Origin of the sequence: Streptomyces sp. NPDC079020, assembly GCF_044542225.1 — a bacterium.
GTDB lineage: Bacteria > Actinomycetota > Actinomycetes > Streptomycetales > Streptomycetaceae > Streptomyces.
This window is the reverse complement of record NZ_JBITUB010000004.1, coordinates 227154-284824: the sequence shown is the minus strand read 5'-3', so window position 1 is coordinate 284824 and position 57671 is coordinate 227154. Positions and strand designations below refer to the sequence as shown.

The window sequence follows — 57671 nt, the reverse complement described above, 5'->3', positions numbered from 1 at the left end:
CCCGGTCGTGCCGGTCCTCGCGCCCCTTGCGGTCTCCGCGGCGCTGACGGGAAACGGGCAGACGGTCACTGGGACCGGTGTCGGCCCAGGGGTCGTCCAAAGGCTCGGGAATGCTCACCGGGCCACCTCCTCCCGTCCGCTTCGCGGACCTAGCCATGCCACTCTTTCTTACGGCACGGCACCGACAAACAGGCCGCCCGACTCCGGTTCCAACGCGTCGAATTCTGCGGGTTCCGAGGCAGGAACGGAGTGCGGGCGCCGGACCACGGTAGGCCGCTCCGCACCGTCAGCCAATCTGGTTATCCACAGGGCATGTGGACGACGGACCAGATGCTGTGGAGAACTCCGCCGAACCTGTGCACGGACCGGGGGACAGCGCTGTGGACAAACTCATAGCCGACCCACCATCAATGCCCTGACCTGCACGTTCTCCATCCACTGACTGTGGGGGAGAAAAACTTTTCCCCTGAGCTCAAGATCGCCGCACAACGCACACACCCGAGCGCGCAACCAGGGAAAAAGTAAGGGCTGAAATGGCATTGCATCTCTTACCTGTGGAAGATTAGATTTACCCCCATGACCCAGGCCTCCGCGCCCCCTCCGTCCAGCCGCCGAAGGCATGACCGCGAGATCATCGCACTCGCCGTCCCCGCCTTCGGCGCACTCGTCGCCGAGCCCCTGTTCGTGATGGTCGACAGCGCCATCGTCGGCCATCTCGGCACTCCTCAGCTGGCCGGTCTCGGCGTCGCCGCCGCACTGCTGATGACCGCCGTGAGCGTCTTCGTCTTCCTCGCGTACGCCACCACCGCCGCCGTCGCGCGCCGGGTCGGCGCGGGTGACCTGCCGTCCGCGATCCGCCAGGGCATGGACGGCATCTGGCTCGCACTACTGCTCGGCGCGGTCGTGGTGGCGCTCGCCCTCCCCTCCGCGCCCTGGCTCGTCGAGGTCTTCGGCGCGTCCGACACCGCGGCCCCGTACGCCACCACCTATCTGCGGATCTCCAGTCTCGGTATCCCCGCCATGCTGGTGGTGCTCGCCGCGACGGGTGTTCTGCGTGGTCTCCAGGACACGCGCACTCCTCTCTACGTCGCCATCGGCGGCTTCGCGGCCAATGGCGCGCTCAACGCGGCCCTCGTCTACGGCGCCGGCCTCGGCATCGCCGGATCCGCCTGGGGCACCGTGATCGCCCAGGTCGGTATGGCCATCGCCTATCTGATCGTGGTGGTCCGGGGAGCACGCCGGCATGGAGCCTCCCTGCGCCCCGATGCCGCCGGGATCAGAGCCAGCGCCCAGGCGGGTGTCCCACTGCTGGTCCGTACGCTGTCGCTGCGCGCCGTCCTGATGATCGCCACCGCTGTCGCCGCCCGCCTCGGGGACACGGACATCGCCGCGCACCAGATCATCCTGTCTCTCTGGAGCCTTACCGCCTTCGCCCTCGACGCGATCGCCATCGCGGGACAGGCCATCATCGGCCGCTATCTCGGGGCTAACGACGCCAAGGGCGCACGTGAGGCCTGCCGCCGCATGGTCGAGTGGGGGATCGGCTGCGGAGTGATGCTCGGTGTACTGATCATCCTTGCCCGGCCCCTGTTCGTCCCGCTGTTCACCAGCGACCCCTCGGTCAAGGACACCCTGCTCCCGGCACTGCTGGTGGTAGCGATCTCCCAGCCGATCGCCGGCGTGGTCTTCGTCCTGGACGGCGTCCTGATGGGAGCGGGAGACGGGCGCTATCTCGCCTGGGCCATGCTGATCACCCTGGCCGTCTTCGCCCCGGTGGCCCTGCTCGTCCCCACCCTCGGCGGTGGCCTCACGGCACTCTGGTGGGCCATGACCCTGATGATGGCGGTCCGGCTGGTGACCCTGTGGCTGCGTACCCGGTCGGGCCGCTGGATCGTCACCGGCGCCACGCGCTGAACCCGGGCACCCGCTGAACCGATCCGGATCCGCCCACCGACTTCGTCGTTTCACGTGAAACCGCGACCACGACCACGGCCACCGTCGTTTCACGTGAAACGACGAAGGGCCGCACCCACTGGGTGCGGCCCTTCACCTTGCTCTGCTGAGCTCTGCCCTTAGGCAGCAACGACCTCGATGCCGAGCTTCGCTGCGACCTCGGGGTGCAGACGCACGGACACCTGGTGTCCGCCGAGCGTCTTGATCGGCGAGCCGAGCTCGACGCGACGCTTGTCGACGTCGGGGCCACCGGCAGCCTTGATCGCCGAGGCGACGTCGGCCGGGGTGACGGAGCCGAAGAGACGGCCGGCGTCGCCGGAGCGAACAGCCAGACGGACCTTCACGGCCTCGAGCTTGGTCTTGATCTCGTTGGCCTGCTCGATCGTCGCGATCTCGTGGATCTTGCGGGCGCGGCGGATCTGCGCCACGTCCTTCTCGCCACCCTTGGTCCAGCGGATGGCGAAGCCACGCGGAACCAGGTAGTTACGGGCGTACCCGTCCTTGACGTCGACGACGTCGCCGGCGGCACCGAGGCCGGAGACCTCGTGGGTGAGGATGATCTTCATGCTCTTGTCACCCTTCCCTTATCGCGCGGTGGACGTGTAGGGCAGCAGCGCCATCTCACGGCTGTTCTTGACTGCCGTGGCGACGTCACGCTGGTGCTGCGTGCAGTTGCCGGTGACGCGGCGGGCACGGATCTTGCCACGGTCGGAAATGAACTTCCGCAGCATGTTCGTGTCCTTGTAGTCCACGTACTGGGTCTTGTCCTTGCAGAATGCGCAGACCTTCTTCTTAGGCTTGCGCACAGGCGGCTTCGCCATGGTGTTTCTCCTGTGTGATCAAGAAGTGGGGTACGAGCTGCCCTAGAAGGGAGGCTCGTCCGAGTAGCCGCCGCCAGAGCCGCCAGAGCCGCCGGAACCGCCGGAGCTTCCGCCCCAGCCGCCTCCGCCGCCCTGCTGGCCCCCGCCCTGCTGACCGCCTGCCGGCGCGCCGGTGGCCCACGGGTCGTCGGCGGGAGCACCGCCACCACCCTGCTGGCCGCCGCCACCGGGACCGCCGCCCCAGTTGCCGCCGCCCTGCTGGCCGCCGCCGTATCCACCCTGGCCGCCCTGGCCACCGCGACCCGTGGTCTTGGTGACCTTGGCCGTGGCGTTCTTGAGGCTGGGGCCGACTTCCTCGACGTCCAGCTCGTAGACCGTGCGCTTGACGCCCTCACGGTCCTCGTAGGACCGCTGCTTCAGCCGGCCCTGCACGACAACGCGCATGCCTCGCTGGAGCGACTCCGCGACGTTCTCCGCCGCCTGACGCCAGACCGAGCAGGTGAGGAACAGGCCTTCGCCGTCCTTCCACTCATTGGTCTGCCGGTCGAAGATGCGGGGAGTGGACGCGACACGGAACTTCGCGACCGCCGCACCGGACGGGGTGAAGCGCAGCTCGGGGTCGTCGACGAGATTGCCGACGACCGTGATGACGGTCTCGCCTGCCATGGGTGAACCTCTCGGCGGGGATTGCTTCTGGCTGCTTGCTGCTACTCGAACCCGATGACCACTGAGCTAGAAGCTCAGTGGGTCTCGGGACGGAGGACCTTGGTCCGGAGGACCGACTCGTTCAGGCTCATCTGGCGGTCGAGCTCCTTGACGATCGCAGGCTCGGCCTGCAGATCGATGACCGAGTAGATGCCCTCGGGCTTCTTCTTGATCTCGTAAGCGAGCCGACGACGGCCCCAGGTGTCGACCTTCTCAACCTTTCCGTTGCCCTCACGGACGACGGAGAGGAAGTTCTCGATCAGCGGGGAGACTGCTCGCTCCTCGAGATCGGGGTCGAGGATGACCATCACCTCGTAGTGACGCATGTGGAACCCACCTCCTTTGGACTCAGCGGCCACGGTCGTTCCGTGGCAGGAGGGTCGTGATGCGTAAGCAACAGTGTCTCCGAGTAAAACAGCCGCCACTGACAAATCCGCTCCGTGAAGAGGGACTCGCTCTGTGCTGGCCTGGGCAGACACCGGTGCAGACCGTACAGAGTACCCGTAGACCGGCTTCCGGTTGAAATCCGGTGCCCGAAGGACGCAATCTGTACACATCGGACGTGAGCGGCGCTAGGGTGCGCCGCCTTCCGGCCAGGAGGTACTCCATGGCACAGGCAATTCGACCCCGCTCCTCCGTCTCCCTCCTCGCCACGGACGGCAAGTCCCATCCGCTGCAGGACGCGCTGATGGTGGTGACGCTGGTCCTCGGCGCCCTCGCGTTCGTGACGGCGATGTTCCACAACCTGCACCTGATCAGCTCGTGGGCCGGTCTGATCGGCATCCTCACGGGCGCCTACGGGCAGTACATCTCGGTGACCACCCGCGAGAGGTTCCCGCTCATCCTCGGCCTCGGAGCGTCCGCCATCGGATTCTTCCTGGGGATGGCCCACGGAGGCCTCTTCGGCGGTGTGATCGGCTGACCGCCGGCCGCCCGCGACCGGGCACCGGCCCAAAGGGACCGGACCCGGTCCGGGCGGGGCCAGACCGGGCGCTCCTCGGTCACAGTAGGCTTCGGCGCGAGAGCCGGAGCCCCTGACCGATGGGGACACACCTGCCGAGGAGCGCCCCGCATGAGCCTGACCCTGAGGACCATCAGCCGAGAGCAGCATCTGGCGTACATCCAGAGCCTGCCCTCGGCCAGTCACTGCCAGGTCCCGGCGTGGGCTGATGTGAAGACCGAATGGCGCTCGGAGAATCTGGGCTGGTTCGACCGGAACGGCGACATGGTGGGCGCGGGGCTCGTCCTGTACCGCCAGCTGCCCAAGATCAAGCGCTACCTCGCGTACCTCCCCGAGGGCCCGGTCATCAACTGGTACGCGCCCAACCTGCACGACTGGCTCCAGCCGATGCTCGCCCACCTCAAGCAGCAGGGCGCGTTCTCGGTGAAGATGGGCCCGCCGGTGGTCATCCGGCGCTGGGACTCGGCGGCCATCAAGTCCGGCATCCAGGACCCCGAGGTGAAGCGTCTGCGCGACGTCGAGGCCACGTACATCGAGCCGCGTGCCTTCGAGGTGTCGGACCGGCTGCGGAAGATGGGCTGGCAGCAGGGCGAGGACGGCGGCGCCGGCTTCGGTGACGTACAGCCCCGCTACGTCTTCCAGGTGCCGCTGGCCAACCGCTCCCTCGAAGACGTCCTCAAGGGCTTCAACCAGCTCTGGCGGCGCAACATCAAGAAGGCCGACAAAGCAGGTGTCGAGGTCGTCCAGGGCGGCTACGAGGACCTTGCCGAGTGGCAGCGGCTGTACGAGATCACGGCCGTGCGCGACCACTTCCGGCCGCGCCCGCTCTCCTACTTCCAGCGCATGTGGACGGTTCTCAACTCCGAGGACCCCAACCGCATGCGGCTGTACTTCGCCCGGCACAACGGCGTGAACCTCTCCGCGGCCACGATGCTCGTCGTCGGCGGCCACGTCTGGTACTCCTACGGCGCCTCCGACAACATCGGCCGTGAGGTCAGGCCCTCGAACGCGATGCAGTGGCGGATGCTGCGCGACTCGTACGCGATGGGCGCGACCGTCTACGACCTGCGCGGCATCAGCGACTCGCTCGACGAGACCGACCACCTCTTCGGCCTGATCCAGTTCAAGGTCGGCACCGGCGGCGAGGCCGTCGAGTACGTCGGCGAGTGGGACTTCCCGCTCAACAAGCTGCTGCACAAGGCGCTCGACATCTATATGTCGCGCCGCTGATCCCGGTGACATCGGTGACGAAACCGGTGTCATTCGTTTCAATGGACACGCCGCCCGACGCGATCCCGTCGGCGGACACTCCAGCAACCTCCGTACACCTCTGACTCCACCGCAGCCACCAGAAAGGTTCCGGGCCGGCCATGGCGCTCTCCCTCTACGTCGACACCGCGCGCTGGCGGGCGCACCAGAAGTCCGTGATCGACCAGTTCCCCGGCCTCGTACCCGTCTGCAAGGGCAACGGTTACGGCTTCGGCCACGAGCGGCTCGCCGACGAGGCGATCCGCTTCGGCTCCGACACCCTCGCGGTCGGCACGACCTACGAAGCGGCCCGGATCAAGGACTGGTTCAGCGGCGATCTGCTCGTCCTGACGCCCTTCCGGCGGGGCGAGGAGCCGGTGCCGCTCCCCGACCGCGTCATCCGGTCCGTCTCCTCCGTCGACGGCGTGCACGCGCTGGTCGGCGCCCGGGTGGTCATCGAGTGCATGAGCTCGATGAAGCGCCACGGGGTGAGGGAGGAGGAGCTGGGGCTGCTGCACGCCGCGATAGAGGACGTACGGCTCGAAGGCTTCGCCATCCATCTGCCGCTGGACCGCACCGACGGCTCCGACGCCGTCGAGGAGGTCATCGGCTGGATGGACCGGCTGCGCGCGGCCAGGCTGCCGCTGCACACCATGTTCGTCAGCCATCTGCGCTCCGAGGAACTGGCGCGGCTCCAGCAGCAGTTCCCGCAGACCCGCTTCCGCGCCCGGATCGGCACCCGGCTCTGGCTCGGCGACCACGACGCGACGGAGTACCGGGGTGCCGTCCTGGACGTCACGCCCGTCGCCAAGGGGGACCGGTTCGGCTACCGCCAGCAGAAAGTGGCCTCGGACGGCTGGCTGGTCGTCGTCGCCGGAGGTACGTCCCACGGCGTCGGCCTGGAGGCCCCCAAGGCCCTGCACGGAGTGATGCCGCGCGCCAAGGGCGTGGCCCGCGCCGGTCTGGCGACGGTCAACCGCAATCTGTCGCCGTTCGTCTGGGCCGGCAAGCAGCGCTGGTTCGCCGAGCCGCCGCACATGCAGGTGTCGATCCTGTTCGTCCCCTCGGACGCCGAGGAGCCGAAGGTCGGCGACGAGCTGGTGGCCCACCTGCGCCACACGACCACTCAGTTCGACCGCCTCGTGGACCGCTGACCCGGCCCGTACCACGCACCCTGCGGCCGGGCACCCCGGCCGCAGGTCAGTCGGCGGCGGTCCGGCCGCGCGCCGTGCCCCACTCCACCCGCGGCCCCTCGACCGCGGACGCCGCGTGCCGGGACGGATGCGCCGCGGGCCCCAGGACGAAGGCGTCCGGCGCCCCGTCGAGGACCCCGCCGGACGGATCGTCCGACCCGTCGCTCCGTACCCCGTCCCGCTCGGGCAGCAGGATGTCCCGTACGACCACGGCACAGAGGTACAGCGTTCCCAGCAGGTGCAGGACGATCGCGAGCTGATAGCCGTCCTGCGGCAGCCCCTGGTGCTTGTCGCCGCTGGTCGTGTACGCGAGGTACAGCCAGATCCCCATGAAGTACAGGACCTCGCAGGCCTGCCAGACGAGGAAGTCGCGCCAGCGCGGCCTGGCCAGCACCGCCAGCGGGATCAGCCAGAGCACGTACTGCGGCGAGTAGACCTTGTTCGTCAGGACGAACGCGGCCACCACCAGGAACGCGAGCTGGGCGAACCGGGGCCGACGCGGTGCCATCAGCGCCAGTCCGGCGATCCCCGCGCAGCACACGGCCATCAGCAGCACCGACGCCGTGTTCACGGTGCCGACGTCGATGGCCTTCCCCGTGCGCTGCGTGATGATCAGCCAGAACGAGCCGAAGTCGATCGGCCGTTCCTGGCTGAAGGTGTAGAACTTCTTCCACCCCTCGGGGGCGAACAGCATCACCGGCAGGTTGACCGCCAGCCAGGCCGCCGCCGCGCCGATGGCCGCCTGCCCGAACTCCCGCCATCTGCCCGCCCGCCAGCACAGCACGAGGAGCGGACCGAGCAGCAGGACGGGATAGAGCTTGGCGGCCGTCGCCAGGCCGATGAGGACGCCGAAAGCGATCACCCGGCCCCGGGACCACATGAGCATCGCCGCGGCCGTCAGAGCGACGGCCAGCAGGTCCCAGTTGATCGTCGCGGTGAGCGCGAACGCGGGGGCGAGTGCGACCAGCAGCCCGTCCCAGGGGCGCCGCCGGTGCGTACGGGAGGTGCACACCGCGATGACCACGGCGCAGATCATCAGCATGCCCGCGTTGACCATCCAGAACATCTGCTCGCGCTGCTGGAGCGGGTCACTGTCCGGCGTCAGCGTCAGCCACGCGGCGACCTGCATGAACACCCCGGTCAGGACGGGGTATTCGAGGTACTGCATGTCACCGCCGATCTCGTCGAAGTACGGCACGAGACCGTCGGCGAATCCTCGGCCGAGGAAGAGATGCGGGATGTCGGAGTAGCAGGCGTGTGTGTACTGCGAGGTGGCGCCCTTGAACCAGGCCCACTCGTAGCAGGGGATCTTCTGCACCATGCCGAGTGCGAACATCCCGATCGCCACCAGTGCGATGACCCGCACGGGCGTCAGCGGACCGTCGCCGAGCCGTGCCCAGCGGCCCACCCGCCCGCCGATCAGCTCGCTGCCCGCTGCGGCGACCTCGTCCTGGCGCGTGGGCCGTACGACGGGCCGCTCCTGGTGCACGCTCGTGTCTTCTGCGCTTGGCATGCCGCACATCCTGCCGTACGGGGCTGTGGGCGGGGCGTGGCCGGGCCGGGGACACGGCGAGGGCCGCCGCACCGGGTGTGGTGCGGCGGCCCTCGTCGGTCCGTGGAGTTCCGGGTGGTGGTTTCCGGGCGGGCTGCCCGGTGGAGTCCCGGCCGGAGCGGCTAGCCTCCGCCGCCCCAGAGACTTCCGCCGTTCCCGTTCCCGTTTCCGCCGTTCCCGTTCCCGCCGCTCCCGTCGGCACCGTCCGTGGCGCCCTGGTTGGCCCCGGAATTGGCGCCTCCGTCGGCGGCTCCCCCGTCGGTGCCGCCGTCGGCCCCGGCGTTGTTCCCACCGCCGTCCGCACCGGTGTTGGCACCGCCGCCGTTGTTGTTGCACTGCCAGTCGAGCGGGTTACAGGTGTTGGTCGGTGTGGGCGACGCCGTGGACGGGTCGGGCGTCGGTGTCGACGGCGCCTCGCTGGAGGGCGTCTCCGAGGGGGTCGGGCTGGGGGTCGGGGTCGGGCTGACCGCACCGCCGCCGTAGAGCGTGTCGCCCAGGGGCTTCGGTGCGGGGAAGCGCACGACCTCCTTCCCCTTCATCGCACCGGCCATGTAGTCGTGCCAGATCGACGCGGGGAACGAGGCACCGTGGATCTTCTTCTCGCCACCCGTGCCGAACATCTTCAGGAACTCGCGGTCCTTGTTCTTCTCGTCGTCGTCCAGCCGGAACATGCTGATCGCGGTGGAGATCTGCGGGGTGTAGCCGACGAACCAGGCCGACTTGTTGCCGTCCGTCGTACCGGTCTTGCCCGCGACATCACGGCCGGGGAGCTGGGCGGGCGTACCCGTGCCGTTCTCCACGACGTTCTTCAGGACGTCCGTGACGTTGTCCGCGATGACGGGGTCGAAGGCACGCTTGGGCTTCTTCTGGTGCCGGTAGATGGCTTTGCCCTTCTTCTTCACCTCGGTCACCGAGAACGGTTCGTTCTGCTGACCACTGGTGGCGAAGGTGGCGTAGGCGCCGGCCATCCGGATGGCGCTGGGCGAGGACGTACCAATGGAGAACGAGGGAACGGTCGCGTTCGCCATGTAGTCGTCGTCACGCAGTCCCGCGGCGATGGCGACGTCCTTCACCTTGTCCGTGCCGACATCCATGCCGAGCTGCACATAGGGGGAGTTCGCCGACTCCTGCATGGCGTACCGCAGATCGACGTCGCCGTAGTCGTGGTTGCCGTCGTTGGTCTGGAGCCAGCTGTTGTCCTTCTCGTCCTTCCAGACCTCGCCGTTGTAGTTCTTGATCTCCAGCTTGTCGTCACCGTTGTAGACGCTCTTCGGCGACACCAGGGTGCGCTCCGATTCGCCCTGGTCCTCCCCGAGCGACGGGTCGCGCTTGCCGTACTGCATGGCCGCGGCCAGCACGAACGGCTTGAAGGTCGAGCCGACCTGCGCACCGGTCGGGTTGGCGTTGTTGGTGTAGTGCTCGGTGGCGTCCTGACCGCCGTACGTGGCGAGCATGGCGCCGGTCTTCGCGTCGATCGACGCCCCGCCGAACTCCACATGGGTGTCGGTCCCGGGGCGCTTCTCCGGGTCGATCTTGGCCTTGTAGACCTTCTCCACCGCGTCGCTGAGGGCCTTGACCTTGTCCTTCTCGAAGGTCGTGTGGATCTCGTAGCCGCCCAGGGCGAGGGCCTCGGCGTCGACCTTCGGGTTGCTGTTGTTGATGAAGTAATTCTTGGCGAGGTCCACGAGGTAGCCGGTCTGACCGCCCAGCTGGGCGTTCTTCTTCGGCTTCAGCGGCATCGGGAACTCGGTGTACTTGTCGCGCTCCTGCTGCGACATCCGCTTGTCCTTGACCTGCTCGTTGAGGATCCACTCCCAGCGTTCCCTCGCACGCTTGGTGTTCGCCTTCGCGGAGGCCTTCTCCTTGTCGACCTCAGGGGCACCGGCCGGGTCGAAGTAGCTCGCGCCCTTGAGGAGGGTCGCCAGGAAGGCGCACTCGCTCGGGTTGAGCTTGGAGGCGTCCTTGCCGTAGTACGTACGGGCCGCCGCCTGGAGACCCGATGCGCCACGGCCGTAGTAGGAGACGTTGAGGTACCCGGCCATCACGTCTTCCTTGTTGGCCGTACCACCGACCTTGAGCGTGATGAACAGTTCCTTGACCTTGCGGCTCAGCGTCTGTTCCTGGGTGAGCATCGAGTTCTTCACATACTGCTGTGTGATCGTCGAACCGCCCTGGGTATCACCGCCCTTGGCCATGTTGAACACGGCGCGGGCGATGCCCATCGGGTCGATGCCCCGGTCGTCGTCGAACGTCTTGTTCTCGGCCGAGATGACGGCGTTCCGCATGGCCTCGGGGATCTGCCCGTAGCTGATCACCTGGCGGTTGACCTCACCTCCGGTCGCCACCATCTGCGTACCGTCGGCCCAGTAGTAGACGTTGTTCTGCGCCTTGGCCGCGTCGTTGACCTTCGGGGGGACGACCAGCGCGTACGCGATCCCGGCCGCACCCATCAGAAGTCCGAGGAAGCCCAGGCAGACGCCGGAGACCAGCTTCCACGACGGCAGCCAGCGTCGGAAGCCGTCCTTGTCGTAGCGCGGGTAGTCGATGACACGCTTCTTGCCGGGGCGGCTGCCACCGCGTCCCCGGCCGCGCGGGCCCTCGTGCCCACCCCCTCCGCCGCCGCGTCGACGGCCGCCTCCGCCGGCCCCATGGCCTGCGGAGCCCGCCTCTTCGCCGCCCCGCCGCCGGCCGCCGCGCTGTGCGGCACGACGGGCCTCGGCGCGGCCCCCGGACGGGCTCTCCTCGCCATGAGGGTCGGAAGGTGACTCATTTGTTGCTCTGCGTGACGGTGCCGCGCGGCGTCCTGTTGACTGCTGGGCGGCTCGTCTGGCCGCTGCACGCCCGCCACCTTGCGGCTCAGGCATTTTGCGACGGTGCTCGCTCATCGAACGACTACTCCTCGGGCAGGCGCGAGCGCCTGGAAGCGGCAGTTGAGATCCGGTCCCCCCGAATTACGGACAAGCCCTGCGGAAGGGTTCTCCGCAGCGCATCCGCCAGTCCGCGATGACTGACGCCCGGTGGCGTCACTCGGTTCCCGGTGGTCTGCATCCCGCACAGACTACGCACGGTCAAAACCCACCTAGGGCCGAAGTTCACCCCAAATAACGCAAGTCGCTTCCTACGAATTGATGATGTGACGCCGTTCACGAAGGCTCCCCTTGTCGAACCGTGCTGACCGATCTATCGTGCTGATGTATCGAGTCGATACATCAGTGCGGCATAAGTTCGCCGTAAGAGCTCCGCGGGAGCACTCGGAGGGAGAGGAGGCGAAGGTGAGCAGACGCTCCGGCATCCTCGAATTCGCCGTCCTCGGCCTGCTCCGCGAATCCCCGATGCACGGCTACGAGCTGCGCAAACGCCTCAACACCTCGCTGGGGATCTTCCGCGCCTTCAGCTACGGCACCCTCTATCCCTGCCTCAAGACGCTGGTCGCCAACGGCTGGTTGATCGAGGAACCGGGAAGTGCCCCGGCAGACCTTCCGCCGGCCACCGGCCGGGCCGCGGCCCCCGCCTCGTCACTCACGGGGCGCCGGGCCAAGATCGTCTACCGGCTGACGGCAGAAGGTAAGGAGCACTTCGAGGAGCTGCTCTCGCACACCGGACCGGATGCCTGGGAGGACGAGCACTTCGCGGCACGCTTCGCCTTCTTCGGTCAGACGGAACGTGACGTGCGGATGCGCGTGCTGGAAGGCCGGCGCAGCAGGCTGGAGGAGCGTCTGGAGAAGATGCGCGCCTCCCTCGCCCGGACCCGTGAACGACTCGACGACTACACACTTGAGCTGCAGCGACACGGCATGGAGTCCGTGGAGCGCGAAGTGCGCTGGCTGAACGAGCTCATCGAGAGCGAGCGGTCGGGACGGGATCAGCGACGATCCTCGCCCGAGGGCTCCGCTCAGCAGGACACATCAGGAGAGACGGGCGGCCTGCCCCGGCACCGGGGTAACACCCTGCCGGATCCGTCCGACGACACCGCCAAGTGAAGTCCCCGCATTTCCGCAGGACTTCATCCTTCATCGGTCATACCGAGAACACACAGGGAGCAACCGGAATGGGTTCGGTTCGCGTAGCCATCGTAGGCGTGGGCAACTGCGCCGCCTCGCTGGTGCAGGGCGTCGAGTACTACAAGGACGCAGATCCGGCCGGCAGGGTGCCCGGCCTGATGCACGTCCAGTTCGGCGAATACCACGTCAGCGACGTCGAGTTCGTCGCCGCCTTCGACGTCGACGCGAAGAAGGTCGGCCTCGACCTCGCGGACGCCATCGGCGCCAGCGAGAACAACACCATCAAGATCGCTGACGTGCCGAACACGGGCGTGACCGTTCAGCGCGGCCACACCCACGACGGTCTCGGCAAGTACTACCGCGAGACGATCGAGGAGTCCGCCGAGGCGCCGGTCGACATCGTCCAGATCCTCAAGGACAAGCAGGTCGACGTCCTCGTCTGCTACCTGCCCGTCGGTTCCGAGGTCGCTGCGAAGTTCTACGCGCAGTGCGCCATCGACGCCAAGGTCGCGTTCGTCAACGCTCTCCCGGTCTTCATCGCCGGCACCAAGGAGTGGGCGGACAAGTTCACCGAGGCCGGTGTCCCGATCGTCGGCGACGACATCAAGTCCCAGGTCGGCGCCACCATCACGCACCGCGTGATGGCGAAGCTCTTCGAGGACCGGGGTGTCATCCTGGACCGCACGATGCAGCTGAACGTCGGCGGCAACATGGACTTCAAGAACATGCTCGAGCGTGAGCGCCTGGAGTCCAAGAAGATCTCCAAGACACAGGCCGTCACCTCGCAGATCCGTGACCGTGAGCTCGGTGCGGACAACGTCCACATCGGCCCCTCGGACTACGTGGCCTGGCTGGACGACCGCAAGTGGGCGTACGTGCGCCTCGAGGGCCGCGCCTTCGGTGACGTTCCGCTGAACCTTGAGTACAAGCTCGAGGTGTGGGACTCCCCGAACTCCGCCGGTGTCATCATCGACGCCGTGCGTGCGGCGAAGATCGCCAAGGACCGCGGCATCGGTGGCCCGATCCTCTCCGCGTCCTCGTACTTCATGAAGTCCCCGCCGGTCCAGTACTTCGACGACGAGGCCCGCGAGAACGTCGAGAAGTTCATCAGCGGCGACATCGAGCGCTGAATCGGCCGACACGGCTGAGAGCCTCACCAGGGCGATGAGCGGCAACGCCCCTCCCCTTGCCGTACGTCGGGGGTCCCCGGGCAATCCGCCCGGGGACCCCCGACGTGTGTGACGCTTGCTCACATGCCTGTCGCGCGTGATCTGCGCATACTCCTGCGCCTTCGGAACTTCCGTCGCCTCCTCGCCGTGCGGCTCCTCTCCCAGTCGGCGGACGGTGTCTATCAGGTCGCCCTCGCCGCGCATGTCGTCTTCACCCCGGAGAAACAGGCCTCGGCCGGCGCCATCGCTTCGGCGATGGCCGTGCTCCTCCTCCCGTACTCCCTGGTCGGCCCGTTCGCCGGTGTGCTGCTGGACCGCTGGTCACGCCGTCAGGTCTTCCTGTACGGGAACCTGCTGCGCGCGGGCCTCGCCTGCTGCACGGCTCTGCTGATCCTCGGCTCGGTACCGGACTGGCTCTTCTACGCCTCGGCCCTCTGCGTCACCGCGGTCAACCGCTTCGTGCTGGCCGGTCTCTCCGCGGCGCTGCCCCGTGTGGTCGACGCGGACCGCCTCGTCATGGCCAACTCCCTCTCCCCGACCGCCGGCACGCTCGCGGCCACCGCGGGTGGCGGCCTCGCCTTCGTCGTACGCCTGCTGGCGGACAAGTCCGATGCTGCTGTGGTCACCCTGGGCGCGCTGCTCTATCTCCTGTCGGCACTGGTCTCGCTGAGCCTGCCCCGAGAGCTCCTGGGGCCCGACCGCGACGGGGATCCCCTGCGGCTGCGGGCGGCACTGGCCGTCACGGCCCGTGGTCTCGCCGCCGGACTGCGCCATCTGGCGGAAGGGAAGGACGCGGCCCGCGCACTGGCCGCCATGACCGTGATCCGCTTCTGCTACGGCGCCCTCACCGTGATGGTGCTGATGCTGTGCCGCTACGCCTGGTCGGACAACGAGTCCGACGGGCTCGCGCTGCTCGGCCTGGCGGTGGGCATCTCGGGGGCGGGCTTCTTCGTCGCCGCCGTTCTGACCCCCTGGGCGGTGGGACGCGTCGGGCGGTACGGCTGGATGATCGTGTGCGCCGGGACAGCGGCCGTCCTGGAACCCGCGCTGGGGCTGACCTTCGCCCCGGTGCCGATGCTGGTCGCCGCGTTCGTCCTCGGACTCGTGACACAGGGCTCGAAGATCGCGACGGACACGGTGGTGCAGACCTCGGTGGACGACGCCTTCCGCGGCCGGGTCTTCTCGCTCTACGACGTGCTGTTCAACGTCGCGTTCGTGGGGGCCGCGGCCACATCGGCCCTGATACTGCCCCCGGACGGCAAGTCTGTCGCCGTGGTGGCGGGAGTGGCCGTGCTCTACGCGGCCGTCGCGGTGGCGCTGTTCCGGTGGCGGCGCACGAGCGGCAGGCCCTAGCGGGGGACGGGCCGTACACGGACGGAAACGGGGAGGTCCGCGCGTGCGGGCCGGAGACGGCCGGGCGCACGGGGCGCCGTGCGGACATGCCGAGGGGGCACTGTTTCACGTGAAACAGTGCCCCCTCACCCGGCGATCCGCCGGTCATGTTTCACGTGAAACATGACCGGCGGATCGCTCAGCTCTGCGCGGCCCACCACTCCTTGAGTGCCGCCACCGCCGCCTCGTGCTCCATGGGCCCGTTCTCCAGCCGCAGCTCCAGCAGGAACGCGTACGCCTTGCCGATCGCCGGTCCGGGGCCGACATCCAGTACCCGCATGATCTCGTTGCCGTCCAGGTCCGGGCGGATGGAGTCCAGCTCCTCCTGCTCCTGCAGCAGCGCGATCCGCTCCTCCAGCCCGTCGTAGGTCCGCGAGAGAGCATTCGCCTTGCGCTTGTTCCGCGTCGTGCAGTCCGACCGCGTCAGCTTGTGGAGCCGGTCCAGCAGCGGTCCGGCGTCGCGCACATATCTGCGCACCGCCGAGTCGGTCCACTCGCCGTCACCGTAGCCGTGGAACCGCAGATGCAGTTCCACCAGCTTCGAGATGTCCTTGACCATGTCATTGGAGTACTTGAGCTCGGTCAGCCGCTTCTTGGCCATCTTGGCGCCCACCACTTCGTGATGGTGGAAGGAGACACGGCCGTCGCTCTCGAAGCGTCGCGTCCTCGGCTTCCCGATGTCATGAAGCAGCGCGGCGAGCCGGAGAACGAGGTCGGGACCGTCCTCCTCCAGGTCGATGGCCTGCTCCAGGACGGTCAGGGAGTGCTCGTAGACATCCTTGTGACGGTGATGCTCGTCACTTTCGAGTCGCAGCGCGGGGAGCTCCGGCAGCACCCGGTCCGCCAGGCCGGTGTCCACCAGCAGCCCCAGGCCCTTGCGGGGATGCGCGGAGAGAAGCAGCTTGTTGAGTTCCTCACGGACGCGCTCGGCGGAGACGATATCGATGCGCCCGGCCATTTCGGTCATGGCCGTCACGACCTCGGGCGCGACCTCGAAGTCCAGCTGCGCGGCGAACCGCGCGGCCCGCAGCATGCGCAGCGGGTCGTCGGAGAAGGACTCCTCGGGCGTACCCGGGGTGCGCAGCACCCGCTGCGAAAGATCCCTGAGCCCGCCGTGCGGGTCGATGAACTCCTTCTGCGGCAGAGCGACCGCCATCGCGTTCACCGTGAAGTCCCGGCGTACGAGATCTTCCTCGATGGAGTCGCCGTAGGAGACCTCCGGCTTGCGCGAGGTCCTGTCGTACGCCTCCGACCGGTAGGTGGTGACCTCGATCTGGTAGCCGTCCTTCTGGGAGCCGACGGTGCCGAAGGCGATCCCGACCTCCCACACCGAGTCGGCCCACGGACGCACGATCCTGAGCACGTCCTCGGGGCGGGCGTCGGTCGTGAAGTCCAGGTCGTTCCCGAGCCTGCCGAGAAGCGCGTCACGGACCGAGCCGCCCACCAGGGCAAGGCTGAATCCGGCCTCCTCGAATCGGCGGGCGAGGTCGTCTGCGACCGGGGACACCCGCAGCAGCTCACTCACTGCGCGGTGCTGCACCTGACTCAGGGCACTGGCGTTGTCTTCGTTGGCGTTCGGCACAACAGAAAAGGTTACGTGCACGGACCGGCCCGAGCGTCATCGTTTACCGGGACCCTGCAAGACTCTCCCGATCATGTCGCACAGTCCCCAGCACTTCGCCCCCGCGCACATCGTTACCATGCGTGGACGCAGAACCGACAACGATCGACAGCAGCTGACGACGACGAGGGACGGGTAGGCGCGTGGCCGAGGCGGCAGACTTTCAGGGGATCGGTCCTTCTCCTGCCCGCCGGTGGCTGCGGCGCACAGCCGCCGCGGCGCTCGGAGCACCGTTGCTGGCCGCTCTGCTGACCGGTCCGGCCGCGCAGGCCGCTGAGCCCGGCAAGGCTCCCACCGGTTCGCGTACGGTCGACGTGTCCCTGAACACCCTCTCGCCGAGCGTTCCGGCGGAGGGCGACACACTGACCATCTCCGGCACCCTGACCAACAAGGGCAAGGAGACGGTCACCGATGGCAAGGTCGGCCTGCGGGTGGGCCCGCGGCTGTCCAGCAGGGGCGAGATCGACGATGCGGCCAAGCGCACCGGTTACGTTCCCGGGGCCGACCCGGTGGAGATCGGCGGCAAGTACACGCTGACGGTCCCGAAGCTGCGCAGTGGCATCAGCCAGGACTTCACCCTCACCGTTCCCGTCGACAAGCTCGGGCTGGACGACGAGGGTGTTTACCAGCTCGGCGTCTCGCTCTCCGGACGGACGTCCGGCAGCGGGTACGGCCAGGTCCTCGGTATCGAGCGTTCCTTCCTGCCCTGGCAGCCCGAGGACACCGACAGCAAGACCAGGATGACGTTCCTCTGGCCGCTGATCGCTTCCCCGCATGTGACGGCGGAGACGGGCTCGGACGAACAGCAGACACCGGTCTTCGCGAACGACGACCTCGCCGCGGAGCTGGCCCCCGGCGGGCGGCTCGAACAGATGGTGTCGCTGGGCAGCCAGCTCCCGGTGACCTGGGTCATCGACCCCGACCTGCTGGCCGGCGTCGACGCGATGACCAAGAATTACCAGGTCAAGGTCGGTGACACCACGGTCGCGGGGAAGAACCAGGAAACCGCGAAGCAGTGGCTCACCTCACTGGAAGCCGCGGTGGAGGACGACAAGGTGATCGCCCTTCCGTTCGCCGACCCCGATCTGGCGTCCATCGCCCATCGCGGCAAGAACGTCTCCGGCACCCTGAGCCATTTGCAGACCGCCTCCGAGGTCGCCGCGAAGACAGTGGAGACCGTCCTGCATGTGAAGCCGTCCACGGACTTCGCGTGGCCCGTGAACGGTGCCGTCGACCCGTCGATCGTCGACGTGGCCACCTCTGCGGGTGCCCACAAGGTGATCGCCCGCAGCGACAGCCTCCGCGAGACCGGCAACCTGCCGTACACGCCGACCGCGGCCCGGCCGATCGGCGGCGGCACCACCGCGGTCGTCGCCGACGCCCGGCTGTCCACCGCGTTCGACGGAGACATGTCCAAGGCGGAGGCCTCGACGCTCGCCGTCCAGAAGTTCCTCGCCCAGACGCTGGCGCTGACCGAGCAGGACCCGGACAACGAGCGCAGCATCGTCGTGGCGCCGCAGCGGATGCCCACAGCGGCCCAGGCCCAGACGATGGCCACCGCTCTGCGGGCGCTCGGCAGCGGTCACTGGACGCAGCCCCTGGACCTGGTGGCGGCGGCCGAGGTGAAGCCCGACGCACGGGCCACCACGAAGGTGCCCAAGGCCTCCAAGTACCCCAAGAAGCTCCGCGCCCAGGAACTGCCCACCCAGGCGTTCCAGGACATCAGGACGACCCAGGACTCGCTCAACAGCTTCCGGGTCATCCTCACCCAGCCCGAGCGGGTCGTCACCCCCTTCGGCAACGCGATCAACCGCTCGATGTCGACGTCCTGGCGCGGCAGGCCCCTGGAAGCACAGCAGTACCGTGACTCGGTCCGCACCTATCTGCAGGGCCTCTCCAACGAGGTCACGCTCATCGAGAAGTCGGACGTCACCCTCTCCGGCCGCAGCGCGACGATCCCTGTGACGGTGCAGAACAAGCTGGTACAGGGCGTCGATCATCTGGTTCTCAAGGTGACGTCGGACAACATCCGGCTCAAGTTCGACGACGACGGGTCCGTGGCCGAGCTGCCGGTCAGGATCGCGGGCGGGCACAGCCAGTCGCTGAAGTTCGACGCGTCGGCCAACGCCAATGGCCAGGCGCACGTCACCGCGCGGCTGTTCACCGAGGACGGAACGCCGTACGGCGAAGAGATGACGTTCACGGTGAAGGTCTCCGAAGTCACCCCCACCGTGCTGCTGGTGATCGCCGGCGGTCTGCTGCTGCTGGTCCTCGCCGGCGTCCGGATGTACACCCACCGCAAGCGCTCCGTCGCAAGCGACACGGCGGACGGCAACGGAGGCGAACCCGAGCAGCCGAGTGACCCGACCCCGGACACCGGACCGGAAAGCGGGGCCCCGTCGGATGCGGGTGAGAAAGTGGACCGTTGAGCGATGTCTGTCGTGGCCGGTCGGCCGGGGACGATGAGGTGGGGTTTCGATGAACGCGCCGTACGACGGTGACCGCGGCCAAGGTGCGGGCGGAGGAGGGTATCCCGGCGGGCCACCGGTACCTCCGGGCTCCGGCCAGGACGGTCAGGTGCCGTCCGACCCGTACCTCCAGCACGCCTATGAGCACGACCCCTACCGGGCGCAGGACCTCGCCGCCCAGGACCCGGTGAACGAGGCGCTCTACGACCGCGCCTCGCACCCCCCGCCGCCGCCCGGCACCTACCAGGAGCCGCAGCCGCTCTACCAGCAGCCTGCCCCGGCCCCGTACGCCCCCGACCCGCGCCTCTGGGCCCAGACCCCGCCGCCCGAGCCCGCAGGCCCCTCCCGCCATCTGCCCTACGGCGACAACGCGGCGACCACCCAGTTCGTCGGGGTGGACGACCTGGTCACCCAGGCGTCCGACGACCGCGAGGAGCCGGACGCCTTCGCCCACCTCTTCCGCGACCAGGAAGGCACCGGAAGGCCGCCGGGTCCGCCGGAGCCCGAAGCGGCTCCGGCACCGGTACCCCCGAAGTCCGGCGGCCGCGCCTCCAGCCTGCTGAAGTCCAGCGCGCTGATGGCGGCCGGCACCCTCGTCTCCCGGCTCACCGGGTTCGTCCGCAGTCTGGTCATCACCGCCGCGCTGGGCGCGGCGATGCTCGGTGACAGCTTCACCATCGCGTACACCCTGCCGACGATGATCTACATCCTCACCGTGGGCGGCGGTCTCAACTCGGTCTTCGTACCCCAGCTCGTCCGCTCCATGAAGGACGACGAGGACGGCGGCGAGGCCTACGCCAACCGGCTGCTGACACTGGTGATGGTCGCGCTCGGCCTGATCGTCGCCGTGGCGGTCTTCGCCGCGCCGCTGCTGATCCATCTCATGTCGAGCACCATCGCGAACGACGCGGCTGCCGACAGTGTGGCCATCACCTTCGCCCGGTACTGCCTGCCGACCATCTTCTTCATGGGCGTGCACGTGGTGATGGGGCAGATCCTCAACGCCCGCGGAAAGTTCGGCGCGATGATGTGGACCCCGGTCCTCAACAACATCGTCATGATCTTCACGTTCGGTCTGTTCATCTGGGTCTACGGCACCTCCGCCGAGTCCCGGATGGGAGTGGACACGATCCCGCCGGAGGGCGTGCGCCTGCTGGGCATCGGCACCCTGCTCGGACTGGTCGTCCAGGCCCTCGCGATGATCCCGTATCTGCGCGAGGCGGGGTTCCGCTTCCGTCCGCGCTTCGACTGGAAGGGTCACGGCCTCGGCAAGACGATCAAGCTGGCCAAGTGGACCGTCCTGTTCGTCCTGGCCAACCAGGCGGGTGTGCTCGTCGTCACCCAGCTCGCCACCTCGGCCGGCAAGCTCGCCGGCAAGGACGGCACGGGCTTCCTCGCCTACTCCAACGCCCAGCTGATCTGGGGCATGCCGCAGGCCATCATCACCGTCTCCGTCATGGCCGCGTTGCTCCCCCGCATCTCACGGGCCGCCCACGACAACGACCCCGGTGCCGTCCGCGACGACATCTCGCAGGGGCTGCGCAACTCCGCGGTCGCCATCGTGCCGGTCGCCTTCACCTTCCTCGCGCTCGGGCTGCCGATGTGCACCCTGCTGTACGCCTCCAGCGGCACCGAGGCCGCACGGTCCATGGGCTTCATCCTGATGGCCTTCGCTCTCGGCCTCATCCCGTACTCCGTGCAGTACGTCGTGCTGCGCGGGTTCTACGCCTACGAGGACACCCGCACCCCCTTCTACAACACGGTCATCGTCGCCGCGGTCAACACCGCCGCCTCCGCGCTGTGCTACGTCGTGCTTCCCGCCCGGTGGGCGGTCGTGGGCATGGCGGCCTCGTACGGGCTGGCCTACGCGGTGGGTGTGGGTATCGCCTGGCGACGGCTGCGCGACCGGCTCGGCGGCGATCTGGACGGTGCCCATGTGGTCCGTACGTACGCCCGGCTCTGCCTGGCGGCCATCCCCGCCGCGATCATCGGCGGTGGCGTGGGCTACGCCATTCTCGAATTCCTCGGCGACGGGGCTCTCGGCTCGCTCGTCTCGCTGATCTGCGGCGGAATCCTCCTCCTGGGCGTCTTCTTCACAGCCGCGAAGAAGATGCGCATCGAAGAGGTCAACGGCCTGATGGGTATGGTCCGGGGACGGCTCGGACGCTGAAGACAGGTCCGACCGCACAACCATCGCCGGACTCCGCGTGTCGTGCATAGCGCCGGAGTGTGGGCACAATTGGCGTGACTGTGCAGAGCTGGCTGGCATCGCGCAACGGATGGGGAGGCAGGAACGACGGTGGCGGAACGTAGCACGGCTGCCGTCGACGTGGCCGACAACAGCGGCGACGAGCCGCTGACCGCCAAGGCGGACGAGGCCACGACCGACGGGACGGCGGAAGCCAAGGAAACAGCGGGCGAAGGCCCCAACGACGCGGACGGTGAGCGGGACAGCTCCGATGCCGTCCCGGCGACGCCCGATCTGCACAGCGGTCACAAACTCGCCAGACGCTACCGGCTCGAGGAGTGCGTCACCCGTCTGGACGGATTCAGCAGCTGGCGTGCTGTCGACGAGAAGCTTCGCCGCGCGGTGGGCGTGCATCTGCTCCCCGCCGACCACCCGCGCGCCCGCTCGGTGCTGGCCGCAGCCCGGTCCTCCGCCCTGCTCGGCGACCCGCGCTTCGTGCAGGTCCTCGACGCGGTCGAGGAGGACGATCTCGTCTACGTCGTCCACGAATGGCTCCCGGACGCCACCGAGCTCACCGCTCTGCTGGCCGCCGGACCGATGGACGCCCACGACGCGTACCAGCTCGTCAGCCAGATCTCCCAGGCCATGGCGGCCGCCCACCGCGAGGGGCTGGCCCACCTCCGGCTCACGCCCGGCGCCGTCCTGCGCAGCTCCACCGGGCAGTACCGCATCCGCGGGCTCGCCGTGAACGCCGCCCTGCGCGGCATCACCGCCGAGCGCCCCCTGCGCACGGACACCGAAGCGATCGGCGCCCTGCTGTACGCCGCGCTGACCCAGCGCTGGCCGTACGAGAGCGATGCCTATGGCCTCTCCGGGCTGCCCAAGGGCATGGGGCTGATCGCCCCGGACCAGGTGCGGGCCGGTGTCCACCGCGGTCTCTCCGAACTCGCCATGCGCGCGCTCGCCAACGACGGTGCCACGGCCTCCCGGCAGGAACCGCCGTGCACCACTCCCGACGAGCTGGCCAAGGCCGTCGCGGCGATGCCGCGCATCCTGCCGCCCGAGCCCACCTTCACCGCCCCGCCCGCGTACCAGCGCACCACCTACCAGCAGGGCACCTACGGACGCCCGTCGGCCCGCCCGGCCTCGGCGACCCAGCCCGTGATGACCGCACCGCCCGCCCCGCTCCAGAGCCGCACCGGGAAGGCCCTCAAGTGGGCCGTGTCCGCCCTGCTCATCGCTGCCCTGGGGCTCGGCAGCTGGCAGCTCGCCGAGGCGCTCCTCAACCACAAGAACGACAACACGGACCCCGGCACCACACAGACCACCCCGGACGTCAACGACGACAAGAACGCCATCAAGGGCGGCAAGCCCATCACCATCGCCGGAGCACGGGACTACGACCCGCTCGGCATGGACGGCTCCGAGAAGCCGGGGTCGATAAAAAACGTCCACGACGGGGACCCCAGCACCTTCTGGAACACCGACGGCTACTACAGCGCCGACTTCGGCCGGCTCAAGGAAGGCGTCGGCGTCGTTCTCGACCTCGGCAAGGTCCAGCAGGTCGGCGCCGTCGACGTCTCCTTCCTCGGTGGCACCACCTCGGTCGAGCTGCGCACCACGGAGGCCTCGTCCGTCCCCGCGCTGCCCGGCGGCTTCACCAAGATCGCCGAAGGATCCGGTACAAAGGTGTCCCTCAAGCCCGGCAAGCCGGTGCAGGCACGGTACGTTCTGGTCTGGCTGACCAATCTGCCGCTGAGCGACGACGGGAACTACCGGGGCAAGGTCTCGGACATCAAGATCACCAGCTGACGGCACCAGGGGAGGGGGCTCACCGTTGGACGACGCCAGATTCGCCGACACAAGCGACCAGGATCTCCTGGCCCAGCACGTAGCAGGCGAACCGGACGCCTTCGGTGAGCTCGTACGCCGCCACCGCGACCGGCTGTGGGCCGTGGCACTGCGCACCCTCGGGGACCGCGAGGAGGCGGCCGACGCCGTCCAGGACGCGCTGGTGTCCGCCTTCCGGGCCGCCCACACCTTCCGCGGCCAGTCCGCCGTCACGACCTGGCTGCACCGCATCACCGTCAACGCCTGCCTCGACCGCGCCCGCAAGGCCGCTTCACGCAGAACGGCACCGGTCGACGACGCGGAACGGCTCGATCAGCTCCTGGAGCCGCACGAGTCCGCCGAGGCACCCGCGGAACGTCAGGATCTGCACCGCCAGCTCCTGGCGGCCCTCACCACTCTGCCGCCCGAACAGCGCGCCGCCCTCGTCCTGGTCGACATGCAGGGCTACCCCGTCGCGGAAGCCGCCCGCATCCTCGACGTACCGACCGGCACCGTGAAAAGCCGCTGTGCACGTGGCCGGGCGAGACTGGCCCCCCTTGTCACCCATCTGCGCGGTGATACCGGGGATAGTGGCAGCCTTTCCGTGGGAAGGAACCGGACGCCCGGGACATCCGTCCCATCGGCATCGGGACCAAAGGACTCGGGAACAAGCGATCCTGCGGCAGTGAAGGGAGGAGGTGGGCGCACATGACATCCACGGCCGACACGGCTCAGCACCCCGATGTCTCGGAGATCTCCGACCTCACCGAAGGACTTCTTCCCCCTTCCCGCACGGCGGAGGTCCGTCGGCACATCGACGGCTGCGCGCTCTGCGGCGACGTGCGGACCTCGCTGGAGGAGATCCGCAGCCTTCTCGGCACGCTCCCGGGGCCTCCGGCGATGCCCGAGGACATCGCCGGCCGCATCGACGCCGCTCTGGCGGCGGAGGCCCTCCTCGACTCCACCGCCCCCGGTGAAGGAGTCGATGTTTCACGTGAAACATCGACCCCCACCAAGAATCCGTCGGACCCCGCCGAGCCTGCGGAAGCCCTGCCGGGACAGCGCACCCGCACCACGCCTGTGGACCGGCCCGCAGGCCGCCCATCGGCCTCCACAGGCCCCGGGCGCCGCACCTCCGGGCGCCGCCGACGAACGGCGGTCCTCGGTGCCGCGTTCGGCGCCGCGGTGATCACCATGGGCATCTTGTTCCTCCAGCCCTTCCAGGGCTCGCAGGACAAGACAGCCAGCATGGCGGACCACAGTGCCGGCGCCGACGAGAGAAGCGCCAGGAGCTTCTCGGAGGACACCCTCGAAGACACGGTCCAGGACCTGCTCGGCGCCACGACCGCCCCGGAGAGCCCCCGCGGCCAGAGGCAGCAGCCTGAATCCGGCACCAAGACGACCGGCGACGTCGGCTCTCCCGAGGCCACCGCCCCCGACAAGCCGCTGCGCACCGCCACCGTGGACGTGCCTCCGTGCGTCCAGCAGGCCACCGGCCGGGACACCGCGGCCCTCGCCATCGACGAAGGCCGCTACCAGGGGAGGGACGCCTTCCTCGTGGTGCTCCCTCACGCCACCGATGCCACCCGTGTCCAGGCCTACGTCGTCGCCGCCACATGCGTCGGCGCCGGCCCCGAGGCCAAGGGGCAACTGCTGCTCACCCACCCCTACAGCCGCTCCTGAGCACTGCTCCGGCACGTCGGGAATGCATCGCCCGTAGGATCCGTTGGGTGGGGTGAGAGTCGTTGAACCGGCCCCAGTAGGCAGTAGGCAGTCTGCAGAGACGAGGAAGTAACCCGTGAGCGACGTCCGTAATGTGATCATCATCGGCTCCGGACCGGCCGGGTACACCGCCGCGCTGTACACCGCGCGGGCATCGCTGAAGCCGCTGGTCTTCGAGGGTGCTGTCACCGCCGGTGGCGCACTGATGAACACCACCGACGTGGAGAACTTCCCCGGCTTCCAGGACGGCATCATGGGCCCCGAGCTCATGGACAACATGCGCGCGCAGGCGGAGCGCTTCGGTGCGGAGCTCATCCCCGACGACATCGTCTCCGTCGATCTCACCGGCGCCGTCAAGACGGTCACCGACACGGCCGGTACGGTGCACCGCGCGAAGGCCGTCATCGTGACCACCGGCTCGCAGCACCGCAAGCTGGGCCTGCCGAACGAGGACGCTCTCTCCGGACGCGGTGTCTCCTGGTGCGCCACCTGTGACGGCTTCTTCTTCAAGGACCACGACATCGCCGTGATCGGTGGCGGCGACACCGCGATGGAGGAGGCGACCTTCCTCTCCAGGTTCGCCAAGTCCGTCACGATCGTCCACCGCCGCGACACCCTGCGCGCCTCCAAGGCCATGCAGGACCGCGCCTTCGCCGACCCGAAGATCAAGTTCGCGTGGGACAGCGAGGTCGCCGAGGTCCGCGGTGAGCAGAAGCTCTCCGGTCTGACCTTGCGCAACACCAAGACGGGCGAGACCTCTGAACTCCCGGTGACCGGCCTGTTCATCGCCGTCGGCCACGACCCTCGCACCGAGCTCTTCAAGGGTCAGCTCGACCTCGACGACGAGGGTTACCTCAAGGTCGAAGCCCCCTCGACGCGCACCAACCTGACGGGTGTCTTCGGCGCCGGCGACGTGGTCGACCACACCTATCGACAGGCCATCACGGCTGCCGGTACCGGCTGCTCCGCCGCTCTGGATGCCGAGCGCTTCCTCGCCGCACTGGCCGACGAGCAGCTCGCCGAGCCGGAGAAGACCCCGGCAGTCTGATCTTCCTCATCTCACCCCACAACGAGAATCTAAGGAGGCCGCCGTGGCCGGCGACCTGAAGCACGTTACCGACGCCACCTTCGACGAGGTGGTCCTCAAGAGCGCCAAGCCCGTACTGGTGGACTTCTGGGCAGCCTGGTGCGGCCCCTGCCGCCAGATCGCCCCCTCGCTGGAGGCCATCGCCGCCGAGCACGGCGACCAGATCGAGATCGTCAAGCTCAACATCGACGAGAACCCGGCCACCGCCGCCAAGTACGGCGTGATGTCCATTCCGACGCTCAACGTCTACCAGGACGGCGAGGTCGCCAAGACGATCGTCGGTGCCAAGCCGAAGGCCGCGATCCTCCGCGACCTCGAAAGCTTCATCAGCGAGTAGCACCACGCGCACGATGTTTCACGTGAAACGGGCCCGTCCCCCTCAGGGGGCGGGCCCGTTCAGTTTCCCAGCGACATCCGTTCAGAGCGGACGCAGTACCGGCTCCTTCTGCACGGCCCCCAGGAGCCGGTCGAGAGCCAGCTCGACATCCTCCTTCCAGGAGAGCGCCGTGCGGAGCTCCAGCCTCAGCCGCGGATGGGCCGGGTGCGGCCGGACCGTCTTGAAGCCGACCGCGAGCAGATGGTCGGCCGGGAGCACACAGGCGGGCTTCTTCCACCGGGCGTCCCCGAAGGCCTCGATCGCCTTGAACCCCCGCCGGAGCAAGTCCTTGGCCACCGTCTGTACCAGTACGCGTCCCAGCCCCTGCCCTTGATATCCGGGCATGATCATCCCGGTGATGAGCTGAACGGCATCGGGGGACACGGGGCTGGTCGAGAACGCGGTCGAGCGCGGGACATACGCGGGCGGCGCGTAGAGCACGAAGCCGGCCGGCGCATCATCGACGTAGACCACCCGGCCGCAGGAACCCCACTCCAGCAACACCGCCGAGATCCAGGCCTCCTTCTCCAGCTCCGGCCTGCCCGCCTTTACTGCGGCTTCCCCGCTGACCGGATCAAGTTCCCAGAAGACGCACGAGCGGCAACGCGTGGGGAGATCGGGAAGGTTATCGAGTGTGAGCGGTACGAGTCGACGCCCCATGAAGGCGATTCCTCACTTCCTGCGCCCGCCGCATCACGTGCGGCTGTCAGCGCACTCCGTTCGCGGAACAGGCTGCCGACGAAACCTCCGACGGCCCCCAGGCCCAAACCGACAGTCAGCAGTCGGCTGCGGCTCACTGTTCGCACGGCCCTGCCCTCCTCCGAGGTGGATCACGGTGGATGCGCCATACCAGAACGCATCGTATCCACCCAGAGATACTGCGGATACCGAGGAAGCGCAAAGGGCGGGCCGTGTTCCGGAATTCACCGGAACACAGCCCGCCCCGCACAGGTCCTGCCGCTCTCAGCCCTCGTCGTCCTCGGCCGGGGCCTCGGCGGCTCCGCGCTCCAGCACCCGCCCCTCGCCCGGTGCGAGGCTGCCGAGAATGCGGTCCAGATCCTCCATCGAGGCGAACTCGACGACGATCTTGCCCTTCTTCTGACCGAGGTCGACCTTCACCCTGGTCTCGAACCTGTCGGAAAGCCTCGACGCCAGATCGCTCAGCGCGGGCGACACCCGGCCACCGGCCCGCGGGCCCTTCGACTTCGGTGAACTCGTGGGGCTCGACCCCATGAGCGTGACGATCTCCTCGACCGCGCGCACCGAAAGTCCCTCGGCCACGATGCGATGGGCCAGCCGGTCCTGCTCCTCGGAGTCGTCCACGGACAGCAGCGCACGGGCATGACCGGCCGAGAGCACGCCTGCCGCGACCCTCCGCTGCACCGGCGGCGAGAGCCGCAGCAGGCGCAGGGTGTTGGAGACCTGGGGACGGGAGCGCCCGATACGGTCAGCGAGCTGGTCGTGGGTGCACTTGAAGTCCTTGAGGAGCTGGTCGTACGCGGCCGCCTCCTCCAACGGGTTCAGCTGGGCCCGGTGCAGGTTCTCCAGAAGAGCGTCCAGGAGCAGCTTCTCGTCGTCCGTCGCCCGGACGATGGTCGGAATCCGCTCCAGCCCCGCCTCACGGCAGGCCCTCCAGCGACGCTCACCCATGATGAGCTCGAAGCGGTCCGGCCCCACCTTCCGCACGACGACGGGCTGGAGCAGACCGACCTCCTTGATGGAGGTGACGAGCTCGGCAAGAGCGTCCTCGTCGAACACCTCCCGGGGCTGCCGGGGGTTCGGTGTGATCGACCCGATGGGCACCTCGGCGAAATACGCCCCGGCGGAACCCGTCGCCCCGGCAGTCTTCTCAGGCTCGGCCTCCGGAGAGCTCGGCTCCGGCACCACCGGAGCCGACGGAAGGGTGGTCACCTTCGCGGCAGCCACACCACGCTCCGCCGTCAGCACCCGACTCGCGCCGGGCGTCCCGGGGGACGGCACCTGCTTCTCCTGCGGAGCCGCGGGGATCAGCGCACCGAGCCCACGCCCCAACCCTCTACGACGCTCACTCACTGAATGCCCTCCGAGATGCTCTGCTGGCTGTTCTGACTGCCCGTGTGGGCATGCTGGGCCTCGTAATGCACCCCGACACCCCGCAGGGCGATCTCACGAGCCGCTTCAAGATACGACAGCGACCCGCTGGATCCCGGGTCGTAGGTCAGCACGGTCTGCCCGTAGCTCGGAGCCTCCGAGATACGCACCGAGCGCGGAATGCTCGTCCGCAGCACTTCCTTGCCGAAATGGGTGCGGACCTCTTCGGCGACCTGCGAGGCGAGCCTGGTCCTGCCGTCGTACATCGTCAGCAGGATCGTCGACACATGCAGATCCGGGTTCAGGTGTCCGCGCACCAGGTCGACGTTCCTCAGCAGCTGCCCCAGTCCCTCCAGCGCGTAGTACTCGCACTGGATGGGGATCAGTACCTCGGCTCCGGCGACCATCGCGTTGACCGTCAGCAGACCGAGCGACGGCGGGCAGTCGATGAGGATGTAGTCCAACGGCTGCTCATACGCCTGGATCGCCCGCTGAAGCCGGCTCTCCCGCGCCACCAGCGACACCAGTTCGATCTCCGCACCGGCGAGATCGATGGTGGCGGGAGCGCAGAAGAGACCTTCGACGTCCGGAACCGGCTGGACCACCTCGGAGAGGGGCCGGCTCTCCACCAGGACGTCGTAGATGGAGGGAACCTCGGCGTGGTGGTCGATCCCCAGAGCCGTGGAAGCGTTGCCCTGCGGGTCGAGGTCGACCACCAGAACGCGCGCACCGTGCAGGGCCAGCGACGCAGCAAGGTTGACCGTCGAGGTCGTCTTGCCGACCCCGCCCTTCTGGTTGGCCACCACCATGACGCGGGTGCGGTCAGGGCGGGGCAGCCCCTCGCCGGCGCGGCCAAGGGCCTCAACCGCCAGCTGGGCCGCACGACCGATGGGTGTGTCGTCCAGCGGCGGCGGTGTTTCACGTGAAACACCCTCCCCCGCGGACTCGGTTCGGGGACCGGGGACCGGATCGGTCATCGGTCCCGCGATGTTGGCGTCGGACCGCAAGGATTCACTCTCCTCGACTTCAGGCTCGCAATGAACAGAGCCTGCCATGCTTTCGGGGTCGTGAACCAGCGAGGCCCGCTGTTCTGTGGATGAATCCACGTCTGTGGACAACTCGGTAGCCCTTACGGGCCCGGCAGCCCTTACGGGCTTACGGTCGCGCGGCGTGGCAGCCGCACGACCGCGGCCGATGATTCCCTGCAGCAGAGAGCGACGTTTCACGTGAAACACGATGCCCCCGTGGCACAACTACCAGGCCACGACACTCCGCACGAGGCACGTATGACCTCTTCACCGGAGCAATGCCGATAGGCGGGGCAGACCTGCGGACGTACGACCGCGTCCCGCCGCCCCGCGCGGCCCGTCGGACGTCAGCGGCGCCGACGTGTCCGGCCCACCCTCGCGGCCTTGGCCCTCTTTGCGGCGAACCTCACACCACCCGGGCTCTCCCCGACCACCACACGCACCACCGTGGACATCGGGTCGACCACGCCCTCACCGACGTGCAGCACCTCGGTCTCGACCACCCCGAGCTTGCTCAGGGCGGCACGGGCCCCCTGGATCTCCTCCTCGGCGGTGTCGCCCTTCAGCGCCAGCATCTCGCCGTAGGGACGCAGCAGGGGAACGCCCCAGCCCGCGAGCCGGTCCAAGGGCGCAACCGCGCGAGCGGTCACCACATGAACGGGCTGGAGCGAGCCGAGGACCTCTTCGGCCCGGCCACGGACGACCGTCACATGGTCCAGGCCCAGCAGCTCGACGACTTCCTGAAGGAAATTCGTCCGGCGCAGCAGCGGCTCCAGCAGGGTGATCTTCAGATCCGGGCGCACCAGAGCCAGCGGAATACCGGGAAGGCCGGCCCCCGAGCCCACATCGCACACCGTGACACCCTCGGGAACCACCTCGGAGAGCACCGCGCAGTTCAGCAGGTGCCGCTCCCACAGCCGCGGTACCTCGCGCGGCCCGATCAGGCCGCGCTTGACCCCGGCATCCGCGAGGAGCTCCCCGTACCGGACAGCCTCCGGGAAGAGCTCTCCGAATACCGCCTGCGCCTCTTCTGGCGCCTGGGGGAGCTCTGCTGCCTCCGTCACGGGGACCGTCCTTCCGTACCGCACTAGCGCACTGTGGGTGGCTGACTATCAGGCTGACAAAGATCGGCCCCGCCTGCGAACAGACGGGGCCGACAGTACAAGGGTCCGGTCAGGCCGGGAGAACGACGACGAAGCGCTGCGGCTCCTCGCCCTCGGACTCACTCCGCAGACCGGCTGCCGCGACCGCGTCGTGCACGACCTTGCGCTCGAACGGCGTCATCGGGTCCAGCTTCATCGGCTCGCCCGAGGTCTTCACCTCGTCCGCGGCCTTGGCACCCAGCTCGGCGAGGACTTCACGCTTCTTGGCCCGGAAACCGCCGATGTCCAGCATCAGACGGCTGCGATCACCGGTCTCGCGGTGCACAGCCAGGCGCGTCAGCTCCTGAAGCGCCTCCAGCACCTCACCGTCGCGGCCCACGAGCTTCTGCAGTTCACGTGCCGAGTCGCTGATGATCGAGACCGCGGCCCGGTCCGCCTCGACGTCCATGTCGATGTCGCCGTCGAGGTCGGCGATGTCGAGCAGGCCCTCAAGGTAGTCGGCTGCGATCTCCCCTTCCTGCTCAAGGCGGGTCAGGGTGTCGCTGCTGCCCTCAGCGGCCGTGGAGGTGGTGCCTTCCGTCACGGATGGACTCCTTCTTACTTCTTGGACGGGTGCTTGGGCCGCTGCGGGCCCTTGCGCTGTCCGGACTTGGCTTGGCGTGAGGAGCCGGACGCGGGCTTGCCCGCCGCCTTCGGCTTGTCGTCGTCCTGCGAGGCGTCGTGCTTCTCCAGCGAGGTCTTGGAGCCCGAACCAGCGGAATCGGAGTCCTTCGCGCCGCCGGCCGTGGCGGCCCCCGTCTGCCGCTTCGCCTTGGTCTGGCGCTTGGGCTGGTGCCGCTTCTGCGCACCGCCGCCCTCGGCCTCGGCAATAGCGGTGTCGCTCTTGGCAACCGTGCCGTCCTCCTGGGCCGCGAGACCCAGCTTGGCCAGACCGGTGATGAACTTGCGCTCGATGTCGTTGCGGTCCGGGCCCTTGGCGACGATCCGCTTGACGGTGTTGCGCCGCGTCCGGCCGCGGACCTCGCCGTGGGAGGTCACGCTCTTCAGCAGACGTCCCAGGTACTGGTCCTGCGCCTTGCTGCCCGGCGTCGGGTTCTGGTTGATCACGTACATCTGCTGGCCCATGGTCCACACGTTGGTGGTCAGCCAGTACACGAGGACACCGACGGGGAAGTTGATGCCCATCACGGCGAAGATGACCGGGAAGATGTACATCAGCATCTTCTGCTGCTGCATGTACGGGGTCTTCACCGTCAGGTCGACATTCTTCGTCATCAGCTGGCGCTGCGTGAAGAACTGCGACGCGGACATCATCACGATCATGATCGCGGTGACGACCCGGACGTCGGTCAGCGAGGCGCCGAGCGCCTGGACCTTCTCCTCGGAGTCCATGAACTTCGCGGCAAGCGGGGCGCCGAAGATGTGTGCCTGCCGGGCGCTGTCGAGCAGCGGCTGGTCGATCACACCGATGGTCTTGCCCGAGGCGATCGCCGAGAGCACGTGATAAAGGGCGAAGAAGAACGGGGACTGCGCCAGGATGGGAAGGCACGAGGAGAGCGGGTTGGTGCCCGTCTCCTTGTACAGCTTCATCATCTCTTCGGACTGACGCTGCTTGTCGTTCTTGTAGCGCTCCTGGATCGCCTTCATCTTCGGCTGGAGCACCTGCATGTTCCGGGTCGACTTGATCTGCTTCACGAAAAGCGGGATCAGGCAGATCCGGATCAGCACCACCAGGGACACGATGGACAGGCCCCAGGCCCAGCCCGTGTCATCACCGAAGATCGCCCCGTACAGCTTGTGGAACTGAACGATGACCCACGAGACAGGGGTGGTGATAAAGCTGAACAGACTGGCAATCGTGTCCACTAATCAGGCTCCTTGAGCTTTGGGCGAGGTCTCTGTGGCCGGGCTGGGAGGTTCGGGGACCGAGCCTCCGGGCGGCACATCAGCGGCGGAGTCCCCGCCCTTGCCACCACGCAGGGCGTTGCGCAGCAACTCGTGCCAGCGCGGACGCCTGCGTGGCGGGACATGATCCACACCGCCGGGTGACCACGGATTGCATCGCAGGATGCGCCAAGCGGTCAGCGCTGTTCCCTTGATCGCACCGTGCCGGTCGATCGCCGTATATCCATAGTGGGAACACGACGGGTAGTAACGGCAGACAGGCCCGAGAAGTGGGCTGATCGTCCACTGATAGAGCTTGATGAGAGCCAGCAACGGGTACTTCATCGCGCGCCCCCTCCCAGCAGCCGCTGCAGGGCGGCGTCCAGGTCTCGGGCCAGCTGTGCATGGTCGGCGTCGCCCGATCCGGGCAGCGCTCGTACGACAACAAGGCTACCGGGGGGCAGCTCGGCCAGCCGTTCGCGGACCAGATGGCGAAGCCTTCGCTTCACGGCGGTGCGTACGACCGCTCCACCCACAGCTTTGCTGACAACGAAACCCGCACGCGGCGGGGGAACAGTCTCCCCAGTCACGTGCGGGTCCGTTGCACCGCTGCTCAGATGGACGACGAGTAGCGGACGTCCGGCTCGACGTCCTCGTCGTACCGCGGTCGCGAAGTCCTCGCGCCGCCTCAGCCGATTCTCGGTAGGCAGCACGTCATGACCTGTAAACGATCAGGCGGACAGGCTGCTGCGGCCCTTGCCACGGCGGTTCGCGAGAATCGCACGGCCGGCACGGGTACGCATACGCAGCCGGAAGCCGTGGGTCTTGGCGCGACGACGGTTGTTCGGCTGGAAGGTGCGCTTGCTCACTCGGGGGCTCCAGAAATGATTCGTGTGTTGGCGGGACATCGCCTGGCTGTCACCGTGCGCCCACGAGGAACTCGCGTAAACGCCTTAGTGCACCGCTTCACAATCACAGATCGTGATCTTTGCCCATCGGAGGCAGGCGGCAGCAGCCATCGACAACTCGACCTGGTCACGGTACGCGCGGCTACGCCATCCGGTCAAACCGGCCCCGCAAGGGCCCCCACTATGCACAGCCTGTGGACAACAACTTGAACCACGCGGGTCGGCCTGACTACCGTGGCTGAACTCCGGTTCTTTTCCTTCCCGCCTGCCGGGCCTCACCCGACCCGACCCACCCCGTCCCGAGAACCACACATTCGTGGGACCTGCGAGAGAGCGTGCCCCGTGGCTGACGTACCTGCCGATCTTGCCGCAGTGTGGCCACGAGTGCTGGAACAACTCCTCGGGGAGGGCCAGCAGGGCATCGAGCCGAAGGACAAGCAGTGGATCGAGCGCTGCCAGCCGCTGGCACTCGTCGCCGACACCGCACTCCTGGCCGTCCCCAACGAATGGGGCAAGCGTGTCCTGGAGGGCCGGCTCGCGCCGCTCATCAGCGAGACGCTCACCCGTGAGTGCGGCCGCCCGATCCGGATCGCGATCACCGTCGACGACTCCGCCGGCGAACCGCCCTCCCCGCCGGCGCCCCCGATGCACCAGTCGCACCAGCAGCCCCACCAGGGCCAGCAGGCGCACCGCTACCAGGGGCAGCCGCTCGACGACTCCCCGCACAACGACGGGTACGACAGCTACGGGCACCGGCCCTCGGACGACGGCATGCCGACCGCCCGCCCGGCCTACCCCGACTACCAGCAGCAGCGCCCCGAGCCCGGCGCCTGGCCGCGTACCCAGGAAGACCTCTCCTGGCAGCAGCCGCGGCACGGCGGCTACCAGGACCGTGAGCAGCATTCCGAGCCGTGGCGCGAGCCGTACGGCACCGGGCGCCCCCAGCAGCCGCAGCACGACTACCGCTCGCAGCCGCCGGAGCGCCAGGGCTACGAGCAGCGCCCCGAGCGCCACGACATGCAGGAGCAGCAGCCGCAGCACCGCCAGGGCGGTCCCGGCCCCGGCCGTACCGGAGGCGGCGGCCCCGGCCCGATGGGCGCCCAGTCGGCGCCCCCGCCCGGTCCCGGTGAGCCCCATGCCCGGCTGAATCCGAAGTACCTCTTCGACACCTTCGTCATCGGCGCCTCCAACCGGTTCGCGCACGCCGCGGCCGTCGCCGTCGCCGAGGCTCCCGCAAAGGCGTACAACCCCCTCTTCATCTACGGGGAGTCCGGGCTCGGCAAGACCCACCTGCTGCACGCCATCGGGCACTACGCGCGCAGCCTCTATCCGGGCACCCGGGTGCGGTACGTGAGCTCGGAGGAGTTCACCAACGAGTTCATCAACTCGATCCGCGACGGCAAGGGCGACACGTTCCGCAAGCGCTACCGCGACGTGGACATCCTGCTGGTCGACGACATCCAGTTCCTGGCGAGCAAGGAGTCGACGCAGGAGGAGTTCTTCCACACCTTCAATACGCTCCACAACGCCAACAAGCAGATCGTGCTCTCCTCCGACCGGCCGCCCAAGCAGCTGGTGACCCTGGAGGACCGGCTGCGGAACCGGTTCGAGTGGGGCCTCACCACCGACGTACAGCCGCCCGAGCTGGAGACGCGAATCGCGATCCTCCGGAAGAAGGCGGTGCAGGAGCAGCTCAACGCCCCGCCGGAGGTCCTGGAGTTCATCGCCTCCCGCATCTCGCGCAACATCCGTGAGCTGGAGGGCGCGCTGATCCGGGTGACGGCCTTCGCCAGTCTCAACCGGCAGCCGGTCGATCTCGGGCTGACCGAGATCGTGCTCAAGGACCTGATCCCGGGCGGCGAGGACTCGGCCCCGGAGATCACCGCGCCGGCCATCATGGCGGCGACGGCGGACTACTTCGGTCTGACGGTGGAGGACCTGTGCGGATCCTCCCGCAGCCGCGTCCTGGTGACGGCACGCCAGATCGCGATGTACCTGTGCCGTGAGCTGACGGATCTCTCCCTGCCGAAGATCGGCGCGCAGTTCGGCGGCCGGGACCATACGACGGTGATGCACGCGGACCGGAAGATCCGGGCGCTGATGGCGGAGCGGCGCTCCATCTACAACCAGGTCACCGAGCTCACCAACCGCATCAAGAACGGCTGACGCGCGGCGGCGTACGCGCCGCGCACGAAAGGCGCCCCGGAAGGACTCACCACGGTCCTCCGGGGCGCCTTTCGCCGTCCCTGCCGCTCGTCGTCCTCTGCCGCTCGTCGTCCTCTGCCGCTCGCCGTACTCGCCGCTCGCCCCGCGCTCTTCGACACGCCGTCGTGGAACGCGTTGTGGGGCTCGCCCGAGCGCCCCGCGCCCCGCGGCCCCGCGCCCTGCGCCGACACCTCAGCGAAGCCCCGGAGGCACCTCGGAGGCACCTCGACCGTCCCTGAGAAGCTCTGAGAAGCCTGTGGGGATCCCCTGAAGGGTCCCGGAGAGCCGCCGGAGAGCGTCTGGAGAGCCTCAAAACCTGCCTCGAGCGCGCCCCGGAACCCCGGCCCGGCACCTTCCTCGCAACCCCGCTGTTCGAATACGGGCCGCCGAGTGCCCCTTCTCCACAGATGTGCGAGGAATCTTCCGTCCACAGCCTGGGGAACACGAAGTTGTCCATATTGCGTCCACAGGGGCAGCTGTCGATACTCCATCAGACCAGGTCAGGTGCCTGGGGATTTGTGGTCAACAATGATCCACAGCCTGTGGACAAAGATGTGGCCCACAGGAGGCCTCCGAGGTTGTCCACCGTCGGCCCACAGGCAGAGCGGTGTTGTCCCCAGCTTCTCCACAGCCCTGTCCACTGTTCGGCAACTCAACATGCCCTTTCACCGCCGAGAGTGAAAGGCGTCACACCAAGAGGGTCGGTTGGGCTGTGGGGAACATGGGTAAAGCTGGGGACAGATCTGGGGAGAAGTGGCCCCCTCCTGTGCATCGGGTGTGCAGAACTTTTCTGTGTCCACAGAAACGCCTGGTTGTCCACTGCTGCACCCACAGGCGCAGTGGATAAAAAACCGGCTCTGACCTGCGCAAACGACGTTATCCACGGTTTCCACAGGGCCTACTACTACTACCACTCAGAGTTAGCCAGGGATCCGCTTCGAAGTGGGGCCTGTGTACAACTCGACCGGCGAGTGCCTCGACGCTCTTGGCGCGACTTGACCCCGAGCAGCAACGACTGTCGGTGCCGTACGTCAGACTGGACCCCGGCGTCCTCCCCAGCCCATCGGCGGGGAGACCCATCCAGACGACGAAGGCCAGCAGGGCGAGCGAGCAACAGCAGGAGGCGGTTTCCGGTGAAGATCCGGGTGGAGCGCGATGTACTCGCGGAGGCGGTGGCCTGGGTGGCCCGCAGCCTCCCGGCACGGCCGCCGGCGCCCGTTCTCGCGGGCCTTCTGCTGAAGGCTGAGGACGGGGCCCTCAGCTTCTCCAGCTTCGACTACGAGGTCTCGGCGAAGGTCTCGGTGGACGCCGAGATCGACGAGGACGGCACGGTGCTCGTCTCCGGCCGCCTGCTCGCCGACATCTGCCGCGCCCTGCCCAACCGGCCGGTGGAGATCTCCACCGACGGTGTGCGGGCCACCGTCGTCTGCGGCTCCTCGCGGTTCACACTCCACACCCTTCCTGTGGAGGAGTACCCGGCGCTGCCGCAGATGCCGACCGCGACGGGCACCGTCCCCGGTGAGGTCTTCGCCTCCGCCGCCGCCCAGGTGGCCATCGCCGCCGGCCGTGACGACACGCTGCCCGTGCTGACCGGTGTGCGGATCGAGATCGAGGGCGACACCGTCACCCTCGCCTCCACCGACCGCTACCGCTTCGCGGTCCGCGAGTTCCACTGGAAGCCGGAGAACGCGGACGCCTCGGCCGTGGCCCTGGTGCCCGCCAAGACGCTCCTGGACACGGCCAAGGCGCTGACCAGCGGCGACACGGTGACACTGGCGCTGTCCGGCTCCGGTGCGGGCGAGGGCCTGATCGGTTTCGAGGGCGCGGGCCGCCGTACGACGACGCGACTGCTCGAAGGCGACCTGCCGAAGTACCGGACGCTCTTCCCCACCGAGTTCAATTCGGTCGCGGTGATCGAGACCGCGCCGTTCGTCGAGGCCGTCAAGCGCGTGGCTCTCGTCGCCGAGCGGAACACCCCGGTGCGGCTCAGCTTCGAGCAGGGCGTCCTGATCCTCGAGGCCGGCTCCAGCGACGACGCACAGGCTGTGGAGCGGGTCGACGCGGTGCTGGAGGGCGACGACATCTCGATCGCCTTCAACCCGACGTTCCTGCTGGACGGTCTGAGCGCGATCGACTCCCCGGTCGCCCAGCTCTCCTTCACGACCTCCACCAAGCCCGCCCTGCTCAGCGGCCGCCCGGCCGTCGACGCGGAAGCGGACGACGCGTACAAGTACCTGATCATGCCGGTCCGCCTCTCCGGCTGACCCCCGCGGATCCGCGGAACGGTCCGCACACGGCAGTTTCCGGCGGGCACGCTCAGCGCTGAGCATGCCCGCCGTCCTGTCCCCGGCCGGGCGTAGGCTCGGCCCTGGGTACGAATCGGCACAACGCTTAAGGAATCTCTGATGGAGCTCGGTCTCGTCGGCCTCGGCAAGATGGGCGGCAACATGCGCGAGCGCATCCGCCGCGCAGGCCACACCGTCATCGGTTACGACCGCAATCCGGACGTCTCCGATGTCCAGAGCCTCGAAGAGCTCGTGGGCAAGCTGAAGGGCCCGAGGGTCGTGTGGGTGATGGTCCCGGCCGGTGCCGCGACCCAGTCCACGGTCGATGAGCTGTCGGCCCTGCTGTCCCCCGGCGACATCGTCGTGGACGGCGGGAACTCCCGCTGGACGGACGACGAGAAGCACGCCGTCGAGCTGGGCATCAAGGGCATCGGCTTCGTCGACTGCGGTGTCTCCGGCGGTGTCTGGGGCCTGGAGAACGGCTACGCGCTGATGTACGGCGGCGACGCCGAGAACGTCGCGAAGGTCCAGCCGATCTTCGACGCCCTCAAGCCCGAGGGTGACTTCGGCTCCGTCCACGCGGGCAAGGTCGGCGCCGGCCACTTCGCGAAGATGGTCCACAACGGCATCGAGTACGCCATGATGCAGGCCTACGCCGAGGGCTGGGAGCTGCTGGAGAAGGTCGACTCCGTCACCGACGTGCGTGAGGTCTTCCGCTCCTGGCAGGAGGGCACGGTCATCCGTTCCTGGCTGCTCGACCTGGCGGTCAACGCGCTGGACGACGACGAGCACCTCGACAAGCTCCGGGGCTTCGCCGCCGACTCGGGCGAGGGACGCTGGACGGTGGAGGCCGCGATCGACAACGCGGTGCCGCTGCCCGCGATCACGGCGTCCCTGTTCGCGCGGTTCGCCTCGCGTCAGGACGACTCCCCGCAGATGAAGATGATCGCCGCGCTGCGCAACCAGTTCGGCGGGCACGCGGTCGAGAACAAGAAGTAGTCCCAGCAGCACACGGCGGAACAGAAGAGTCGGGAGGTCGGCGCGGATGCACGTCACCCATCTCTCACTGGCCGACTTCCGCTCGTACGCCCGGGTCGAGGTTCCGCTCGACCCGGGCGTCACCGCGTTCGTGGGGGCCAACGGCCAGGGCAAGACCAACCTGGTGGAGGCGGTCGGCTATCTCGCGACGCTCGGCAGCCACCGGGTTTCCTCGGACGCGCCGCTGGTGCGGATGGGCGCGGAGCGGGCCGTCATCCGGGCCGCGGTCACCCAGGGCGAGCGCTCGCAGCTGATCGAGCTCGAACTGAACCCGGGCCGCGCCAACCGTGCCCGGATCAATCGGTCCTCGCAGGTCAGGCCGCGTGATGTGCTGGGCATCGTACGGACGGTGCTGTTCGCTCCGGAGGATCTGGCCCTGGTGAAGGGCGACCCCGGCGAACGCCGGCGGTTCCTCGACGAGCTGATCACGGCGCGCTCACCGCGGATGGCGGGGGTCCGCTCCGACTACGAGCGGGTGCTGAAGCAGCGCAACACCCTGCTGAAGTCCGCGGCGATGGCGCGCAGGCACGGTGGCCGGTCGATGGATCTGTCGACGCTCGATGTGTGGGACCAGCACCTGGGCCGGGTGGGCGCCGAGCTGCTGGCACAGCGGCTGGACCTGATCGCCACGCTCCAGCCCCTGGCCGACAAGGCGTACGGGGACGTGGCGCCGGGCGGCGGTCCGCTGGCGCTGGAGTACCGCAGCTCGGTGGGGCCCGAGGTGGGTTCCGAAGCGGGTGCCGGCGCCGGGCCGGGAGCGCGGTCGCGCGAGGAGCTGTACGAGCAGCTGACGGCGGCGCTCGCGGGGGTCCGCAAGCAGGAGATCGAGCGCGGTGTGACGCTGGTGGGCCCGCACCGGGACGATCTGGTGCTGGGGCTGCGCGGGATGCCCGCGAAGGGGTACGCGAGCCATGGCGAGTCCTGGTCGTACGCGCTGGCCCTGCGGCTCGCCTCGTACGAGCTGCTGCGCTCCGAGGGCAATGAGCCGGTGCTCGTCCTGGACGATGTCTTCGCCGAGCTGGACGCCCGCCGCCGGGAGCGGCTGGCCGAGCTGGTGGCGCCGGGTGAGCAGGTGCTGGTGACGGCGGCGGTGGAGGACGATGTGCCGGGCGTCCTGGCGGGGACGCGGTACGCGGTGACCGCCGGTGAGGTGGAACGGGTATGACCGGCCGGGACGGGGATCCGGCGGGTTCGCCGGGGACGGCCGGCGGCGGCGCTCCTGAACCGTCGCGCGGCGGTACGGCCGGGGCGCCGAAGCCACCGGACGTGTCGGGGGTGGACCTGGCGCGGGTGGCGCTGCGCGCGGCGAAGGAGCAGGCCCGCGCGCGGGGCGCCGCGGCGCAGCAGAAGAAGCAGGCCAGGCGGGGCGGTGGGCTGCGGTCGGGGGCGCGCTCGGACGGGCGTGATCCGTTGCCGCTGGGGTCGGCGATCAACCGGCTGATCACCGAGCGGGGCTGGGAGACGCCGGCGGCCGTGGGCGGTGTGATGGGGCGCTGGCCGCAGATCGTCGGTGACGATCTGGCGAATCATTGTGTACCGCTGCGTTACGACGAGGATCCGGACGCGCGGGTGCTGACCGTGCAGTGCGATTCGACGGCGTGGGCGACGCAGCTGCGTCTGCTGGCTCCGCGGCTGGTGGCCCGGCTGAACGAGGATCTGGGGCAGGGGACGGTCCGGATGATCAAGGTGTTGGGGCCGGGAGGGCCGCGGCGCGGGTTCGGTCCGCTGCGGGCGCCGGGAAGTACGGGCCCCGGGGATACGTACGGCTGAGCCGCGCGTCCTGCTGTTCCCGCCGCTCGTGGGCGCGACGCTCACCGTGCGTAGGGGCTTCTCGGCGGCCGATGCCCGGGATTCCGCGGTTTCCGGCCGTGTCCGCGGGCCCGGCTCCGGTCCTGCGAAGCGGTCGTGGAGCACGGCCTTGGCACCTCGCTGAGCTGGGCTTTCGCTGTGTTCCGGCGGGTGCGCGGGGGGCGGGGCGGCCCGTTGTACGGGGGTGGCGGCCGGGCCGGGGGGCCGAGGCGTCCCTCACCGTAGTGGGAGGTTGACAGCCCGAAGCGCTCAATGCCCGCCAGGGCCTCTTGGGGCCCCTTCCTGAATATGGGGAGTCGTCAGCCGCTCATTCAGGGCGGCACATGCGGACTCAGGTACCGGCAAACCCCCATTCATGTCGGCGCTACCGGTAGACTGATGGACAATCCCGCTCCTGTGCGGGATTCGTCGATACAAGCCGAACGACGCAGCCGCTCCCGCCTGTCCGGAGAACGGCCTGTGCTGTGCCAGAAAGGGCGCTTCGTGGCCGATTCCGGCAACCCCAACGAGAACATTCCGTCCACAGCCGGTGAGCCGGGCGAGGTCACCGCCTCGTACGACGCCAGCGCGATCACCGTGCTGGAAGGGCTGGACGCGGTCCGCAAGCGACCTGGCATGTACATCGGCTCGACCGGTGAGCGCGGCCTGCACCACCTCGTGCAGGAGGTCGTCGACAACTCGGTCGACGAGGCGATGGCGGGCCACGCGGACACCATCGACGTCACGATCCTCGCCGACGGCGGGGTGCGTGTGATCGACAACGGCCGTGGCATCCCGGTCGGCATCGTGCCGTCCGAGGGCAAGCCCGCCGTCGAGGTCGTGCTGACCGTGCTGCACGCGGGCGGCAAGTTCGGCGGCGGCGGCTACGCCGTCTCCGGCGGTCTGCACGGCGTCGGTGTCTCCGTCGTCAACGCTCTGTCCACGCGGGTCTCCGTCGAGGTCAAGACGGACGGCTACCGCTGGACCCAGGACTACAAGCTCGGCGTCCCCACCGCCCCGCTGGCCAAGCACGAGGCCACCGAGGAGTCCGGGACGACGGTCACCTTCTGGGCCGACGGGGACATCTTCGAGACCACCGAGTACAGCTTCGAGACCCTCGCGCGCCGCTTCCAGGAGATGGCGTTCCTCAACAAGGGCCTCACCCTCAAGCTCACCGACGAGCGGGAGTCGGCGAAGGCGACGGCGGGCGCGGACAGCGCGGACGCGGTCGAGCCCGCCGAGGAGGAGGCCACCCGCTCGGTCACGTACCACTACGAAAACGGCATCGTCGATTTCGTGAAGTACCTCAACTCCCGCAAGGGCGATGTCATCCACCAGTCGGTGATCGACATCGAGGCCGAGGACAAGGAGCGTCTCCTCTCGGCCGAGATCGCCATGCAGTGGAACACGCAGTACACCGAGGGTGTCTACTCCTTCGCCAACGCGATCCACACGCATGAGGGCGGTACGCACGAGGAGGGCTTCCGGGCGGCGCTCACCTCCCTGGTCAACCGGTACGCGCGCGACAAGAAGCTGCTGCGCGAGAAGGACGACAACCTCACCGGTGAGGACGTCCGCGAGGGCCTGACGGCGATCATCTCGGTGAAGCTGGGCGAGCCGCAGTTCGAGGGCCAGACGAAGACCAAGCTGGGCAACACGGAGGCCAAGACCTTTGTGCAGAAGGTCGTCCACGAGCAGCTGACGGACTGGTTCGACCGGAACCCCAACGAGGCCGCCGACATCATCCGCAAGGGCATCGCCGCGTCGACCGCCCGGGTGGCGGCCCGCAAGGCCCGTGACCTGACGCGCCGCAAGGGGCTCCTGGAGAGCGCCTCGCTGCCGGGCAAGCTGAGCGACTGCCAGTCGAACGACCCCACCAAGTGCGAGATCTTCATCGTCGAGGGTGACTCCGCCGGCGGTTCGGCGAAGTCGGGCCGTAACCCGATGTACCAGGCCATCCTGCCGATCCGCGGCAAGATCCTGAACGTCGAGAAGGCCCGGATCGACAAGATCCTCCAGAACACCGAGGTCCAGGCGCTGATCTCCGCGTTCGGCACCGGGGTCCACGAGGACTTCGACATCGAGAAGCTCCGCTATCACAAGATCATTCTGATGGCGGACGCCGACGTCGACGGCCAGCACATCAACACCCTGCTGCTGACGTTCCTCTTCCGCTTCATGCGGCCGCTGGTCGAGGCGGGGCACGTCTACCTCTCGCGCCCGCCGCTCTACAAGATCAAGTGGGGCCGGGACGACTTCGAGTACGCGTACTCGGACCGTGAGCGGGACGCGCTCGTGAATCTGGGCAAGCAGAACGGCAAGCGGATCAAGGAAGACTCGATCCAGCGCTTCAAGGGTCTCGGCGAGATGAACGCCGAGGAGCTGCGCGTCACGACGATGGACGTCGACCACCGGGTGCTCGGCCAGGTCACGCTGGACGACGCGGCGCAGGCCGACGACCTCTTCTCGGTGCTGATGGGTGAGGACGTCGAGGCGCGGCGCTCGTTCATCCAGCGCAATGCCAAGGACGTCCGCTTCCTCGACATCTGAGTCGGCCGTACAAGCAAGCCGCAGCTCGAAAGGACTTTGACCAGCAATGGCCGACGAGAACACCCCTGTCACGCCCGAAGAGGAGCCCGCCGTCACAGGCGTGGGCATGCGTGTCGAGCCCGTGGGGCTCGAAACGGAGATGCAGCGCTCCTACCTCGACTACGCGATGTCCGTCATCGTCTCGCGTGCGCTCCCCGATGTGCGGGACGGTCTCAAGCCCGTCCACCGCCGGGTGCTGTACGCGATGTACGACGGCGGCTACCGCCCCGAGAAGGGCTTCTACAAGTGCGCCCGTGTCGTCGGTGACGTCATGGGTACGTACCACCCGCACGGCGACTCCTCGATCTATGACGCGCTGGTCCGCCTCGCGCAGCACTGGTCGATGCGCATGCCGCTGGTGGACTCCAACGGCAACTTCGGTTCTCCGGGCAACGACCCGGCCGCGGCCATGCGGTACACCGAGTGCAAGATGATGCCGCTGTCCATGGAGATGGTCCGGGACATCGACGAGGAGACCGTCGACTTCCAGGACAACTACGACGGCCGCAACCAGGAGCCGACGGTCCTGCCGGCGCGCTTCCCGAACCTGCTGGTCAACGGCTCCGCGGGTATCGCGGTCGGCATGGCGACCAACATCCCGCCGCACAACCTGCGCGAGGTCGCCGCCGGTGCGCAGTGGTACCTGGAGCACCCGGAGGCCTCGCACGAGGAGCTCCTGGACGCGCTGATCGAGCGGATCAAGGGCCCGGACTTCCCGACCGGGGCGCTCGTGGTGGGCCGCAAGGGCATCGAGGAGGCGTACCGCACCGGCCGTGGCTCGATCACGATGCGCGCGGTCGTCGCGGTCGAGGAGATCCAGAACCGGCAGTGCCTGGTCGTCACGGAGCTCCCGTACCAGACCAACCCCGACAACCTCGCGCAGAAGATCGCCGACCTGGTGAAGGACGGCAAGGTCGGCGGCATCGCGGACGTGCGGGACGAGACGTCCTCGCGTACGGGCCAGCGCCTGGTCGTCGTGCTCAAGCGTGACGCGGTCGCCAAGGTCGTACTGAACAACCTGTACAAGCACACCGACCTCCAGACGAACTTCGGCGCCAACATGCTGGCGCTCGTCGACGGAGTGCCGCGCACGCTGTCGATCGACGCGTTCATCCGCCACTGGGTGACGCACCAGATCGAGGTCATCGTCCGGCGTACGCGGTTCCGGCTGCGCAAGGCGGAGGAGCGGGCGCACATCCTGCGCGGCCTGCTCAAGGCGCTGAACGCCATCGACGAGGTCATCGCCCTCATCCGGCGCAGCCAGACGGTCGAGGTCGCCCGCGAGGGCCTGATGGGCCTGCTGGAGATCGACGAGATCCAGGCGAACGCGATCCTGGAGATGCAGCTGCGCCGGCTGGCCGCACTGGAGCACCAGAAGATCACGGCGGAGCACGACGAGCTCCAGGCGAAGATCGACGAGTACAACGCGATCCTCGTCTCGCCGGAGCGGCAGCGGCAGATCGTCAGCGAGGAGCTGGCGGCGATCGTCGAGAAGTTCGGCGACGACCGGCGTTCCGCGCTGGTTCCCTTCGACGGTGACATGTCCATCGAGGACCTGATCGCCGAGGAGGACATCGTCGTCACCATCACGCACGGTGGCTACATCAAGCGGACCAAGACCGAGGACTACCGCTCGCAGAAGCGCGGCGGCAAGGGTGTCCGCGGGACGAAGCTGAAGCAGGACGACATCGTCGACCACTTCTTCGTGTCGACGACGCACCACTGGCTGCTGTTCTTCACGAACAAGGGCCGTGTCTACCGGGCGAAGGCGTACGAGCTCCCGGATGCCGGCCGTGACGCGCGTGGGCAGCATGTCGCCAACCTGCTGGCCTTCCAGCCGGACGAGAAGATCGCCCAGATCCTCGCGGTCCGCGACTACGAGGCCGCGCCGTACCTGATCCTGGCGACGAAGGGCGGTCTGGTGAAGAAGACCGCGCTCAAGGACTACGACTCGCCGCGCTCCGGTGGTGTCATCGCGATCAACCTGCGGGAGACCGCGGACGGAAGCGACGACGAGCTGATCGGTGCGGAACTGGTGTCGGCCGAGGACGATCTGCTGCTCATCAGCAAGAAGGCCCAGTCGATCAGGTTCACCGCGACGGACGACGCGCTGCGCCCGATGGGCCGTGCGACCTCGGGTGTCAAGGGGATGAGTTTCCGCGAGGGCGACGAACTGCTCTCGATGAATGTCGTCCGGCCCGGTACTTTCGTGTTCACTGCAACCGACGGCGGGTACGCGAAGCGGACTCCCGTCGACGAGTACCGCGTCCAGGGCCGCGGCGGTCTGGGCATCAAGGCCGCCAAGATCGTGGAGGACCGGGGCTCGCTCGTCGGAGCGCTGGTGGTGGAGGAGACGGACGAGATCCTCGCCATCACACTCGGCGGTGGTGTGATTCGTACGCGAGTCAATGAAGTCAGGGAGACGGGCCGTGACACCATGGGCGTCCAACTGATCAATCTGGGCAAGCGTGATGCCGTCGTCGGCATCGCGCGCAACGCCGAGGCCGGTCGCGAGGCGGAAGAGGTCGATGGGACCGATGACGCCGAGGGCGAGACGGCCGGAGTGCACGCGGAAAGCGTGATCGAGGGCACTGTCGAGGGCACGGAGCCTTCGACCGGGGAGCACGAGGAGTAGAGCGTGAGTGGAGCCACGGGCGCCGGTTCGGCCGCTTCCGGAGCAGGAGCGAACGGTGCCCGTGGCCCTGCCACGGACTCCCAAGGGGGCACTGTGACGGACACTCGGGGGCCTCAGCCCCAGTACGAGGGTTACGCGACCGGGCCGTTGCCCGGCGAGCGTGAGCCCGCGGCGGGGCCGGCGGGGCCGTACCACCCGCCGCAGGCGTACCCGTCGCCCTCGGGCGGCACGCAGGGGGGCCAGCAGCGCGGTGGGACGCAGGGCGGCGCGCAGGCGACGCGTCTGCCGCGCACGGGGGCGCGGACCACTCCCCGTACCCGCAAGGCGCGGCTGCGGGTGGCGAAGGCCGACCCGTGGTCGGTGATGAAGGTCAGCTTCCTGCTCTCCATCGCCCTGGGCATCTGCACGGTGGTCGCGGCGGCGGTGCTGTGGATGGTCATGGACGCCATGGGCGTCTTCGAGACCGTGGGTGGCACGATCAGCGAGGCCACCGGTTCCAACGAGAGCAACGGCTTCGATCTCCAGTCATTCCTGTCGCTGCCGCGCGTCCTCATCTTCACCTCGGTCATCGCGGTGATCGATGTGGTTCTGGCCACCGCGCTGGCGACGCTGGGCGCGTTCATCTACAACTTGTCGGCCGGTTTCGTGGGTGGCGTCGAGCTCACTCTGGCCGAGGACGAGTAGCCCGCCGGGTATCGATTTTGGGACTGGCCCCGACGTGCGCTAATCTTCAGAAGTCAGCGCAGAGCGCGGCGGGGCTATAGCTCAGTTGGTTAGAGCGCATCCCTGATAAGGATGAGGCCACAGGTTCAAATCCTGTTAGCCCCACAGCAAGAAGTAGCAGTGAAGAAGGGCGTCTCCCCCAGGGGAGGCGCCCTTCTTCGTGTCCTGGTTCCCCTCAGGTCATGGGGTGCATATTGCGGGGACGTGCTCGGGGACGTACGACGAGCTGATGCTGCTTGCTCTTCTCCTGCGGTGCGGGGACGCCCGCGGTGTGCTGTCCGGCGCTGGCGCCGTCTCCCGTTCCGCCAGGAGGGAGGCGGGCCCGGTGAGTTGCGTCCCCGCGCCGGCGGTCCGTCGGGTCCGGTCCGTGGGCGCCGGTATGCCGTCTCCGGGGTGTGTGGGGGCATGGGAAAGGCCCCTGCCGGTGTGAACCGGACCAGGGGCCCTGGGGTGCGGGGGCGGCGGTGGGGTGCCGCGGTGGGATCAGGGTGGCGGCAGGGGCGAGTCGCCGGCCGGGGCCGTGTGGCCGGTGCGGGCCGCGTCCGCGGAGTGCAGGACGTCCGTGGTGTCGGCGGACAGGTGACGGGTGGCCGGTGAGGAGCCGTGCGCCTCGGCGCGGATGCGCTGCTTCATCGTGGGTGGCAGCGCCCTGTCACGCGGAAGGGTCCATCGCACCGACGGGGTGGTCGCGGTTGCCGCGGTCGCACCCGTGTGCTCCTGGTTCGTGATCGTCGGCTGCGCCGCCGCGGCGGGGGCGGTGACGAGGCCCATCGACGCGAGGATCGCGAAGAAGGCGGTGATGAAGGCGGTCCAGATGCTCTTGACCTTGAAGGCGCTCATGGCCCCTCGCTTTCAGGTGGTCCGGTTTGCTTACCTTTCTGATGATGTGGATCCGGCTCGCGATTTCGGGGACCGACGCCCCCGCTGCGCCGATCTTCAGATGAACACCACTCGTATGGTGCAACCGGTGCTGACGGGCTGTCCGTGCGTGGTCACGGGGTCCCGGCGGCGCCCGAATGATCCCTCCGGCCCGCCGCGGTGGGGTTCCGGGCAGGTCACCGATCGGTATCGGTCGGTGTGTATAGTCGGGCGGCAGAAGTCCCCTACGTCAAGGAAAGACGAGGTCGCGCGGTGAAGAAGCTTCTCCTGGTCGCACTGGCCGCCATCGGCGGGCTCCTCGTGTACCGCCAGATCCAGGCGGATCGCGCCGAGCAGGATCTGTGGACGGAGGCGACCGACTCCGTGCCCGCAGGTTCGGGTGTGTGAGACGGCACAGTCTGTTACGGGCCCCGGTCGCTGAGCGGCCGGGGCTTCGTGCCGTCCGGGGGGCTTCGCGCGAGGCCGCTCCGGCCCGGCTCCGGCTCTTCGCTTCCTCCCTTGCTCCCGCCGGTCCTCTCCCGCCGGTCCTCTGCCGCCGGCCCTCTCCTGCCGGTCCGTGCCCTCCGGGGCGGGGCTGTGCTGTTGCGTGACCGTGACGCCCATGCTCTTGAGTTCGCCTACGCAAATCACTAGCTTGCGAGAGCGAATGGTTCTGTCCGGTGGTGGCAGGATGGACCGGCATTGCGGCCGCTGCCGGAGCGGGCGCCCCGGTGGCAGCGGCCGGGGGCCTCGCGTCCGTACGCGGCCGTCGCGGAGCAGCCGATGCGGACGACGAGGGGAAGCGCGTGAAGAGGCAGCGCAAAAAGGGCCGGGTGACGCTGGCGGCGGCCGCGGCGATGTGCGCGGTGGCGGCGTTGCCGGGGCAGGCCCACGCAGCCGGAACTCCGTCGTACACGTTCGATCCCCGGGCGAGGACGATTCCGGGAGCCGCGGCCAACGCCGAGGCGTCCGTGCTGGACGCGGGCTCTGTGTACCGGAGCGCGATCAAGCCGGGCGAGAAGCTCTACTACCGCGTGAAGCTCGACGCGAAGTCGAACGCGTATGTCTCCGCCGTCGTGGTGCCGAAGCTTGGCGGCGCGGTCGCCTACGGGGACGGCATCACGGTCAGCATCCGGGACCTCAACGATTCGCGCTGCGGTTCCGAGGACGCGCGCTTCGGCTCGACGGAGTTTCCGCGTCCGATCGCCGCCTACGCGCACCGGACCATCGACAAGGAGAGCAGCACGTGCCAGGAGGCCGGCACGTACGACGTCCTGATCGAGCGTGAGAGCAAGTCGACGTCGAACCAGGGCTCCTGGGACCTGGAGCTCCGCTTCGCGCTGGAGCCGAAGCTGAAGAAGGGGTCGGCGATGCCGACCGAGGCGCCGGAGACCTGGCCGTCCACGTCACCGGCGCCGCCCGCGGGCGACGACCGGAAGCGCGCGGGCGGCGCGGGTTTCTACGACGCCACCGGCCTGGAGACGGGTACCTGGGTGGACTCGGTCGCGCCCGGACAGACGCGGTTCTACCAGGTGCCGGTGGACTGGGGGCAGCAGCTCTTCGTCTCCACCGCGCTCAGCAACAGCACGAGCGGCAAGGACGAGTTCATGGGCAACGCCCTCTCGCTCTCGCTGGAGAACCCGGCCCAGGGCCACGTCGCCGACGCGTACCTGTCGTATGCGGGGAAGTCGGCGACGGTGGCGCTGGACCCGGTGCCGCCGGTCGCCTACAACAACCGGTTCGACTACGGCTCCGAGGTCAGCGGCATGCGTTTCGCCGGCTGGTACTACCTGTCGGTGACCCTCAGCCCGAAGGTCGCGGAGGTGTACGGCGACAAGCCGATCCCGCTGACCACGACGGTCCAGGTGAAGAACGAGGCGAAGGAATCGCCGTACGACGGTGACGCCGGGATCTTCGAGGTCACCAAGAAGGACAAGGAGATGGCGAAGAGCGGGGACAGCGCTCCGCAGGCCGCCAGGAGCGACAAGATGCGACTCGTCGCCGCGGGCGGGATCGGCGCGGGCACCGTGCTGGTGCTCGGGCTCGGCGTGTGGACGCTGCTGGCCCGCCGCCGTCCGCAGCCTGCGGGCGGTACGCCGCCCGGCGGGAGCGGGCAGCAGCCGCCCTTCGGCGGTCCGCCGCCGCAGGCCTGGTAGCCCGCGGCGGCTCCGGACGGCCGGTCCGGACGGCCGGTCCGGACGGCCGGTCCAGGCCCGGATCAGCCTTGGCCCAGGCCTGGTTCAGGTCTGGTTCAGGTCTGGGAGAGGGCCCGGGGCGGGCACGGCTCAGGTCTGGGTCAGTGCCCAGATGCCGACCGCGAAACAGATCAGCGCCACCAGCAGGACCGGGACCGCCACCTTCGGGGGCGGTCCCGGTCGCGTCCGGCGCACGGGGGCACTGTGCGCTGCGGAAGCGGCGTGCGCGCCGGCAGCGGGGGCGGCCGGCGGGGAGGCCATTGCGCCGGGGTGCGAGGCGTGCGGCGCCTGCGGGTGCTGGGCGGTGTAGGCGCGGGTGGCCGCCGGATCGTGCGGTACGGCGGACGTGGGGGCCTGGGAGAGGTCCGGGGCACCGGTGGCGTACGGGGGAGCTGCGTGCGATGCGTGCGCCTGGTGCGGAGCGGGGGGCGCGGGCGTCTGCGCCGGGTGCGGCAGCGGGGAGGGCTGCGGTGTGTGCGCGGTGGCGGGTTGCTGAGGGGGCGGCGCCAGGTGGAAGCTGCCCGTCTCCGACATCGACACGGGCTGCTGGGGGGTCGGCTGCTGTGTGTACGGGCCCTGCGGGTACGGCTGCTGGACGGAGGCCTGTTGCGCGGAGGCCTCCTGTGCGGCCTGGGAGGCCTGTTGCGGCAGTTGACCGGCGTGGGGGCCCGGCGGCGCCTGTCCGGGCGCCTGGAGGCCCGTTACGGGCCCGTCGGGGCCAAATCCGGAGGGCAGTGGTCCGATCTGGTCGAAAACTTCCACCGGTTCGTCGTCCGGACCCGGTTCGGGCAGCATCTCGACCGCTGCCGTCAGGGCCTTGCGCGCCCCGGTCGCGGTGCGGAAGCGGGACTGCGGGTCGGGCTGGAGGAGTCCCGCGAGAACCTGCCACAGCGGTTCCGGGATGCCCTGCGGGGCGCCCGGGGTGCCGTGAGTGGCGAAGTGCTCGACGAGTGCCTGGGAGTCGGGCTTCTGGCCCTGGAGCAGATACAGCGCGACGAGACCGACGGCGAACAGGTCGGCCGGGAAGTCGGGCTCCGCGCCCATCATCTGCTCGGGTGCGAAGTAACCGGGCGTGCCCACGACGTAGTTGGTCTCTGTCAGACGGGGTTCGCCCTTGCGCATGGAGATGCCGAAGTCGGAGAGCCGCAGATGCGGACGGCCCGTTCCGGTGGCCTCCATCAGGATGTTGGCCGGTTTGATGTCCCGGTGCACCACGCCTTCCGCGTGCACCGTGGAGAGTCCGGACAGCAGCTGGTCGAGCAGGAGACAGACGAAGCGCGGCGGCAACGGTCCGTAGTCGCCTATGACATGGGCCAGCGAACCGCCGCTGACCAGATCCATGGTGAACAGGACCTTGTCGTCGTCGGCGGCCCAACTGGCGGGAGCCAGCACATGGGGGTGCTCGATGCGCAGCGCCTGCTCGCGTACGAAGCGCAGCAGCGTGTGCGCGTCGCTCTGCTGAAGGACCTTGGCGGCCACGTAGCGGCGGCGCCGGTGGTCCCAGGCCCGCCACACCGCGCCGACCCCACCACGTCCGATCGGATCGATCAGCTCGTACCGACCAGCGAAGACCTCACCCATTGCGCTGCGCCCGCTCCCCGTTCCGGTTCCTGTTTCGGCGTATCTGATCCGGCTTCCCGCTCCGGTGTTTCCCGATCCGGCGTTCCCCGCCGCGTTCCGTGCACCCCGACGCCCCGGGGCCGCCGCCGGTTCCAGGGCCATCCGTCCGGAGCGAGGCCCTGGTTCCGGTTCCGTTTCCGCTAGCTCTGGTGTCCTTCGTAGTGGGCGACCGCGTCGGCGGTGCGCCCGGCTCCGTACACCCTGAGGAACTCTGCCAGCTCCGGGTGGGTCGGGGCGAGGGAGTCCGCGGCATCGATGATGTCGCCGGCCGCGGCCACCGACCTCAGCAGTGACTGGATCTCGCGCACCACGCGGCGGACGGTGGGGGCTCCGCCCGTGGTCGTGGTCTGCCCGGTGTTGGTCAGGACCGAGCCGCCCTGGGACTTCTTGATCTCTTCCATCCGGTCGGTGGCCTCGCCCGCGCTGACGCTGCCGTCCGCGACCTGGCTGGCCAGCTCCTGAAGGGCCTGGACGCGCTGCACGACCGCGGGGTTGCCGATCTTGGCCCGCTGGCCGCTCATCAGCTGGGACAGCATGGGCGCCGACAGCCCGAGCACCGCGGCGAGCCGGGCCTGATTCAGGCCGAGATCATCGATCAGCCGGCGGAAGAGCGCGCCGAGCGGCTCTCCGTACCAACTGCGCTGAAGCTCTCTGGCTCTTGCCGTTGCCTCTTGCTGCGCTGCGTCCATGGCGTCTCCCCTTCGCTGCGGCTTCGCTGCTGCGAACCTCGTCGTGCATCTTACGGAGAGTGGTCGCCCACCGGGAGTCCCAATCCTTTTGCAGGATTCGGGGGGACACCCGGTACTCTGGTCTGCGACGGCAGTCGTGACCCGGACGTGTTCGGCGTTGTTCGAGCGTGCTGTTTTCCGGGGCCTTAGCTCAGTTGGTAGAGCGCTGCCTTTGCAAGGCAGATGTCAGGAGTTCGAATCTCCTAGGCTCCACTCGTGTTCTTGCAGGTCAGCGGCCTCCTCGCCCGGTTCGGGTGAGGAGGCCGCTGGCGTCCGGCACGTATATGGCACACATCAGGTAGCGCCCCGCTACAAGGCGGGCGGCAGACTCGGTCGCCGCCCTGGTTCGCCTACCGATGCCAACGCCAATTCGGCCAGGCGGCGACGCGACCTCGACGGCGGGCGTTGCGCAGGCTCGTCGACATGCCGCGCGGGATCGCGGCGATCCCGTTCCCGGTTGTCGGCGATCTCCGCTGGGGAGTAGCGCCGACGCCATTGCATTTGGCCCTTGTGGATCAGTAGTGCGACTGGCACGGAAGCCCTCGGTCGCCGACCGACGGGGTCATGGTGACGTTCTCGCCGTCGTAGGTCGGCGTAGGCGAGGGCGGCTTGTTGTGAGGCGCGGGTGTCGTGGCTGTGGCCGAGGTAGTGGCCGTGGGTGGCTGAGACGTTGACGAAGAGATACAGCGGCTGCCGCCCGTCGTTCTGTTCGGCGATCTTCGGGGCGTGGTCGACCTGGTGGCGGGTGGAGTCGGGTTCCGGGGAGCAGAACTCGGGTCGCCGGTGGTCCTCGTCGGAGAGGTCGGGCAAGAGGGAGCCGGGCGGGGTCTCGCGGGAGGCGCGCACCGGGCAGGTGCCGCACTGGCCGACGTGGTGGCGGCCGAGATCACGGTGGATGACGTCGATCTCGATGCCGTCGACCCGGAAGACCTTGCGTCCCTGCCCGAAGCCGACGACTTCGGTGTGCTCGTCGCTGATGAGAGTCCGCAGGTGCGCGATGATGTCGTCCGCCGGTACCGCTGAGGCGGCGTGTCCCTCGTTGAAGTCCGTGCCGACCAGTTCGATGAACTGCACGTGCAGCCGGCGCGCCAGCGCGTAGTCCAGGATCTGCCGGACCGCCTGAGCGTTCTCCTTCTGCGGGAGCGTGTTCAACTCGACCCGTTCGAAGATCTGGCGGGAGACCTCGATGCCGTCCAGGACCGTGTCGATCCCGATGCGGTCGCCCTCAGCGAGGCGTCGGAGAAGTGGTGCAGCGAGACCTTGACCTTGTCCAAGTGCGTCCTGGCCAGCCAGGAGCGGTGGGTGCGGACCCGGGTCCCGTTCGTGATCAGCGTGTACGAGGCATCCGCCACGAACAGCCGCTGCAACTTTGCCCACGCCACACCCTCGTCCTTCAACGACGGCGCTTCCACGATGCTCGACGACGACACGGGCTTCCGCTGCTGCACATCGGAGACCACTCCGCACGGGCGGCCGTCGCCTGGGCTGGAAGACGACCACACGCGGGATCGGCGGGCGGATATTCGTGCGGGACGGCCGGCAGCCACTGGAGGCCGTGCGGGAGCCGGCCGAGAGGCGGACTACGGATGCGATCGATTTTGGGAGGCGGTTACGACTGGTGCGGAGGTGGGCTGAGGGCGTACAGGTGTCCGTCGGCTGAGGACACCAGCGCGCAATCGCCGGTGACTGCGGTCGCGCCCGACGTGACTGGGCCGCCGGTGCGGAACAGGCCCACGGGGCGGCCGGTTGACGAGACGAACCGTACGGAGCCGTCGCTGCAGCCGACGACGATCGTCCCGTCCGCGAGCCGGCTGCTCGCTCCCCGTGCCCGTCGTCCGATCGGGGCTACCCAGGCCAGACGGCCGGAGCCGCGTTCCACTGCGAAGAGGTGCCCATCTCCTGCGACGTGGACGTACTCGTTGGAAGCCAGTGGTGTCGTGTAGAGGCAACGTCCGAGCCTGCGCTGCCACCGGATGGCGCCGTTGGCCACGTCCAGGGCCGTGAGTACACCGCCGAAGTCGGCGCAGTAACAGGTATCTGTGTCGTCAACGACGAGGTCGGCTTTGACCGGTGCGTCGAATGCGCGATGCCACAGGGGCTGCTGACCGCCCGCGGTGGGGAAGGCGGTGACCGTTCCAGAGTTGTCTGCGGCCAGGAGGGCAGTGATGGCCGCCGCCGGTCGTGCGTGGGCGTACCCGGAAAGAGACCGGCGCCATGACACGGCGCCGTCGCGGGCGCGCACTCGTAGGAGGAGTCCAGCCCGGGGCAGGTGCGTTGCGGGGACGACGATGTTTCCCACCCCGTCGTCCGCCAGTCCTGATCCGATGCGGTCAGCGCACCGGGTCGACCACCGTAGGTGCCCCGTGACGCGGTCGAAGCAGCGCAGTACTCCGTCGTCACTGCCGATGACGACGCCGTACGGGGTGAACAAGGGTGTGCAGTGGGTGGGCGAAGGTGCGTCCGGGTCGCCGAGCGGAGCGCGCCAGCGGAGGGCACCGAAGAGATCGACGGCATGCAACTGCCCCTGGTTCGAGCCGAAGACGACGAGATCCCCGTCATAGGCCGGGCGTGAGAACGGGACATCGTCCCTGACGTTGACGCCTCCGAGCCGCCACCGCTCCTGCACGGTGCCGGCCTCTTCCCCACTCTCGGCGATCCCCAGCTCGCTGAGGTGGAACACAGAACGCCGTGGCACGTTCTTGTGCGCACCATGATCCCGGGCGATGCTGTCGAACGTGACGAGCGTGACAACGACGACAGGCCGAAGGCCGTACTTCGAGAGGGTCTCGATGACCCAGTCCGCTGTGGCCCCGCTGTTTTCGAGGTCGTCCACCACTGCGACTGCAGATCCGGGTGACGGCAGTGACCCTTCTAGCTGTCGTCGTCTGCCGTGTTCTTTCGGGCGATCGCGCACGAGGATCCCGTCCAAGGGGTATCCGTTCCGTGCCGCCTCCAGCACAAGGGCCCCTACGAGCGGGCCTCCGGACAGGCCCGTACCGACGACCGCCCGAGGCCGGAACGGGGCCAGCAGCCCGTACATCAGACGGCTCACGGCGGGCAGAGCATCGGCGGCCAGGGCGACCTCACGGCAGTCGAGGATCCAGCCGTAGGGCCGACCGTTCGCACGGCATCCCTCACCGGGATGGAAGGCGCGGCTGATCAGGGCCTTGCGGAGCGTGGCCAGGTCCTCCCGAATACCTTGCGGAGCTGAGGCGTTGCCGCTGCCGCTCACCGTCCGCCTGCCTTATTCAGGGAGTCTCTCAGGGAGGTCCTCGGCGAGGTCCCCGCCGCCGCCGTCTCCGCCGCCGTCTCCGCCGTCCCCGCCGTCTCCGCCGCCGTCTCCGCCGCCGTCCCCGCCGTCTCCGCCGCCGTCTCCGCCGTCTCCGCCGCCGTCTCCGCCGTCTCCGCCGCCGTCTCCGCCGTCCCCGCCGTCTCCGCCGCCGTCTCCGCCGCCGTCCCCGCCGTCTCCGCCGCCGTCCCCGCCGTCTCCGCCGTCTCCGCCGCCGTCCCCGCCGTCCCCGCCGCCGCCTCCACCAGAGACATTTGTTGTGGTGTCTTGGATGACGTTGCCATTGGCATCGGTGACCGTGACATGCGACGTGCCATTGCCGTCTTCGTCGGTCGTGTGGGATCAGCCACGACCGGTTCGTGACACATTGGCGCCCGGTTGAGGTCACACTCGTGGTGGTCGGACGCTGGCCTCGCTGTACGCCAATAGTGGCCCCTGGAGTGGGCGGTGTGAGCGATCTTTCCGATCCCGAAGCCGACTCTCGATGACTTCTCAAGCTCATTCCGGAGGTGATATCCGAGGCTGAAGCGGACTCGGAACTCGTCACCATCGGCGAGCGTTACTGGGCTCTGGCCGACTTTTGATCCACAGATCGGCTCACCCGTGTGATGCGAGCAGGTCAAGGAGCCTTTTCCGAGCTGTCGGTGCTGACCCCGAGTTGGATATGCCTGCGCAACGACGAAGCTCCCGGTAGACGGGTTCTCGATCAAGATCACCCGTGTCTGCCAGGAGCTTCGCGTGCTTGTCCACCCGTCCTCAATTGATCTGTCCAGCCGTACCTTGCGTTCCTGACCGGGCGACCGGCAGCCGGGCGGCAGGAGATCGGGACGCGTTGGCGGCGGCTTCCCGCCTCACGGCAGGCCCTGCCCGCCCTGGCGCACCTGCTGTGCGGTGACACCTACGCCCAGCCGGCCGCCGGGTTCGCCATCGGGATCGCGGCTGTCCACCGCTGCATACGTGAAGCCGTCGAGGCCCTGGCCACCATCGCCCCGTCCCTGGCCGATGCGATGCGGACGGTCCGGGAGAAGGCGTCCGTCATCCCCGACGGCACCCTGCCGCCGATCGACCGCATTGCCGCCGACACCCCCTGTTACTCCGGGAAGCACAAGCGTCACGGCAGGAACGTGCGGGTCCTCACCGATGCGTTCGGGCGGCTGCTCCAGGCCTCGCCGGCTATGCCCGGCCCGACTCACGACCTGACCGCCGTGCGACAGCACGGGATCACCGAAGCCATGGCCGAAGCAGGGCTCAGATGCTGGGCGGACAAGGCGTATCAAGGCGCCGGCGGCCCCGTCCGCGTACCGTTCCGGGGCCGACGCCTCAAGCGGTGGAAGCGCCGCCACAACAGCAGCCACGCGAAGATCCGCTGCCTCGGCGGTCAGGCCATGGCCACCCTCAAAGGTGGCGGCTCCTGCGGAAGCTCCGCTGCAAGCACCAACCGCATCACCGACGTTGCGAAGGCCGTCCTCGTCCCTCACCTCGCATCAACGTGAGGTCGGAGAAAGCTCACTCTTTAGGTTTAACGGGAGCGTCACCTCCGGGCGCCAACAGGGCTTCTGCGGAGGCTTGTTGAGGGTCGCCGGAGTTGGCCGGAGTTGGTGCGGCGGAAGCCGGACGGCAGGGAAGAGTCATCCTGCAGGAAGCGAGGAAGGTGACCTGGTGCCTCATGTGCGGGCGGCCGCCGGCGCTGAGCATCGGTCGGGATGGGGATGGTGAGAAATGGCAGAAGGCAGCGGGACCCCATTGCCGGACGACGGGACCGGCGCTCCGGCAGGGGACGCGGACGAGGGCAGCACGGGGAGTACGACGAGCGCGGGGAACACAGGGGTCCCGGCGGGTGCGGGGAGCGCGGGAGGCCCAGGTGGCTCCGGGCGTGCGGGGGGCGCGGGTGGCGGCGCTCCTGAGCCCGGCGGGGGCACCGGAGGCGCGGGCGGGGACGGTGACGGTGCGGCTGTCGGCCGCGCGGGGGCGTGGATACGGCGCCACGGTCCCTCGACGCTCGTCGGGTCGGTTCTGGTCGCCGTCGTGGGCGCGGCGGTGACGGTGGGCCTGACCGCGCTGCTCGGGGACGGCAGCGGCGGCGGGGACGCCGGCGGTGCGCCGGGCTCGCCGACGGCATCCGTGCAGACCACGGCGGCGGCCGACCCGAAGTCCCCGCCCAGCTGTTCGGGTGAGGGATGCACGGGGCTCGACCCCAAGACCACCGGCTGCGGCGACAGCGGGAAGACGGTGGCGTCCCAGTTCGCGGGCACCATGCACCTGGAGATCCGCTACAGCCAGGGCTGCCGGACCGTGTGGGGCAAGCTGACCGGGGCGGAGGTCGGCGACACCGTCGAGATCCAGACATCGCCCACGCTCCGCCAGACCGCCAAGGTGCGGACCGGCCACACCCAGTACACGCTGATGCTTCCCGCTCCGAAGGAGTTCACCGCGCAGGC

General features: G+C 68.7%; 49 protein-coding genes, 2 tRNA genes and 1 pseudogene (2 of these 52 cut by a window edge). 28 read left to right on the top strand and 24 right to left on the bottom strand.

Annotated features, from left to right (window positions below; genetic code table 11):
* Positions 1-118: the beginning of a replicative DNA helicase gene (gene dnaB, locus ACIGJO_RS10835; protein WP_266922157.1), read on the bottom strand. Its footprint begins 1358 nt before the window's first position; the window shows 118 of its 1476 coding nt (coding positions 1-118); it begins with the start codon at positions 116-118; its stop codon lies beyond the left edge, outside the window.
* A gap of 458 nt (positions 119-576) precedes the next feature.
* Here dnaB and ACIGJO_RS10830 point away from each other — a divergent pair, with 458 nt between their 5' ends.
* Positions 577-1914, top strand: coding sequence for an MATE family efflux transporter (locus ACIGJO_RS10830; protein WP_399955208.1), 1338 nt, complete (start codon positions 577-579; stop codon positions 1912-1914).
* 158 nt (positions 1915-2072) lie between these two features.
* Here the strand turns inward: ACIGJO_RS10830 and rplI are convergent, their stop codons facing one another.
* The 4 genes from rplI to rpsF form a co-directional block, all read right to left on the bottom strand.
* Positions 2073-2519, bottom strand: coding sequence for a 50S ribosomal protein L9 (gene rplI, locus ACIGJO_RS10825; protein WP_399955205.1), 447 nt, complete (start codon positions 2517-2519; stop codon positions 2073-2075).
* 18 nt (positions 2520-2537) lie between these two features.
* A complete protein-coding gene (gene rpsR / locus ACIGJO_RS10820) occupies positions 2538-2774 on the bottom strand; it encodes a 30S ribosomal protein S18 (protein ID WP_003967857.1) in 237 nt (78 codons plus the stop codon).
* A gap of 42 nt (positions 2775-2816) precedes the next feature.
* A complete protein-coding gene (locus ACIGJO_RS10815) occupies positions 2817-3440 on the bottom strand; it encodes a single-stranded DNA-binding protein (protein WP_399955202.1) in 624 nt (207 codons plus the stop codon).
* Between the two features lie 74 nt (positions 3441-3514).
* Positions 3515-3805: a 30S ribosomal protein S6 gene (rpsF, locus tag ACIGJO_RS10810; protein ID WP_266922161.1), complete on the bottom strand. Its 291-nt coding sequence runs from the start codon at positions 3803-3805 to the stop codon at positions 3515-3517.
* A gap of 281 nt (positions 3806-4086) precedes the next feature.
* Between rpsF and ACIGJO_RS10805 the strand changes: the two genes are divergently transcribed.
* From ACIGJO_RS10805 to ACIGJO_RS10795, 3 genes are all read left to right on the top strand, one after another.
* Positions 4087-4401, top strand: coding sequence for a hypothetical protein (locus ACIGJO_RS10805; protein ID WP_399955199.1), 315 nt, complete (start codon positions 4087-4089; stop codon positions 4399-4401).
* A 150-nt stretch (positions 4402-4551) separates the two neighbouring features.
* On the top strand, positions 4552-5670 hold the full coding sequence (locus ACIGJO_RS10800; protein ID WP_399955197.1) for a lipid II:glycine glycyltransferase FemX: 1119 nt from the start codon (positions 4552-4554) through the stop codon (positions 5668-5670).
* Between the two features lie 140 nt (positions 5671-5810).
* Positions 5811-6842 (top strand): alanine racemase, encoded by a 1032-nt coding sequence (locus tag ACIGJO_RS10795; protein WP_399955195.1) that lies wholly within the window; start codon positions 5811-5813, stop codon positions 6840-6842.
* Between the two features lie 46 nt (positions 6843-6888).
* Here ACIGJO_RS10795 and ACIGJO_RS10790 read toward each other — a convergent pair whose 3' ends face one another.
* The gene (locus ACIGJO_RS10790; RefSeq protein ID WP_399955193.1) at positions 6889-8403 is read right to left on the bottom strand and encodes a glycosyltransferase family 87 protein; all 1515 of its coding nucleotides are present in this window, start codon (positions 8401-8403) and stop codon (positions 6889-6891) included.
* 152 nt (positions 8404-8555) lie between these two features.
* Positions 8556-11318: a transglycosylase domain-containing protein gene (locus ACIGJO_RS10785; RefSeq protein ID WP_399955191.1), complete on the bottom strand. Its 2763-nt coding sequence runs from the start codon at positions 11316-11318 to the stop codon at positions 8556-8558.
* 387 nt (positions 11319-11705) lie between these two features.
* Here ACIGJO_RS10785 and ACIGJO_RS10780 point away from each other — a divergent pair, with 387 nt between their 5' ends.
* From ACIGJO_RS10780 to ACIGJO_RS10770, 3 genes are all read left to right on the top strand, one after another.
* Positions 11706-12413 (top strand): helix-turn-helix transcriptional regulator, encoded by a 708-nt coding sequence (locus ACIGJO_RS10780; RefSeq protein ID WP_399955189.1) that lies wholly within the window; start codon positions 11706-11708, stop codon positions 12411-12413.
* A 68-nt stretch (positions 12414-12481) separates the two neighbouring features.
* Entirely contained in the window at positions 12482-13564 is a 1083-nt protein-coding gene (locus tag ACIGJO_RS10775) for an inositol-3-phosphate synthase (RefSeq protein ID WP_399955187.1), read from the top strand.
* Between the two features lie 123 nt (positions 13565-13687).
* On the top strand, positions 13688-14956 hold the full coding sequence (locus ACIGJO_RS10770; protein ID WP_399955185.1) for an MFS transporter: 1269 nt from the start codon (positions 13688-13690) through the stop codon (positions 14954-14956).
* 178 nt (positions 14957-15134) lie between these two features.
* Here the strand turns inward: ACIGJO_RS10770 and ACIGJO_RS10765 are convergent, their stop codons facing one another.
* Positions 15135-16577 (bottom strand): CCA tRNA nucleotidyltransferase, encoded by a 1443-nt coding sequence (locus ACIGJO_RS10765; protein WP_399955182.1) that lies wholly within the window; start codon positions 16575-16577, stop codon positions 15135-15137.
* A 182-nt stretch (positions 16578-16759) separates the two neighbouring features.
* Between ACIGJO_RS10765 and ACIGJO_RS10760 the strand changes: the two genes are divergently transcribed.
* The 7 genes from ACIGJO_RS10760 to trxA all read left to right on the top strand — a co-directional run bounded on the left by ACIGJO_RS10760 (position 16760) and on the right by trxA (position 26248).
* Positions 16760-19045 carry a DUF6049 family protein gene (locus tag ACIGJO_RS10760; RefSeq protein ID WP_399955179.1) on the top strand — a complete coding sequence of 762 codons (2286 nt, stop codon included), beginning with the start codon at positions 16760-16762 and terminating at the stop codon, positions 19043-19045.
* Between the two features lie 49 nt (positions 19046-19094).
* Positions 19095-21254: a murein biosynthesis integral membrane protein MurJ gene (gene murJ / locus ACIGJO_RS10755; protein ID WP_399955176.1), complete on the top strand. Its 2160-nt coding sequence runs from the start codon at positions 19095-19097 to the stop codon at positions 21252-21254.
* Between the two features lie 129 nt (positions 21255-21383).
* Complete coding sequence (locus tag ACIGJO_RS10750; RefSeq protein ID WP_399955173.1) at positions 21384-23084, top strand: serine/threonine protein kinase; 1701 nt, start codon at positions 21384-21386, stop codon at positions 23082-23084.
* Positions 23085-23109: 25 nt separating this feature from the next.
* A complete protein-coding gene (gene sigM / locus ACIGJO_RS10745) occupies positions 23110-23814 on the top strand; it encodes an RNA polymerase sigma factor SigM (protein WP_399955170.1) in 705 nt (234 codons plus the stop codon).
* Positions 23811-24785: a hypothetical protein gene (locus ACIGJO_RS10740; protein WP_399955167.1), complete on the top strand. Its 975-nt coding sequence runs from the start codon at positions 23811-23813 to the stop codon at positions 24783-24785. The genes sigM and ACIGJO_RS10740 overlap by 4 nt, the downstream gene beginning before the upstream one ends.
* A gap of 115 nt (positions 24786-24900) precedes the next feature.
* Entirely contained in the window at positions 24901-25872 is a 972-nt protein-coding gene (trxB, locus tag ACIGJO_RS10735; RefSeq protein ID WP_399955164.1) for a thioredoxin-disulfide reductase, read from the top strand.
* A 43-nt stretch (positions 25873-25915) separates the two neighbouring features.
* Entirely contained in the window at positions 25916-26248 is a 333-nt protein-coding gene (trxA, locus tag ACIGJO_RS10730; RefSeq protein WP_399955161.1) for a thioredoxin, read from the top strand.
* Positions 26249-26329: 81 nt separating this feature from the next.
* On the opposite strand, the gene ACIGJO_RS10725 is transcribed toward trxA, so the two are convergent.
* The 9 genes from ACIGJO_RS10725 to rpmH form a co-directional block, all read right to left on the bottom strand.
* Positions 26330-26947, bottom strand: coding sequence for a GNAT family N-acetyltransferase (locus ACIGJO_RS10725; RefSeq protein ID WP_399955158.1), 618 nt, complete (start codon positions 26945-26947; stop codon positions 26330-26332).
* A gap of 303 nt (positions 26948-27250) precedes the next feature.
* Complete coding sequence (locus ACIGJO_RS10720; protein WP_399955155.1) at positions 27251-28339, bottom strand: ParB/RepB/Spo0J family partition protein; 1089 nt, start codon at positions 28337-28339, stop codon at positions 27251-27253.
* A complete protein-coding gene (locus ACIGJO_RS10715; RefSeq protein ID WP_323179595.1) occupies positions 28336-29412 on the bottom strand; it encodes a ParA family protein in 1077 nt (358 codons plus the stop codon). Before ACIGJO_RS10715 ends, ACIGJO_RS10720 begins: the two co-directional genes overlap by 4 nt.
* A gap of 320 nt (positions 29413-29732) precedes the next feature.
* Complete coding sequence (gene rsmG, locus ACIGJO_RS10710) at positions 29733-30449, bottom strand: 16S rRNA (guanine(527)-N(7))-methyltransferase RsmG (RefSeq protein WP_399955152.1); 717 nt, start codon at positions 30447-30449, stop codon at positions 29733-29735.
* Positions 30450-30558: 109 nt separating this feature from the next.
* The gene (locus ACIGJO_RS10705) at positions 30559-31071 is read right to left on the bottom strand and encodes a R3H domain-containing nucleic acid-binding protein (RefSeq protein ID WP_266922182.1); all 513 of its coding nucleotides are present in this window, start codon (positions 31069-31071) and stop codon (positions 30559-30561) included.
* A gap of 14 nt (positions 31072-31085) precedes the next feature.
* Positions 31086-32354 (bottom strand): membrane protein insertase YidC, encoded by a 1269-nt coding sequence (gene yidC / locus ACIGJO_RS10700; protein ID WP_399955148.1) that lies wholly within the window; start codon positions 32352-32354, stop codon positions 31086-31088.
* 3 nt (positions 32355-32357) lie between these two features.
* Positions 32358-32717, bottom strand: a complete 360-nt coding sequence (gene yidD, locus ACIGJO_RS10695; RefSeq protein WP_399955145.1) for a membrane protein insertion efficiency factor YidD — start codon at positions 32715-32717, stop codon at positions 32358-32360.
* Positions 32714-33085, bottom strand: a complete 372-nt coding sequence (gene rnpA / locus ACIGJO_RS10690; protein WP_266922185.1) for a ribonuclease P protein component — start codon at positions 33083-33085, stop codon at positions 32714-32716. Before rnpA ends, yidD begins: the two co-directional genes overlap by 4 nt.
* Before the next feature lie 18 nt (positions 33086-33103).
* Positions 33104-33241 (bottom strand): 50S ribosomal protein L34, encoded by a 138-nt coding sequence (gene rpmH / locus ACIGJO_RS10685; RefSeq protein ID WP_003967884.1) that lies wholly within the window; start codon positions 33239-33241, stop codon positions 33104-33106.
* 381 nt (positions 33242-33622) lie between these two features.
* Here rpmH and dnaA point away from each other — a divergent pair, with 381 nt between their 5' ends.
* The 9 genes from dnaA to ACIGJO_RS10640 all read left to right on the top strand — a co-directional run bounded on the left by dnaA (position 33623) and on the right by ACIGJO_RS10640 (position 46648).
* Positions 33623-35446, top strand: coding sequence for a chromosomal replication initiator protein DnaA (dnaA, locus tag ACIGJO_RS10680; protein ID WP_399955141.1), 1824 nt, complete (start codon positions 33623-33625; stop codon positions 35444-35446).
* 1172 nt (positions 35447-36618) lie between these two features.
* Positions 36619-37749, top strand: a complete 1131-nt coding sequence (gene dnaN / locus ACIGJO_RS10675) for a DNA polymerase III subunit beta (RefSeq protein WP_329944701.1) — start codon at positions 36619-36621, stop codon at positions 37747-37749.
* Positions 37750-37890: 141 nt separating this feature from the next.
* Positions 37891-38769, top strand: a complete 879-nt coding sequence (gene gnd, locus ACIGJO_RS10670) for a phosphogluconate dehydrogenase (NAD(+)-dependent, decarboxylating) (RefSeq protein ID WP_073727751.1) — start codon at positions 37891-37893, stop codon at positions 38767-38769.
* A gap of 46 nt (positions 38770-38815) precedes the next feature.
* Positions 38816-39973 (top strand): DNA replication/repair protein RecF, encoded by a 1158-nt coding sequence (recF, locus tag ACIGJO_RS10665; protein ID WP_399955137.1) that lies wholly within the window; start codon positions 38816-38818, stop codon positions 39971-39973.
* Positions 39970-40578, top strand: coding sequence for a DUF721 domain-containing protein (locus tag ACIGJO_RS10660; RefSeq protein ID WP_399955134.1), 609 nt, complete (start codon positions 39970-39972; stop codon positions 40576-40578). Before recF ends, ACIGJO_RS10660 begins: the two co-directional genes overlap by 4 nt.
* Before the next feature lie 498 nt (positions 40579-41076).
* On the top strand, positions 41077-43146 hold the full coding sequence (gyrB, locus tag ACIGJO_RS10655; RefSeq protein WP_399955131.1) for a DNA topoisomerase (ATP-hydrolyzing) subunit B: 2070 nt from the start codon (positions 41077-41079) through the stop codon (positions 43144-43146).
* A 46-nt stretch (positions 43147-43192) separates the two neighbouring features.
* Positions 43193-45820: a DNA gyrase subunit A gene (gyrA, locus tag ACIGJO_RS10650; protein ID WP_399955128.1), complete on the top strand. Its 2628-nt coding sequence runs from the start codon at positions 43193-43195 to the stop codon at positions 45818-45820.
* A gap of 93 nt (positions 45821-45913) precedes the next feature.
* Positions 45914-46504: a DUF3566 domain-containing protein gene (locus ACIGJO_RS10645; RefSeq protein ID WP_399955125.1), complete on the top strand. Its 591-nt coding sequence runs from the start codon at positions 45914-45916 to the stop codon at positions 46502-46504.
* Positions 46505-46574: 70 nt separating this feature from the next.
* Positions 46575-46648 (top strand) — tRNA-Ile (locus ACIGJO_RS10640).
* 378 nt (positions 46649-47026) lie between these two features.
* Here the strand turns inward: ACIGJO_RS10640 and ACIGJO_RS10635 are convergent.
* Positions 47027-47383, bottom strand: coding sequence for a DUF6344 domain-containing protein (locus ACIGJO_RS10635; RefSeq protein WP_399955122.1), 357 nt, complete (start codon positions 47381-47383; stop codon positions 47027-47029).
* 291 nt (positions 47384-47674) lie between these two features.
* Here ACIGJO_RS10635 and ACIGJO_RS10630 point away from each other — a divergent pair, with 291 nt between their 5' ends.
* On the top strand, positions 47675-47809 hold the full coding sequence (locus ACIGJO_RS10630; RefSeq protein WP_003958712.1) for a DLW-39 family protein: 135 nt from the start codon (positions 47675-47677) through the stop codon (positions 47807-47809).
* A gap of 398 nt (positions 47810-48207) precedes the next feature.
* Entirely contained in the window at positions 48208-49557 is a 1350-nt protein-coding gene (locus tag ACIGJO_RS10625) for a hypothetical protein (RefSeq protein ID WP_399955119.1), read from the top strand.
* Positions 49558-49686: 129 nt separating this feature from the next.
* On the opposite strand, the gene ACIGJO_RS10620 is transcribed toward ACIGJO_RS10625, so the two are convergent.
* Entirely contained in the window at positions 49687-51177 is a 1491-nt protein-coding gene (locus tag ACIGJO_RS10620) for a serine/threonine protein kinase (protein WP_399955116.1), read from the bottom strand.
* A gap of 179 nt (positions 51178-51356) precedes the next feature.
* Positions 51357-51905, bottom strand: coding sequence for a DNA-binding protein (locus ACIGJO_RS10615; protein ID WP_266922196.1), 549 nt, complete (start codon positions 51903-51905; stop codon positions 51357-51359).
* Between the two features lie 179 nt (positions 51906-52084).
* Here ACIGJO_RS10615 and ACIGJO_RS10610 point away from each other — a divergent pair.
* Positions 52085-52157, top strand: a tRNA-Ala gene (locus ACIGJO_RS10610).
* 96 nt (positions 52158-52253) lie between these two features.
* Here ACIGJO_RS10610 and ACIGJO_RS10605 read toward each other — a convergent pair.
* The 4 genes from ACIGJO_RS10605 to ACIGJO_RS10590 all read right to left on the bottom strand — a co-directional run bounded on the left by ACIGJO_RS10605 (position 52254) and on the right by ACIGJO_RS10590 (position 55487).
* Positions 52254-53096 (bottom strand): hypothetical protein, encoded by an 843-nt coding sequence (locus ACIGJO_RS10605; RefSeq protein WP_399955111.1) that lies wholly within the window; start codon positions 53094-53096, stop codon positions 52254-52256.
* Complete coding sequence (locus ACIGJO_RS10600; protein ID WP_399955108.1) at positions 53093-53326, bottom strand: hypothetical protein; 234 nt, start codon at positions 53324-53326, stop codon at positions 53093-53095. Before ACIGJO_RS10600 ends, ACIGJO_RS10605 begins: the two co-directional genes overlap by 4 nt.
* 227 nt (positions 53327-53553) lie before the next feature.
* Positions 53554-54903, bottom strand: coding sequence for a PQQ-binding-like beta-propeller repeat protein (locus tag ACIGJO_RS10595; protein WP_399955104.1), 1350 nt, complete (start codon positions 54901-54903; stop codon positions 53554-53556).
* 269 nt (positions 54904-55172) lie between these two features.
* Positions 55173-55487: a hypothetical protein gene (locus ACIGJO_RS10590; protein WP_399955101.1), complete on the bottom strand. Its 315-nt coding sequence runs from the start codon at positions 55485-55487 to the stop codon at positions 55173-55175.
* A 484-nt stretch (positions 55488-55971) separates the two neighbouring features.
* On the opposite strand from ACIGJO_RS10590, the pseudogene ACIGJO_RS10585 reads away from it, so the two are divergent.
* Positions 55972-56726, top strand: a pseudogene (locus ACIGJO_RS10585) (transposase family protein).
* A 532-nt stretch (positions 56727-57258) separates the two neighbouring features.
* On the top strand, positions 57259-57671 hold the 5' portion of the coding sequence (locus ACIGJO_RS10580) for a DUF2690 domain-containing protein (RefSeq protein ID WP_399955098.1). 172 nt of this gene lie beyond the right edge of the window; 413 of the gene's 585 nt are visible here — the first part of the coding sequence; the start codon lies at positions 57259-57261; its stop codon lies beyond the right edge, outside the window.

What these genes read in the sequence shown, in the direction of transcription:
- ACIGJO_RS10830 (WP_399955208.1), top strand. Translation starts at nt 577, where the DNA reads ATGACCCAGGCCTCCGCGCCCCCTCCGTCCAGCCGCCGAAGGCATGAC.
- rplI (WP_399955205.1), bottom strand. Translation starts at nt 2,519, where the DNA reads ATGAAGATCATCCTCACCCACGAGGTCTCCGGCCTCGGTGCCGCCGGC.
- rpsR (WP_003967857.1), bottom strand. Translation starts at nt 2,774, where the DNA reads ATGGCGAAGCCGCCTGTGCGCAAGCCTAAGAAGAAGGTCTGCGCATTC.
- ACIGJO_RS10815 (WP_399955202.1), bottom strand. Translation starts at nt 3,440, where the DNA reads ATGGCAGGCGAGACCGTCATCACGGTCGTCGGCAATCTCGTCGACGAC.
- rpsF (WP_266922161.1), bottom strand. Translation starts at nt 3,805, where the DNA reads ATGCGTCACTACGAGGTGATGGTCATCCTCGACCCCGATCTCGAGGAG.
- ACIGJO_RS10805 (WP_399955199.1), top strand. Translation starts at nt 4,087, where the DNA reads ATGGCACAGGCAATTCGACCCCGCTCCTCCGTCTCCCTCCTCGCCACG.
- ACIGJO_RS10800 (WP_399955197.1), top strand. Translation starts at nt 4,552, where the DNA reads ATGAGCCTGACCCTGAGGACCATCAGCCGAGAGCAGCATCTGGCGTAC.
- ACIGJO_RS10795 (WP_399955195.1), top strand. Translation starts at nt 5,811, where the DNA reads ATGGCGCTCTCCCTCTACGTCGACACCGCGCGCTGGCGGGCGCACCAG.
- ACIGJO_RS10790 (WP_399955193.1), bottom strand. Translation starts at nt 8,403, where the DNA reads ATGTGCGGCATGCCAAGCGCAGAAGACACGAGCGTGCACCAGGAGCGG.
- ACIGJO_RS10785 (WP_399955191.1), bottom strand. Translation starts at nt 11,318, where the DNA reads ATGAGCGAGCACCGTCGCAAAATGCCTGAGCCGCAAGGTGGCGGGCGT.
- ACIGJO_RS10775 (WP_399955187.1), top strand. Translation starts at nt 12,482, where the DNA reads ATGGGTTCGGTTCGCGTAGCCATCGTAGGCGTGGGCAACTGCGCCGCC.
- ACIGJO_RS10770 (WP_399955185.1), top strand. Translation starts at nt 13,688, where the DNA reads ATGCCTGTCGCGCGTGATCTGCGCATACTCCTGCGCCTTCGGAACTTC.
- murJ (WP_399955176.1), top strand. Translation starts at nt 19,095, where the DNA reads ATGAACGCGCCGTACGACGGTGACCGCGGCCAAGGTGCGGGCGGAGGA.
- ACIGJO_RS10740 (WP_399955167.1), top strand. Translation starts at nt 23,811, where the DNA reads ATGACATCCACGGCCGACACGGCTCAGCACCCCGATGTCTCGGAGATC.
- ACIGJO_RS10725 (WP_399955158.1), bottom strand. Translation starts at nt 26,947, where the DNA reads ATGGGGCGTCGACTCGTACCGCTCACACTCGATAACCTTCCCGATCTC.
- ACIGJO_RS10715 (WP_323179595.1), bottom strand. Translation starts at nt 29,412, where the DNA reads ATGGCAGGCTCTGTTCATTGCGAGCCTGAAGTCGAGGAGAGTGAATCC.
- yidD (WP_399955145.1), bottom strand. Translation starts at nt 32,717, where the DNA reads ATGAAGTACCCGTTGCTGGCTCTCATCAAGCTCTATCAGTGGACGATC.
- gnd (WP_073727751.1), top strand. Translation starts at nt 37,891, where the DNA reads ATGGAGCTCGGTCTCGTCGGCCTCGGCAAGATGGGCGGCAACATGCGC.
- recF (WP_399955137.1), top strand. Translation starts at nt 38,816, where the DNA reads ATGCACGTCACCCATCTCTCACTGGCCGACTTCCGCTCGTACGCCCGG.
- ACIGJO_RS10660 (WP_399955134.1), top strand. Translation starts at nt 39,970, where the DNA reads ATGACCGGCCGGGACGGGGATCCGGCGGGTTCGCCGGGGACGGCCGGC.
- gyrA (WP_399955128.1), top strand. Translation starts at nt 43,193, where the DNA reads ATGGCCGACGAGAACACCCCTGTCACGCCCGAAGAGGAGCCCGCCGTC.
- ACIGJO_RS10635 (WP_399955122.1), bottom strand. Translation starts at nt 47,383, where the DNA reads ATGAGCGCCTTCAAGGTCAAGAGCATCTGGACCGCCTTCATCACCGCC.
- ACIGJO_RS10620 (WP_399955116.1), bottom strand. Translation starts at nt 51,177, where the DNA reads ATGGGTGAGGTCTTCGCTGGTCGGTACGAGCTGATCGATCCGATCGGA.
- ACIGJO_RS10615 (WP_266922196.1), bottom strand. Translation starts at nt 51,905, where the DNA reads ATGGACGCAGCGCAGCAAGAGGCAACGGCAAGAGCCAGAGAGCTTCAG.
- ACIGJO_RS10590 (WP_399955101.1), bottom strand. Translation starts at nt 55,487, where the DNA reads ATGTCTCTGGTGGAGGCGGCGGCGGGGACGGCGGGGACGGCGGCGGAG.